Genomic DNA, 55963 nt, shown 5'->3' on the forward strand with positions numbered 1-55963 from the left:
CAGACGCCAACATCATCAAACTGCCAAACATCAGTGCCTCGGTGCCGCAGCTCAAAGGCGCAATCGCCGAGCTGCAAGCCCAAGGCTTAAACATCCCGAATTTCCCGGAAGACCCGCAAACTGACGCCGAAAAAGACGCCAGCGCCCGCTACAGCAAAGTGCTTGGCAGTGCGGTCAACCCAGTATTGCGTGAGGGCAACTCCGACCGCCGCGCGCCTGCCGCAGTCAAAGCCTTCGTACGTAAGCACCCACACTCCATGGGTAAGTGGAGCATGACTTCGCAGTCCCACGCCGATTACATGCGCGGCGGCGATTTCTTCTCCAGCGAGCAGTCGATCACCATGGCCAAAGCCGGTGACGTGCGTATTGAATTCGTCGGCAAGGATGGCAAGGTCGAAGTCAAGAAACAGCTCGCCCTACAGGAAGGCGAAGTCTTCGACAGCATGTTTATGAGCTGCCGCAAGCTGCGCGATTTCTTCGAGCGCACCCTGCAGGACTGCAAGGAAAACGGCGTGATGTGGTCCCTGCACGTCAAGGCGACCATGATGAAGGTCTCCCATCCGATCGTGTTCGGCCACGCTGTCAGTGTCTACTACAAGGATGTGTTCGACAAATACGGCAAGCTGTTCGAAGAACTGGGCGTCAACCCGAACAACGGCATCAGTAGCGTTTACGACAAGATCAAATCCCTGCCAGCGTCGCAGCAGGAAGAAATTCTCGATGACATCCACGCCTGCTACAGCCACCGCCCGGAAATGGCCATGGTTGACTCGGTCAAGGGCATCACCAACCTGCACATCCCAAGCGACGTAATCGTCGACGCCTCGATGCCAGCGATGATTCGCAGCTCCGGGCAAATGTGGGGCAAGGACGGCAAGCTCAAGGACACCAAAGCGGTGATGCCAGAAAGCACCTACGCCCGCATCTATCAGGAAATGATCAATTTCTGCAAAACCAACGGTGCGTTCAACCCCACCACCATGGGCAGCGTGCCGAACGTTGGCCTGATGGCACAGAAGGCCGAAGAGTATGGTTCCCACGACAAGACCTTCGAAATGAATGCCGATGGCACCATGCGCGTGGTGTTGGCCGATGGCACCGTGCTGATGCAGCATGAAGTCGAAGCCGGTGATATCTGGCGTGCTTGCCAGACCAAAGATGCGCCGATCCGCGACTGGGTCAAGCTGGCCGTAACCCGTGCTCGCCAGTCCAATACCCCGGCAATTTTCTGGCTCGATCCAGAGCGCGCCCACGACCGCGAACTGCAGAAGAAGGTTGAAGCCTACCTGCAGGAACACGATCTGACCGGTCTGGACATCCGTGTAATGGACTACAACCAGGCCATTCGCGTGAGCATGGAGCGCCTGATTCGTGGTCAGGACACCATTTCGGTGACCGGCAACGTACTGCGCGACTACCTGACCGACCTGTTCCCGATCATGGAGCTGGGCACCTCGGCCAAGATGCTCTCCATTGTCCCACTGATGGCCGGTGGCGGCATGTACGAAACCGGCGCCGGCGGCTCGGCACCCAAGCACGTGCAGCAGCTGATCGAAGAAAACCACCTGCGTTGGGATTCGCTCGGCGAGTTCCTGGCCCTGGCGGTTTCCCTGGAAGAAGCCGGGATCAAGACCAACAACCCGAAAGCCAAACTGCTGGGCAAAACCCTCGATGCGGCCACCGGTAGGTTGCTCGACAACAACAAGTCGCCATCGCGCAAAACCGGCGAGCTGGACAACCGTGGTAGCCACTTCTACCTGGCGCTCTACTGGGCTCAGGAATTGGCCGCACAGAACGATGATCTCGAGTTGCAAGCGCAGTTCGCGCCACTGGCCAAAACGCTGATCGAGAATGAAGCAACCATCGTTGCCGAACTCAGCGCCGTTCAGGGCAAGCCCGTGGACATCGGCGGCTACTACCGCTCCAACCCGCAACTGACCAGCCAGGTCATGCGCCCAAGCGCGACCTTCAATGCCGCACTCGCTGCGCTGAACTAAAACGTAGCGCCCTGCGCCCTCGGGCACAGCACCACCACAAGCCCCGGCCCCGCGCCGGGGTTTGTGCATTCAGAGCAAAGAGAATCAGGATAAGATCGCCTTTTCTCATAACAGGTAGCATTTTCATGCAGTGGCAGCCGCACATCACCGTGGCCACGGTCATCGAAGACCAGGGTCGTTTTCTGTTGGCCGAAGGCCGCGCCGTGTTCAACCAGCCTGCTGGCCACCTGGAAGCCAACGAAAGCCTGCTGCAGGCAGCACTGCGCGAAACCCTCGAAGAAACTGGCTGGGATATCGAGCTGACTGGCGTTACCGGCATTTACCTGTACACCGCCCCCAGTAACGGGATCACCTACCAGCGCGTGTGTTTTGCCGCCAAACCCTTGCAGCAGCGGCCCAATCACCCGTTGGATGACGGCATCATCGGCCCACGTTGCCTGAGCCGCGACGAGCTGGCAGCTCAACCCGAACGTTGGCGCAGCGAATTGGTATTGCGCTGCATTGATGACTACCTGAGCGGCCAGTGTTTTCCCCTGAGCCTGATCCGCGATTAACGGCCACACCTCCGCGCCTGCTAGAATCGCCCTCTTTTTAAGCCCGTGCCCAGTATCCACATGTCAGATCCAACTACTCAGCGCGTAATCGTCGGCATGTCCGGCGGCGTCGACTCCTCCGTTTCCGCCCTGCTCCTGCTTGAGCAGGGGTATCAGGTCGAAGGCCTGTTTATGAAGAACTGGGACGAGGACGACGGCACCGAATATTGCACCGCCATGGACGATCTGGCCGATGCCCAGGCCGTGTGCGACAAGATCGGCATCAAGCTGCACACCGCCAATTTTGCCGCCGAATACTGGGATAACGTGTTCGAGCACTTCCTCGCCGAATACAAGGCCGGACGCACGCCGAACCCGGACATCCTGTGCAACCGCGAGATCAAGTTCAAAGCCTTCCTCGACTACGCGCTGATGCTCGGTGCTGACCTGATCGCCACCGGCCACTATGTACGCCGCCGAGATATCGACGGACGCACCGAGCTGCTCAAGGGCCTCGATCCGAACAAGGATCAGAGCTACTTCCTGCATGCGGTCGGTGGCGAGCAGATCGCCAAGACCCTGTTCCCCGTAGGCGAGTTGGAAAAACCAGCGGTACGCGCGATTGCTGAGAAATACCAACTGGCCACGGCAAAGAAGAAGGACTCGACCGGTATCTGCTTTATCGGCGAACGGCGTTTCAGCGATTTCCTCAAGCAGTACCTGCCAGCTCAGCCCGGCAATATCGAAACCACTGAAGGCGAAATCATCGGCCGCCATCACGGCCTGATGTATCACACCATTGGTCAGCGCCAGGGGTTGGGCATCGGCGGCTTGAAAGACGCCAGTGACGAGCCTTGGTACGTCCTGCACAAGGACCTGAGCCGCAATGTGCTGGTGGTTGGTCAGGGCAATGAACACCCCTGGCTGTTCAGTCGCGCCCTGCTCGCCTCGGAGATTTACTGGGTCAACCCGATTGACCTGAGCGCGCCGCGCGAGTTGACCGCCAAGGTACGTTACCGCCAGAGCGATCAAACCTGCACGCTGGAGAAAACCGCCAGCGGCTATCGCGCTGTATTCAACGAGCCGCAGCGCGCCGTGACCCCGGGCCAGTCCGTGGTGTTCTACGACGGTGACATCTGCCTGGGCGGCGGTGTGATTGAAACCGCCGAGCCCTGGACCGCGCGGGAGCAGCAGACGTGAATCCAATTCGAGAACAACTGATCGCCCTCGGCGCGGTATTCGAATCGGCAGTGCTGGTCGACAAGCTGGCGCGTACCGGCCAGATCGGCGAGCCGGCCGTGGCCTGCATGATCAACAGTCTGCTGGTGCGCGATCCGAAGGACACGCTGGACGTTTACGGTGGTGACGACCTCAATCTGCGTGACGGCTACCGTGCGCTGGTCAGCGCCCTGGAGCGCGACCCAGCCAGCCTGCAGCGTGATCCGCTGCGTTATGCACTGGCCCTGCTCGCACTGGAGCGTCAGTTGGATAAGCGCGGCGACATGCTGCAAGTCATGGGCAGCCGCCTTGATCAGGTGCAACAGCAAGTTGAGCACTTCGGCCCCACCCATGAAAACGTAATATCCAACTGCGCCAGCCTGTATCAGGACACCATCAGCACCTTCCGCCAGCGCATTCAGGTGCAAGGCGATATGCGCCATCTGCAACAAACCAACAACGCTGCGAAGATCCGTGCATTGCTGCTCGCCGGCATTCGCTCGGCGCGCCTGTGGCGCCAGCTAGGCGGCCATCGCTGGCAGATGGTGTTTAGCCGCAGCAAGCTGCTCAAGGAACTCTACCCGCTGCTGCGGTCCTGAAGCCCATGACCACGCGCGCGGTCAAGCCGCTGCAGGGCGCTGCCTTGCTGGCGCTTTCCGCCCTGCTGTTTTCCCTGATGGGCGTGGGCATCCGCGAAGTATCGGTCAGCGTCAACAATGAATCGGTGGTGTTCTTTCGCAACCTGGTCGGCGTGCTGTTCTTTATGCCTCTGGTTTTGCTCAAGGGGGTTGGCCCACTCAAGACCACCCGCTTGAAGTCTCATCTGTGGCGCACCACCTATGGCCTGGCGGCGATGTACTGCTTCTTCTACGCCATTGCCCACCTGCCGCTGGGCGACGCCATGCTCTTCACCTATTCGGCGCCGGTATTCACCCCGCTGCTGGCCTGGTGGCTACTCAAGGAGCCGCTGACCAGGCGCATGCTGCTCACTACCGCCATCGGCCTGGTCGGTGTGCTGCTGGTGGCCAAACCCTCGACTGCACTGTTCGACAGTCAGGCCCTGATCGGCCTCGCAGCCAGCGTGCTGGCTGCATTCGCCTTTGTCTCGATCCGCGAGATGAGCGACACCGAGCCGGCTTTTCGCATCGTGTTCTATTTCTCCCTGTTCAGCGCCCTGATCTCGGCCATCCCATTGACCTGGGCCTGGCAACCGATGACTCAGTACGAACTGGGCTTGCTGCTGGTGATCGGCCTGCTGGCCACCGCCAGCCAGATCATCATGTCCAAAGCCTATAGCCTGGCACCACCCGGGCTGATCGGCCCCTTCGCCTACCTGGCGATTGTGTTTGCCGGGCTGATCGCCTGGCTGCGCTGGGGTGAAACCCCTGACCTGACCTCGCTGATCGGTGCGGCACTGATTTTCAGCGCCAGCCTGCTGTCTATAGTTCGAAGCAAGCACGGCTGAACGGTCGCAGCCAATCGCGATCCAGCTGCCGATTTCATGTATGATATGCGCCCTTTTCAATGCCCGATTGTCCGAGAACGCCTCCCATGCAGCTTTCCTCGCTCACCGCGGTTTCCCCCGTTGATGGCCGCTATGCCGGCAAAACCAGCGCACTGCGCCCAATTTTCAGCGAATACGGTCTGATCCGTTTCCGCGTACTGGTTGAAGTGCGCTGGCTACAGCGCCTAGCCGCCCATGAAGGTGTTGCCGAAGTCGCGCCCTTCTCCGCCGAAGCCAACGCGGTGCTCAATGAACTGGCGGACAACTTCGCCGTTGAGCACGCCGAGCGCGTCAAGGAAATCGAGCGCACCACCAACCACGACGTCAAAGCCGTGGAGTACCTGCTCAAGGAACAAGCCGCCAAGCTGCCTGAGCTGGACAAAGTCAGCGAATTTATCCACTTCGCCTGCACCAGCGAGGACATCAATAACCTGTCCCACGCCCTGATGCTGCGTGAAGGCCGCGACGGCGTGCTGCTGCCACTGATGCGCCAGACAGCCGAAGCCATCCGCGAGTTGGCGATCAGATTCGCCGACGTGCCGATGCTCTCGCGCACCCACGGTCAACCGGCGTCGCCGACCACCCTGGGCAAGGAACTGGCCAACGTGGTCTACCGCCTGGAGCGCCAGATCGCCCAGGTTGCTGCCGTGCCGCTGCTGGGCAAGATCAATGGCGCCGTGGGCAACTACAACGCCCACCTGTCGGCCTACCCGCAGATAGACTGGGAAGCCAACGCCAAGCAATTCATCGAAGGTGACCTGGGTCTGCAGTTCAACCCCTACACCACGCAGATCGAGCCGCACGACTACATTGCCGAGCTGTTCGACGCGATTGCCCGCTTCAACACCATCCTGATCGACTTCGATCGCGATATCTGGGGCTATATCTCCCTGGGTTATTTCAAGCAGCGCACCATCGCTGGCGAAATCGGCTCCTCGACCATGCCGCACAAGGTCAACCCGATCGACTTCGAGAACTCCGAAGGCAACCTGGGTATAGCCAACGCACTGTTCCAGCACCTGGCCAGCAAACTGCCAATTTCACGCTGGCAGCGCGACCTGACCGACTCCACCGTGCTGCGCAACCTCGGTGTCGGCTTCGCTCACAGCGTTATCGCTTACGAAGCCAGCCTTAAAGGAATCAGCAAGTTGGAGCTCAATGCTCAACGGATTGCTGAAGATCTGGACGCCTGCTGGGAAGTGCTCGCAGAGCCGATCCAGACCGTGATGCGCCGCTACGCCATCGAAAACCCCTACGAGAAGCTCAAGGAGCTGACTCGCGGCAAGGGCATCAGCCCCGAAGCGCTACTGAGCTTTATCGATGGCCTGGACATGCCAGCAGAAGCCAAAGCCGAGCTGAAACTCCTGACCCCAGCCAGTTACATCGGCAACGCGGTCGCCCAGGCCAAGCGCATCTAAGCGGCAACAGCCTCCCAGACGCCCGGCTGCGCCGGGCGTTTTTATTTATGGGTATTTACTGACTTCAAGGGCTTAGCGATGAATCCTGATACTCCGCTGCAACTGTTGGGTGGCCTGACAGCTCGTGAGTTCATGCGTGATTACTGGCAGAAGAAACCCTTGCTGGTACGCCAGGCCATCCCGGACTTCGAGAGTCCGATTTCGCCCGACGAGCTGGCTGGTCTGGCGCTGGAAGAAGAAATCGAATCGCGCCTGGTCATCGAACATGGCGCACATCCCTGGGAACTGCGCCGCGGCCCGTTCGCTGAAGACGCCTTTACCGATCTACCCGAGCGCGACTGGACCCTGCTGGTGCAGGCGGTCGACCAGTTTGTTCCGGAAGTGGCCGAGCTGCTGGAAGAGTTCAAGTTTCTGCCCAAGTGGCGCATCGATGACGTAATGGTCAGCTTCGCCGTACCGGGTGGCGGCGTGGGCCCGCACTACGACAACTACGATGTGTTCCTCCTGCAGGGTTACGGCAAACGCCGCTGGCAAGTTGGCCAGCAGTGCAATACCGATAGCCCGACGCTGCAACACGCGGATCTGAAGATCCTCGCCGAATTCGTTAAAACTGAAGAATGGGTTCTGGAACCCGGCGACATGCTCTATCTGCCGCCGCTTCTGGCCCACTGTGGTACCGCTGAGGATGACTGTATGACGTATTCCGTAGGCTTCCGGGCGCCAAGCGCCGCTGAAGTCCTGACCCATTTCACCGACTTTCTCGGCCAGTTCCTGCCTGACGAAGAGCGCTACAGCGACGCCGACGCGCAGCCGACCAGCGACCCGACGCAGATTCAGCGCGACGCCCTGGATCGCCTCAAGGCTCTGCTCGCCGAACACATGAGCGATGAGCGTCTGCTGATGACCTGGTTCGGCCAATTCATGACCGAACCCAAATATCCGGAGCTGATTGCCGGCATCGAGATCGACGAAGAAGGCTTCCTCGCCGGCCTGGAAAATGGCGCGATCCTGATCCGCAACCCCAGCGCGCGCATGGCCTGGTCGGAAGTTGGCGAAGACCTGGTGCTGTTCGCCAGTGGCCAGAGCCGCCTGCTTTCGGCCAGCCTGCGTGAGCTGCTGAAACTGGTCTGCTCCGCCGATGCCCTGCATATCGAAAACCTCGGCGCATGGCTTGCCGATGACGAAGGGCGTAACCTGCTGGTTGAACTGGTCAAACAAGGCAGCCTGGAGTTTGCTGATGAGTGAAGTACACGTTCGTCTGGCCGACTGGCAGAAGGACAATGCTGATCTGCGGCGCATTCGCGAAACCGTGTTTATCGCGGAACAAGCGGTGCCACCGGAGCTCGAATGGGATGCCGAAGACGCCGATGCCGTGCATTTTCTCGCCCTGGAAGGCGACTACCCGATCGGCACAGCTCGGCTGCTGCCCGACGGCCATATTGGCCGGGTCTCGGTACTCAAGGACTGGCGCGGCCTGAACGTGGGTGTCGCGCTGATTCAGGCGGTGATCGCGGAAGCGGAAAAACGCGGCCTGACGCAACAAATGCTCAGCGCTCAGGTGCATGCCACGGCCTTCTATGAAAAGCTCGGGTTTGCCATCGTCAGCGGGGAATACCTCGACGCCGGCATCCCCCACGTAGACATGGTGCGTCATAGCGCCTAGAGGCCAAGATGAACGACGGAAACGCCCCGAGTAATGCAACCGAGCCGCTGGAGCCTACAGAGCTTCCCGCCATCGAGTTTCAATCGCCGGGGCGTTTTGCTGTGCACAATCCGGGCAACCCCGGCCCAGATAGCCCGCAGGTGGAGCCGGCGCCGTTTACCCTCGGCGCACATGCAACACTGGAACGTTTCAGCCAGCCCGAACAGGCCCGTGCTCATGCCCTCGCGCTGTTGCAACAAGCGCAACGCAGCCTGTGCATCTACAGTCACGACCTGGAGCCCTGGCTCTACCACCACAGCAGCGTGCAAGATGCCTGTACGCGTTTTCTGCTGGCCAGCCCACGTAACCAACTGCGCATTCTGCTGCGCGACCCCAGCCGTGCGGTTAAAGAAGGCCACCGCCTGCTCAGCCTTTCGCGCCGGCTGTCCTCCAACCTGCAGATCCGCAAGCTACACCCGGACTACCCTAGTGAGGAGCTGGCGTTTCTTCTGGCCGATGACCGCGGCTTGCTGTTCCTGCCGGAAATTGGCCAGGCCAGCGGCTATGCCCTTTACCAGGACCCAGGCCGCAATCGCCAGCGTCGCGCACAGTTTGATCAAGCCTGGGACACCAGCATCACCGACGCTGATTTACGGAGTTTTCTGCTATGAAGGTTCGTGCCCTGCTCGCCGCCTCGCTGTTGAGTTGTAGCCTGTCGCTCAGCGCCGCTACCGAAGTGATTCCGCTGAATTTCCGCACGGCTGATGAGGTGCTCAGCGTGGTGCAATCGGTACTCGGCCACAAGGGCAAGGTCAACGCCTATGGCAATCAGCTGATCGTCAATGCCGAACCGGCGAAGATTGCCGAGGTGCGCGCCCTGCTGCAGCAACTCGATACCGAACCGCGCCGCCTGCTGATCAGCGTCGACACCAATGAGTCGGGATTTCAGTCGGATCGCGGCTACCGCGCCGATGGCACGATCAGCGCGGGCGATGCAGAAGTGCAAATCGGCCAGGGCGAAATCAATGGTCGCGACCAGGTACGCATCATCCGCCGCAGCACCGATAGCCGCAGCGGCGGCACCCAGCAGGTACAGGCCACCGAGGGCTACCCGGCGCTGATTCAGGTCGGCCAGAGCGTGCCGCTGACTACGCGCGGGCGTGATGCCTATGGCCAGCCCTACAGCAATACCCAGTATCGCAATGTCACCCGCGGCTTCTACGTCACCGCCAGCCTTAGCGGTGAACGGGTGCATATCAATATCAGCAGCAACCGTGACCGCCTCAGCCAGTCGCAGCCCGGCGCTATCGATGTACAAAGCACCGATACACGGGTCAGTGGACGCTTAGGCGAGTGGATCAGCATCGGCGGTGTCAGCGAGCAGAGCCAGGGCGAGCAAGGCGACTTCTTGCAGCACCGCTCGACCCAGGGCCGTGAAGACATGAGCATGCGCGTCAAAGTTGAGGTAGTGAACTAGCCACTGCCGCCCATCCGTCACACTGGGCCGCCAAGGCCCAGCGTCGATAACCACTCGTCGGCTGGCCTTTACCACCGCCGCCAAGCAAATACCTCGCAACCATTGGCCAGTCCCGCAACCCGCCGGGTAGAGCCGCAAAAGCTGACTTACCGGTCGCTTTCGGATTTATGTAGTAGCCATACGAAAAGCACTACAAAATAATTGACGAACACTTTTGGCAGAGGCATGATGGCCCCGCTCCCGCTAATCAGAGGTGCTGAAAGGCCCTCCGAATCGCGCTCCAACTTACCGTCAGAGCCGATTTGCGTTGTAAAGCCCACAAGGCCGTTCGATGAGATTGCGACTGGAACGAAGTTGTCCTGAGGGACGGGGAAGCGTTTAGCAACAGCACGCATCGAGCGCAGCACGTTGAGTCGTCCAACGGTATCTTTGATCCGCTGAACGCCAAATGACCCAGTCATTTGCAGCCACTGAAGCCCGCGAACTGTTTAGCTCGTCACCCTCCTCCCGGATCAATTCCGTCTCAAGTCGATGTCTCGGCGTTCTGCAGTTCGCTACAACAACCTCCAGCAACACAGGTGTTCAGTGGGGAAGTCGGTGCTCAACCAAACACATACTTTGAAGGATTGACCATGTCAGCTTATCAAAACGACATCAAAGCCGTTGCCGCCCTTAAAGCCGCCGCAGGCAGCAGCTGGAGCGCTATCGACCCTGAGTCCGTGGCCCGCATGCGCGCCCAGAACCGCTTCAAGACCGGTCTGGAAATCGCTCAGTACACTGCCGACATCATGCGCAAAGACATGGCCGAGTACGATGCTGACTCCTCCGTCTACACCCAGTCCCTGGGCTGCTGGCATGGTTTCATCGGTCAGCAGAAGCTGATTTCGATCAAGAAGCACCTGAAGACCACCAACAAGCGCTACCTCTACCTGTCGGGTTGGATGGTTGCTGCTCTGCGTTCGGATTTCGGTCCGCTGCCGGATCAGTCCATGCACGAGAAAACCTCGGTTTCCGGTCTGATCGAAGAGCTGTACACCTTCCTGCGCCAGGCTGATGCCCGTGAGCTGGACCTGCTGTTCACCGCTCTGGACGCCGCTCGCGCTGCCGATGACAACGCCAAGGCTGCTGAAATCCAGGCGCAGATCGACAACTACGAAACTCACGTAGTACCAATCATCGCCGACATCGACGCTGGCTTCGGTAACCCGGAAGCCACTTACCTGCTGGCTAAGAAGATGATCGAAGCGGGTGCTTGCTGCATCCAGATCGAGAACCAGGTTTCCGACGAGAAGCAGTGCGGCCACCAGGACGGTAAAGTGACCGTTCCTCACGCCGACTTCCTGGCCAAGATCAACGCTGTTCGCTACGCATTCCTCGAGCTGGGTATCGACAACGGCGTGATCGTTGCGCGTACCGACTCCCTGGGTGCTGGCCTGACCAAGCAGATCGCTGTTACCAACCAGCCAGGCGACCTGGGCGACCAGTACAACTCCTTCCTCGATTGCGAAGAAGTTTCCGCTGCCGACCTGAACAACGGCGACGTCGTTCTGAACCGTGGTGGCAAGCTGCTGCGTCCTAAGCGCCTGCCTTCCAACCTGTTCCAGTTCCGTGCCGGCACCGGCGAAGCACGCTGCGTACTGGACAGCATCACTTCGCTGCAGAACGGCGCGGACATGCTGTGGATCGAAACCGAGAAGCCACACGTCGGCCAGATCGCAGAAATGGTTAACGAAATCCGTAAAACCATCCCGAACGCCAAGCTTGTTTACAACAACAGCCCATCGTTCAACTGGACCCTGAACTTCCGTCAGCAGGTATTCGATGCCTTCACCGCTGAAGGTAAGGACGTTTCCGCCTACGACCGCGCCAAGCTGATGAGCGTTGAGTACGACGAAACCGAACTGGCCCAGGTTGCTGACGAGAAGATCCGCACCTTCCAGCGTGACGGTTCTGCTCAGGCTGGTATCTTCCACCACCTGATCACTCTGCCGACTTACCACACCGCCGCGCTGTCCACCGACAACCTGGCCAAAGGTTACTTCGCAGACCAAGGCATGCTGGCCTACGTGAAAGGCGTTCAGCGTCAGGAAATCCGTCAAGGTATCGCCTGCGTTAAGCACCAGAACATGTCCGGTTCCGACATCGGCGACGCTCACAAAGAGTACTTCGCTGGTGAAGCGGCCCTGAAAGCCGGCGGCAAAGACAACACCATGAACCAGTTCAGCTAAGAACCGGCTCACTCAACCGAGGCCACGATCAACGTTGAGGGTGTTGAGAAAATCCCAGCAGAAATGCTGGGATTTTTTTATGCCCGGCCATCCATGAGGGCCCCCTTCTTCTGACCGTCGCTGTGCGACGTTAAAAATGGCTCTCGGCCATTTTTTGCCTGAAATCCCCTCTTTTCTGGTTTTGTGCGTTTTCGCACAGCCGCTGTCATGTTTACGTCAATTTTCTTGGATAGCGTCAGGCACCCGTCGATTAATCCAAGGAGCCTGCATGAGCCAAAATAATGAAAACTCAGTGCTGTTCGGCAATGGCGATGAATTGCCCAGCAATGCGTCCGATAACCCGCATATCAATCAGCTGATCGACGGTGTAGGCCGTCGGCAGGTGTTGGCCGCCGGTGCAGCGCTCGGCACCCTGGCCTTTCTCGGCAGTGTTATGCCTGGCGCCGCGGTTGCGGCAGAACCAACCGCCAAAGGCCTGGACAAGCTGCACTTTAGACCGCGCAGCAAGCTGCCCTTCACGGCTATCGCGACCAACCGCTTAGACAGCATCAGCGTACCGGCCGGTTACCGCGCCACCACCTTTATCCCCTGGGGTACGCCGATTACCGGTAATTATCCGGCTTATCTGAGTGACGGTAGCAACAGCGCCCAGGATCAGGCCGAGCAACTGGGCATGCACCATGACGGCATGCATTTCTTCCCGATCGACGCCCAGCGCGGCAGCAAGAAAAGCGACCACGGTCTGCTGGTGCTCAACCACGAATATATCGACGCGCCGCTGCTGCACGCGAATGGCCCGACGCTGGTAGCCGGCAAACGCAGCAACGCCGAAGAAGTGCGTAAGGAAATCAATGCCCACGGCGTTTCAGTGGTGGAAGTACGCCGTGGCCTGAATGGCGAATGGACGGTGTTGCCGAGCGCCAGAAACCGCCGAATCACCGGCGCCACGCCTATGCAGATCAGCGGTCCGGCGCGTGGCCATGTGCTGCTGAAAACCCGCTACAGCCCCAAAGGCACGGCCACCCGCGGCACCCTGAATAATTGCTCTAACGGTTTTACCCCGTGGGGCACCTACCTGACCTGCGAAGAGAATTGGGCTGGCTACTTTGCTAGCCGCGATACCGACTTGCCACGCGAACTGAGCCGCTACGGCCTGCGCGGCAGCAGCCGCTACGGCTGGGATCACCTCAAGGGCGATGAGTTCGAGCGTTTCGATGCCACGCGTATGACCACCACGGCCAGCGCGGACTATCGCAACGAACCCAACCACTTTGGCTGGATCGTCGAAATTGACCCATTTGCGCCGGAGTCTGTGCCCATCAAGCGCACGGCGCTCGGTCGCTTCGCCCACGAAGGCCTGGTGTTCGCCCCGGTGAAATCAGGCCGCCCGGTGGTGTGTTACTCCGGCGACGATTCACAGAACGAGTACATCTACAAATACGTCAGCCGTGACAAATACCGTCCAGGCCGCAGCAATGGCCGTTTGCTCGACGAAGGCACGCTGTATGTCGCGCGCTTCGCTGCCAGCGGCAAAGGCGAATGGCTGGCGCTGGATATCCACGACAAGAAATTCCAGAAAGCCTGCAAGGCCGCCGGGGTGAGTTTTGCCGACCAGGGTGAGGTATTGATCAATACCCGTCTGGCGGCTGACGTGGTTGGCGCCACCAAGATGGATCGCCCGGAATGGGGCGCGGTCAACCCGGACAATGGCGAGGTGTACTTCACCCTGACCAACAACAGTGCCCGGACCAGCACCGATGCTGCCAATCCGCGCCCAGCCAACGCGTTCGGCCATATCATCCGTTGGCGTGAGCTGAGCAAGGATTACGCCGGACGCCAGTTTGCCTGGAGCCTGTTTATGCTGGCAGGCCCCGAGACCGACAGTATCGGTCCGAACGGTAAACCGCTGACAGCGGACAACCGCCTGGCCAGCCCCGACGGACTGTGGTTCGACGAAGAAGGCCGGCTTTGGATTCAGACCGACATGAGTGGCAGCCAATTGAGCAGCGGGCCGTTCGGCAATAACCAGATGCTGGTGGCCGAGCCGCGTACCGGTGAACTCAAGCGGTTCCTGGTCGGGCCTGTGGGCGCCGAGGTGACCGGCATTACTGCAACCCCGGACTTCCGCACCCTGTTCGTCAATATCCAGCACCCGGGCGAAGGCTCAACGGCGACCAACCTGCTCAGCACCTGGCCTGATGGCCCAGGTCAGCGTCCGCGCTCGGCTACCGTGATCATCACCCGCGAAGACGGCCGTCGGTTGCTCTAATCGACGGGTAATATTGTGACCGGTCAGCCCTGGCCGGTCACATTTCGCTGTGACAGACTCATGCCCTTCCCTTTGTGCAAAGAGCATCAGCATGTCCAGCAATCGCTTGAGTCGTATCGTCGGCAAAATCCAGCAACTGCCCAGCGCCCTGCAAAGCCCGGCGCTGTCGCTGCTGTTTGGCTCTCAGGTGAAGTTCGCCGGCACCGCCAAGGTGCGCGTGCATACGCTGACCCAACAGCAGGCGGTGATGAGCATCGCCAACAAGCGCAAGGTGCAGAACCACATCAAGGGCGTACACGCCGCAGCCATGGCGCTGCTGGCTGAGTCCGCCACGGGCTTTCTGGTCGGCATGAATGTACCCGATGACAAACTGCCGCTGATCAAGAGCCTCAAGGTCGACTACCTCAAGCGTGCCACCGGCAGCCTGCGCGGCGTGGCCAGCCTGACACCCGAGCAGATTCAAGCCATCCACACTCAGGAGAAAGGCGAAGTACTGGTTACCGTGACCGTGACCGATGAAGCCGGCATCCAGCCGGTCCAGTGTGAAATGCTCTGGGCCTGGGTCAGCAAGAAGCGCTGAATGCCTCGCCTAGGTTTTTCAACCCCCTGCTAAGCTGAAAACGCCGCATGGTGCGGCGTCACTCAGGAGATAGCAGTGCAGGGAAAACCTCTTCTAGTCGGTGGTGGGGTGGTGCTGATTGCCGTGCTCGGCACGCTGCATTGGCGCCTACAGAGCGAGCCGCAGGTCATTGCGCAGGCCAGTCAGGCCGACAACGCCACAAGCCTGCTCTCGGATGTTAGCCCGGCGACACCGATGCCTACTGAAGCGCAGTTGCAGGAGCTGCTGCAAAACCCAGCTGTGAAAAACCAGGAGCAACGCCTGGCGTTCCATCAGGCCTACCGCAGCTTTGTCAGCGGCGCTTCCGAGCTGTCCCCCGCAAAACGTGAAAGCCAGGCAGAGGCCTTGCGTGAGCAGATCGAGACTTACGAGCAGCGCAACGAGCTGGCCATGAGTGAGTCGCTGTTACTGCAGCTGGGGCTGATTCAGCTCACCACTGGCGATGAACAAGCGCAGAAAGATCAGGCCGCTGCCTTGGTCGCCCGCTACAAGGCGATTAGCGCCGAGCGCGAAGCCAAGGCCGCGACACCCAGCGCCGAGTTTCGCCGTTACAAGACCGATGAGAAGCGCATCGTCGAGGAAGTCCTGAGCATGGACAGCTTCCCCGATGGTTTGAGCCGTGATGAATACCTGCGCCAACGCCTGCAGCAGGCGCGTGAACAGCATTATCAATAGCCCGACCTGAGCCGCCTGCTCAGGTCGGGCAGCGCGTCACAACAGCTGGTCGAGCGCGTAGTACAGCAGGTTGAAGGGTTTGTTGCGGTCGGCGGTATCGCTCTGCTCAGAGGCATCCAGTACCGGGCCGCTGCCATTCATCACGTTATTGACGAAGTCATCCAGCTGCAGGTTCTGCTCCTGAATATCCGCGTTGGCAAACTCGATGATGCTGGTGCAGTGGCTTTCATTGACCGCGCGGTACTGCGGGAAGTAACCGCCGACATTCGGCAGGTTGGCCAGCTCGTTACGCAGCCTGCCGGTGTCCACATCCCACTTGGCGTGGATCAGCGCCTCCTTGGCGGCCTGGTTCGGTGCGTTGATGATTTCCGGGTAAAAACGCTCATAGGAATAGGACGAGTAATTCAAATCCTTCCAAAAGTGCGTATGGCCCATGCGATCAGCCGCCAGGTTGCTCGACAACGCCGGATAGATGCTGCCCAGGTTGTTCAGGTTAAGCCCCGGCAAACGCGACTGCAGGTACGGCAAGGGCCCGGCATCCAGCCCCCAGGCATTGCGGATAAAACCCTGCAATGGCAAGGACGGATAGGCCTCGTTACCCCCGCCACTGATGGCCGAGAACACCGGTCCGGAGTCGTTGATCAGGAAGCTGCGCGTCGGTGCGATGTCCTGCCGGGTTGGTGCGTAGTTGGTCAGACTGCCGGCACCGCCAGCGCTGCAACCGGTGGTCAGCATCTGCGTCGGGCGCGGCAGGTTGTCTTTCAGCCAGCCCACCACCGCCCGCATATTGCGCAGGCCGTTGTGGTGCCAGATCAGCGGCGCCTGCTGGCTTTGTGGATCTTCATAGACCGCGACCTTGTCGCCGGAGTAGATGTCGCCGGTGCAATACGGCACATAGACCATATTCCAGTTCTGGGTTTTCACTCGCGTCCAGGGATGCAGGCGCACCACGAAGGGGCTGACCAGACTGGCACCTGGGTTAAGCAAGCTCATGTAGTCATTGGGAATGCCGTCGGGGTTACGTGCGCCGCGAATGCCGCTCTGTCGGGTGCAACTGGCGTAGTCCCAGCAGGCCCCGCCGCCCTCCAGGTAGATGATGGTGTTGCGGGTATTGGGCACGCGGTTGACGAAGAATTTGTACGGCGAGCCGTTGCCACACACGGCGCCGGTTTGCGGGGCCATTTGCACGGTTTGCCAGGCGTAGTAGTTGGCCGGTTTGAAGCCACTGTTGAAACCGCTCGGGTTGGCCAGCAGCGGGTACGGCCCAAGACGTTGCGCCGGGGTGACCTTGTTATCTGCCGCCGGCGCCACCACCAGGTTGCTCAGGGTTTGCCAGAAGTTGTAATCGCCCTGCTCGGCCTGCACAGGCATAGCCAGGGCCGAAACCATCAGTGGCGCAGCACAGCGCCGAAGTGTTATCGCTACAGACATGGTGAGTCCCTCATCTTGTTGTTATCGATGGGTCCACATACCCGAGCCGTTGTACAAATCCCCTCCAGCTGTCACCCGAAATCAGCCCAGAACCCACTGGAGAGTGCTCATACACCGCGCCGAAGCAGCAGTAACTGCGCGAACCCAAACGTGTCGCCGCTGCTCAAGGTTCAAGCGAGCCTGGCGATTCATGCACGCTAGTCCAAGAAACTCCCGCCAACCACAGAGCTACATATTTATTGGATATAGCGCGGTGGGTTTTAAGCTGTTGCGGTTATCTGCGGCCTGCTCTGACAGAACACTGCTCGTGACAATAAAAAAGGGAAGCCTGGCTTCCCTTTTTGATGTGCCTGCACCTGGTGCTAGATGCGGAACTGACGCACCAGTGCGCCCAGGCGTTCGCCCAGCCCGGCCAGGTTGCGCGCGGTCTGCGCGCCCTGCTGGGTTTCGTCGGCCACGCTGTCCACCGCCACGGCAATCTTGTGCACGCTGCGGTTGATCTCTTCGGCCACGGCGGTTTGCTCTTCGGCAGCACTGGCAATCTGCGCGTTCATCGCGTTGATGGTGCCAATCAATTGCGCGATGGCATCCAGCGATGTGCCGGCGCGGTTGGCCTGCTCGCTGCTGACATCACCGGCATCACTGGAGCGGCGCATCGCGGTCACCGCATCCTGGGTGCCCTTTTGCAGACGGTCGATCATGCCCTGAATTTCCTGGGTGCTCTGCTGCGTACGGCTGGCCAGCGCGCGCACCTCGTCGGCCACCACGGCAAAGCCGCGCCCCGCTTCACCCGCACGTGCCGCTTCGATGGCGGCGTTGAGGGCCAGCAGGTTGGTCTGCTCGGCGATGGAGCGAATCACATCGAGCACGCTGACAATCGACGATACGTCTTTTTGTAGAGTGTCGAGCGATACGCCGCTGTCGCGGATGTCCTGTACCGGGGTGTGAATGCGCTCGATACTGCCATCGACCACCTTTTTCGCTGCCTGGCCTTCGGTGTCGGTCTTCTGCGCCGCTTCTGCTGCGCCCTGAGCGCTTTGCGCAACTTCATGGGCGGCAGCGGACATTTCATTGATTGCGGTCGCCACCTGATCGGTCTCATGGCGCTGACGCTCCATGGCCGCTTCCGAGCGCTGCGCCTGGGCCGATACCTGGCCGACCAGTTCAGTCAGCTGGCCTGTCATATCGACGATCTGCCGTACTAGGCCGTGGATCTTCTCGACAAAGCGGTTGAACGAGCCAGCCAGCTGGCCAAGCTCATCGTCGCCATTGATCGGCAGGCGACGCGTCAGGTCGCCTTCACCGGCGGCGATGTCATCTAGGTTGTCCTTAATCTGCTGCAGCGGGCGCAGGAAGGTGTTGCTTAGCACCACCCCGACAATGCCGAATATCACCAGCAGCACGGCAGCAATCACCATGATGCTGGTGCTGATTCGCTCGTCGATTTCAACTTGTACCTGGGCAATCTGCGCCTCGACGCCGTCGAGGTTGATCGCCGTGCCCAGGGCCATATCCCATTTCGGCAGGTAATAGCTGTAAGCCATTTTCGGCACCAGCACCGAATCATCCGTCGGCAGTGGCGAGCTGTAATTGACGTAGTAGCTGTTGTTCTTGGCGACACTCACCAGTTCGCGGTTGATGTACACGCCATTCGGGTCACGACGATCGGCCAGGCTTTTGCCGACATCTACCGGGCTGTCGCCGCGGAACAGGCGCACTACATTGGAGTCGTGGCCGAAGAAGTAGCCGTCCTTGCCGAACTTGATCTTCGACAGGATCGCCACGGCCTGCTCACGGCTGGCCATATCACCCTGCGCGGCGCCGTCATACAGGGTCTGTACCGAACCCAGAGCGATCTGCACGTAGTGCTGCAGTTCGTTGCGGCTTTCCTGCAGCAGGCGCTCGCGGGTTTCTTCAATTTCCTGGGCGGCCAGGTTTTGTAACACCTTGGCGGCGGCACCACTGAGTACCAGGGCAAACAGCACCACCGGTATCAGTGCCAACAGCACGACTTTTGATTTCAAGGTAAGGCGCATCGGGCAGATCCTTGCATGGCAGTACAGCGGAATAAAAACGGGGCTACCGGTTTATCGGTAGCCCCGCTGAAAGGTTGAGTCGTCTGGCGCTATCGCGCGGCAAACGAGCAATGCCCCGGTCAGATCACCATAGCTGCTGCCCAACCGAATACCAGCAACGGCAGGTTGTAGTGCAGGAAGGTCGGCACTACGCTGTCCCAGATATGGTTGTGTTGGCCATCGACGTTGAGCCCGGCAGTTGGCCCGAGGGTCGAGTCGGAGGCAGGCGAGCCGGCATCACCCAGCGCGCCGGCAGTGCCGACAATGCACAGAATGGCCAGCGGGCTGAAGCCCAATTGCAGACCCAGCGGTACGAAAATCGCGGCAATGATGGGCACGGTGGAGAACGATGAACCGATGCCCATAGTCACCAGCAGGCCAACCAGCAGCATCAACAGCGCACCCAGCGCCTTGTCGTGACCAATTAGCTCGGCGGAGCTGTCGACCAGGCTTTTCACTTCGCCAGTGGCTTTCATTACTTCGGCAAAACCGGCGGCGGCGATCATGATAAAGCCGATCATCGCCATCATTTTCATGCCCTCGGTAAACAGGCCATCGGCCTCTTTCCAGCGCACCACGCCAGACACCGAGAAGATGATAAAGCCGGCCAGCGCACCGATAATCATCGAGTCCAGCCACAGCTGCACAACAAACGCAGTAACAATCGCCACGCCCGCCACCAGCAGACTCAGCGGGTTGTAGGCGACATCCACGCGCTCGACCTGTTCGATCTTGCTCAGGTCATAGACACGCTTCTTGCGGTAGCTGAACAGCACCGCTACCAGCAAGCCAAACAGCATGCCCAGCGCCGGAATCGCCATGGCCTTGCTCACGTCCAGGCTGCTGGTATCGACGCCGCCGCTGGCGACATTGGCCAGCAGAATGTCATTAAGGAAAATCCCGCCAAAACCCACCGGTAAAAACATGTAGGGGGTAATCAAGCCAAAGGTCAGCACGCAGGCGATCAGGCGGCGGTCAAGCTGCAGCTTGCTCAATACATACAGCAGTGGCGGCACCAGCAGCGGGATAAACGCGATATGAATCGGCAGAATGTTCTGCGAGGAAATCGCCACCGCCAACAGCAGCGTAATCAGCAGCCACTTGAGCAGACCGGCGCCTTTGGCGTCCTGTTTGCCGACCATGGCCAAGGCCTTGTCCGCCAGGGCGTGGGCCAGACCGGATTTGGCAATCGCCACGGCAAAGGCACCCAACAAGGCATAGGACAGGGCCACTGTCGCCCCGCCGCCCAGTCCTTTATTAAAGGCCGCCAGCGAACCCTCAATACCCAGGCCGCCAAGCAGACCGCCGGCCAATGCGCCGACGATCAGAGCTACCACCACGTGCACACGGCACAAGCTGAGAATCAGCATGATCCCCACTGCCGCAACGACTGCGTTCATCGATTTACTCCCGCAATTTAAATAGGTCCGCGAAGGTTTCGACCTTCTCTGGAGACTGCGCCGGCTCGGCGAAGGGCGCGTACTCTGCACAATGCTGACTGACCTGTCAAAACACCAGTAAATTATTCTGTACAAGGCGTTGCTAATTTCGACTACCCTGCCATTTCAAAGCTGCCGCTGGCCTGCAACTTGCTCTGCTTTACTTGACGTGAAACTTAAAGAAAAGCGCCTAAGCGCCGATAGGCGCTCTAAGCCTCTGCCATAAAAAGGTCCTGAAAATGCTGTTCAGCCGACTTTCCATCCAGTTGAAGATCACCCTACTGGCCGGCCTGTGCTTGCTGGCCATTGTTGCGGTGCTGGTTTCCGCTTCGGTCATCCAGGCCTCGCGCAGCGCCAACCTGGTCAAGCAGGCCAGCTCGGCCATGCTGCAGGAGTCCGCGCAGTTACGCATGTCGGCGCGCGGCGAGTCCCAAGCACTGCAGATGCAGCGCTACTTTATGGACGCCTACCAGTACGGTCGCGGCGCCGCCACCCAGGTGCTGTTTATCCGCGAACAGGCGGAAAAACGCTTTCTGGATGCCTTCGACCTGCGCGAAGACCTGACCCGTCAGGTACGCAGCGCCCTGGAGGCCAACCGCAGCCTGTTGGGTATCTATGTGGCGTTCGAGCCCAACGCACTGGACGGCAAGGATGATCTGTTCGCCGATCAGGAAAACCTCGGCAGCAACGACAAGGGCCGCTTCTCGATCTACTGGGCACAAGGCGATCAGCGCTGAGGCGATGAAAGAAGCAGACCTTAATGACGCCACGCCAGGTATCAGCGGCGCGCCCTATAACGCCTGGTACAGCTGCCCGTTGCAGCAGAAGAAGGTGTGCCTGCTCGACCCCTATATCGACGAAGCTGACGGAGTAAAAACCCTGATGACCAGCATCGCCTTCCCGCTGGAACAAGGCGGCAAGGTGATCGGTGTGCTCGGTGTGGATATCAGCCTGGCCAGCCTGCAGGAACTCAGCACCAGCGCACACCAGGGCCTGTTCGACGGCGCTGGGCATGTCAGTATCATCAGCCCTGCGGGCCTGCTTGCCGGCCACAGCCGCGACAGCAGCCTGCTGGGCGGCAAACTGGGAAAAGCCTTCGCAGACCAACACCGCGAAATGACCAGTCTGGTGGCCAGCAACCGCCCGGAAGTTTTGCACCACGATGGTTCGCTACAAGTGTTGCAACCGCTGCTGCCGATTCCTGAATCCCAGCCATGGGGCGTGTTGATGGAGGTGCCTGAGAAAGTTCTGCTGGAACCGGCCACTCGCCTGGAAACGCAAATGGATGAAATGGGCACGCGCAGTACGGCGGTGTCCCTGGGGCTTGGTCTGGCTGCCGGGGTGGTGGGTATTCTGCTGATCTGGCTGACGGCACTGGGCGTGACCCGGCCGATTCTCGGCGTCGCGGCAATGCTGAAAAATATCGCCAGCGGTGAAGGCGACCTGACTCGCCGCCTGGAATACGCCAAGCAAGATGAACTGGGCGAACTGGCCAGCTGGTTCAACCGTTTCCTCGACAAGCTGCAACCGATCATCGCTGATGTTAAGCGCAGCGTGCAGGACGCCCGCAGCACGGCCGATCAGTCCGCCTTGATCGCCAGCCAGACCAGCGACGGCATGCAGCAGCAATACCGTGAAGTGGATCAGGTGGCCACCGCGTTCCAGGAAATGAGCGCTACGGCGCAGGATGTGGCGCATAACGCCGCCCAGGCCGCCGAAGCGGCACGCACCGCCGACCATGCCAGCCGCGAAGGTATGAGCGTGATCGGCAAAACCACCTCGACCATCGAACTGCTGGCCAATGAGATGAACGTGGCCATGCAGGAAGTCGAAGGCCTGGCCAATAGCAGCGAGAAGATCGGCTCGGTACTCGAAGTGATCCGCTCGATCGCCGAACAGACCAACCTGCTCGCCCTCAACGCGGCGATCGAAGCGGCGCGGGCCGGTGAAGCCGGGCGTGGTTTTGCCGTGGTGGCCGATGAAGTGCGTAACCTGGCCAAGCGTACCCAGGATTCGGTGGAGGAAATTCGCCAGGTGATCGAAGGCCTGCAAAGCGGTACCAAGGAAGTGGTCAGCACCATGCACAGCAGCCAGCGCCAGGCCCAGGGCAGCGTCGAACAGGTGGAACAGGCCGTCGCCGTGCTGCAGCGTATCAGCCAGGCGGTCAGTGTGATTACCGACATGAACCTGCAGATTGCCAGCGCAGCCGAAGAGCAAAGCTCGGTGGCCGAGGAAATCAACCGCAACGTGGCTTCGATCCGGGATGTCACCGAATCTATTTCCGCCCAGGCCGACGAGTCGGCAAAAATCAGCCAAGGTCTGAACAAATTGGCCAACCATCAGCAGAGTCTGATGGACCAGTTCCGCGTCTGACCGTTAGGCGTGGCACCATCGGACCGCCACTCTGGCGGCTGTTTCCTTGTGACGCAGGCTAGCAATCGTTAGCCTGCGTTTTTCATTTCTGACTTCTCAAATAACGAGGTGCACGATGCTCAATATCGCTCTGGTGGCCGGCTCCAGCCGCAGTAACAGCCAATCAGGCAAGGTCGCCCGTTTTTTGCGCCAGCGTCTGATTCAGCTGGGCCACACCGATGAAGCACAGAGCAATGTGATTGACCTGGGCCTCGCCCCGCTGCCGCTCTGGCCCGCTGACGATACCGGCCCATGGGGGCTTTACAGCAAGCAACTGGCAGCTGCCGATGCCGTGGTGATCATTTCCCCTGAATGGAATGGCATGGCCTGCCCGGCCATCAAGAACTTCTTTATCTACGCCAGTAAGGCTGAGCTGGCGCACAAGCCCGGGCTGCTGGTGGGCGTCTCGTCGGGAGTGGGCGGGGCTTATCCGATCAGCGAGTTGCGCGCGTCCAGCTACAAGAACTGCCGCCTCTGCTACCTGCCTGAGCATCTGATCGTGCGCAGCGTCGAGAAGGTGCTGAACACGCCAGAGCCAAGCAGCGAAGACGACCAGCGCCTGCATGCACGCATCGATTACGAGCTGGATATTCTGGTCAAGTACGCGCAAGCCTTGGGCCCGGTACGCGCCAGTATCGATATGAGCACCCCGGCATTTGCCAACGGCATGTAAGCCTTGGTTTGAGCGTACCTGATGAACTCAGGTGCGCTTCACTGGCAAGCTGACCGTTACGCGCAAGCCACCCAGCGGGCTTTCAGCCAGCTGCAATCTCCCGGCCCAGGCATCAACAATATCGCGCACGATGCCCAAACCTAGCCCATGACCGGCCACCTGTTCATCCAGACGGCTGCCACGGCTGAGCACTTCGTCGCGCTGTGCAGCATCGATACCCGGCCCGTCGTCATCAATCGCCAGTTGATAGTCCTCTCCTACCCTGCTGATTTGCAGCTGTACCTGGCTGTCGGCCCATTTACAGGCGTTGTCCAGCAGGTTGCCGAGCAGTTCCAGTAGGTCTTCACGATCCCAGGGCAACCGCAGCCCAGGCTCGGCCTGCCAGTCCAGTTCCAGGTGGTTGCCATGGATCATCGCCAGGGTCGAAAACAGCTCGGGCAGTTCATTGGCGCAGTCGAAATGCGCCCCCGGCAAGGCTTCCCCAGCTAAGCGTGCACGCCCCAGCTCGCGGGCAATACGCTGCTCGATCTGTTGCAGCTGGCCATTGAGGCTCTCGCGCAGTTGCGGTAACTGCTTGAGCTCTTCACGGGTGGCCAGGCTGACCAACACCGCCAACGGCGTTTTTAGCGCATGGCCGAGGTTGCCCAGGGCGTTACGCGAGCGTTTGAGGATGTCTTCGGTGTGCGTCAGCAAGTGGTTGATTTGAGCCACCAGCGGCTCCAGTTCCAGCGGCACCTGTTGGTCCAGCTGGCTACGCTGGCCCTGCTGCAGCTGTATCAGCTGCCGTCGGGTCTGTTCCAAGGGGCGCAACGCGCGGCTGACGATCAAGCGCTGCAACAACAGAATCAGCACCAGGGCGGTAATCCCCAGGCCCAGAACTATCTTCTGTACCTGGCTGAAACTGTTGAGTATCGGTGTGTAATCGCGCGCCACATGAATCACGATGGGCTGGCCATAGCGCTGGTAGTCAGCGCGGTATACCAACCACTGCTGGCCTTGTGGCCCGTCACCCAGCGCGTCCTGTAAACCGGCTTCTGCAACCGGACGCAGATTGCGATCCCAGAGTGAGCGCGAACGCCAGGTCTGCTCGCCAAGGTCGATACGGAAATACAGGCCGGAATAAGGCCGCTTGAACGCAGCACTGAGGCGCCGCTCATCCAGTTGCAGGCCATTGGGGCCACGTACAATCGCGCCGAGCAGGGTCTGGGTTTCATCCTGCAGATTGGTCTGTAGATAACCGCGCAGGCTGCGATCGAACAGCCAGAGGCTGCTTTGCGCCAACAGCAGGCCAATAACCAGCAATACGCTGATCAGCCCCAGACTCAAACGCCGTTGAATCGACCTCAAGCAACATCCCCGCTAAAGCGATACCCCTGACCACGGCGGGTTTCGATGACCTCGCGTCCCAGCTTGCGCCGCAGGTGGTTGACGTGCACCTCGATAACGTTCGAATCGCGCTCGCTTTCACCGTCATACAAGTGCTCAGCCAGGTGGCTCTTGGACAGTAATTGCCCGGCATGCAGCATGAAATAGCGCAGCAGACGGAACTCGGCGGCGGTCAGCTGTACCTCTTCTCCATTGCGTTGCACCGATTGCCTACTTTCATCCAGCTGTAAGCCCGCCGCTTCCAGTTGCGGCTGGTTGGCCAGGCCACGGGCGCGCCGCAACAGGGACTGGATGCGCAGCTCCAACTCTTCCGGGTGAAAGGGTTTGCTCAGGTAATCATCTGCCCCCGCCTTGAGCCCTTCGATACGCTCGGCCCAGGATCCTCGCGCAGTAAGGATCAACACTGGTGTGATAAGGCCGCCAGTTCGCCATTCCTGCAACACCTCAAGCCCCGGTTTGCCAGGCAAACCGAGGTCAAGAACGATCAGATCATAGGGTTCGGTCGCGCCCTGATAGGCGGCATCACGGCCATCGGCTAACCAATCAACCGCATACCCCTGACGCGCCAAACCGGCGAGCAGTTCATCAGCCAGGGGAACATGGTCTTCAACCAGCAGTAGGCGCATTCAGTCTTCCACCTCGTCCTTGAGTACTTCGCCGGTGCTGGCGCGCAACTCCAGTTCGCGCACGATGCCCTGTTCGGTCACCAGTTCGACTTCGTAAACCAGTACACCGTCCTCTTCCTCCAGCTCAACTTCCAGCAAAACCGCACCGGGATGACGCTGCAAGGCCATCTGCAACAACTGTTCGAGAGGCATGATCAACCCCTCGCGGCGCAGGCGTAACGCCTCATCCTGATCCAGGTCACGCGCGCTGCTGCTAAACGTCAGCGTCAGCAGCAGGCAGGCCAGGAGTGCGCGTGCAAGCCAAGCAGTGCTGTTCATCAATCGTCTCGTTGGTTCTTCAGAACTTGTGCGTTAGTGGCATCCAGCTCGATGTCCCACTGCACGCCCTGGGCGTCGCGAACTTCAACCTGGTAGATATAGCGGCCGTACTCTTCTTCCAGCTCGGTGTCTTCGGTCTTACTGCCTGGGTGCAGCGCCAGAGCTGCAGCGTTGAGTTTTTCGAAGGACTGGATGGTGCCGGCGTCACGCAGTTTCAGCGCTTCGTCCGGACCCAGGTCACGGGCTTGGGCCAAACCGGCAGTCATGGCCAGGCCAGCAGCAAATACGGCAGTCAGTGTGTTCATCTTCAGGTTCCTTAATGGAGTTGGCTTTCGACGGAATCCAAGTTACTGCACACGACTTAACTCAAGCTGAATTTGCTTAAGGCGTCGCGCAAACGCTGACTTATCCAAATCCGTGCACCCATCATTCACATGCTGAAGTCGCTTGGCCTAGCAACTCGGCGCTCTATAATCGCTGCCTTGCGTGATGGAGGCCAGCATGAGTGCGATATTAATCAAGTCCCCTGCCTTGACGATCAAGGCCGGTAAACGCGCCCTCGCGCGGATTCGCGAGCACGGCTTGCAGCCAGCCGACGTCGGCATTCTGCCAGGCGCGGCAGGCGGCCCGAAGGCGTTGGGGATTCAGGGGCTGGATCTGGCGCTGTTTGGCGACTGGTTGCAGCGCGCACCGCGCGAGCGTTCGCTGATTGGTGCGTCCATCGGTTCCTGGCGTTTCGCCAGCGCCTGTTTGCCAGATGCGGCAGCTGGCCTGCGCCGCCTCGGCGAGCTGTATACCTCGCAGCGCTTTGCCAAAGGCGTGAGCATGGCGCAGGTGTCGAGTAGCTGCAGTTTGATGCTCGACCAGCTGCTGGGCAACGACAGCGATAGCATCCTCAGCAACCCGCATTACCGCTTGAATATCGTTGTGGTGAAAAGCCATGGCCTGCTGCAGCACGATCATCGCGGCGCCCTCGGCCTGGGCCTGTCGTCGGTAATTGGCAGCAACCTGCTGGGCCGCCCGCGCCTGGCCAAGCATTTCGAACGGGTGATTCTGCACGACGCTCGCCTGGCTCCGCCGCTGGGCGCGCTCAGCGACTTTCCCTCGCGCTACCTGCAGCTCGATAGTGGCAACCTACGTCATGCACTGCTGGCCTCGGGCTCCATCCCAATGATCATGCAAGGCGTGCGTGATATTCCCGGTGCCGGCCCCGGAACTTATCGCGATGGCGGTCTGCTCGACTACCACCTCGACTTGCCGTACAGCGGCGACGATATCGTGCTCTACCCGCACTTCACCGACAAGGTCATCCCAGGCTGGTTCGACAAGGGCATGCCCTGGCGCCGCGGTGATGGCGGACGCCTACAGGATGTGTTACTGCTGGCGCCCTCACGGGACTACCTGGCGCGCCTGCCCCATGGCAAACTCCCCGACCGCAAGGACTTCAGTCGTTATCTGGGCGATGATGCCGGCCGCGAGCGCTATTGGCGCACGGCCATGAGCGAAAGCCAGCGGCTTGGCGACGAGTTTCTCGAACTGGTCGACAGCGGCTGCCTCGGCGAACGTCTGCAACCCCTTTAACGACAACAGCCGACCGAACACCAAGCAACATCACCAAGGATGGGCAGGATGAAACTCGCAGTCGCCATTATCCACGGCATCGGCACGCAGCCCGACCTGCGTAACGACGAAGGCCAGCACGTCTTCGCCCACAGCCTGATCGCCGGATTACGTCAACGCCTCGGCGCCGAGGCCGATCAGGTGGCCTTTCAGACCCTGCACTGGGCCAGCGTGCTGGACAAGCGGCAACTGGCTTTTCTCGACAAACTGCGCGACCAGCCCGTGCGCTGGCGCTGGTTACGCCGTATCGTCACGCTGTTTCTCGGTGATGCCAGTGGCTATCGCAAAGTCAGCCAGGCATACGACACCACCTATGAAGAAGTCCATCAGTGCCTGCGCAGCGGCCTCAACGCCTTGCGTGCCAAGGTCGATGCCGATACGCCGCTGGTGGTGCTGGCGCACTCACTGGGCGGGCATATCTTCTCCAATTTCGTCTGGGATCAGCAGCGCATCAATAGCGCGGAGGAATGCCCGCTGGACCCCTTTCTGGCCTTGGAAACCCTGAGCGGTCTGATCACCTTCGGCTGCAATATCCCGCTGTTTACCTTTGCCTATGACCCGGTCGTGCCGATCCGCTTTCCCGGCCACTGCCTGACGGAGGCGGTGACCGAGCAGGCGCGCTGGCTAAATCTCTACGCTCCCGCAGACCCGCTGGGTTATCCGCTGCGCCCATTACCCAATTACGCCGCCGTGGTCGCCGAAGATCGCGCCATGCCAGTGGGCCCCTGGTACAAGCGCCATACCCCGTTGAGCCACTTGGGCTATTGGGATGACCGAGGCTTTCAGCGTTATATCGCTCGTTATCTGCAGCAGTTACTGGCGGTCTGCAAAGGCTCAGAGAAGGCCTAACCACCCTCTTCCTCGCCCAATTTCTCGGCTTGCACGATTAAAACTGTGATTTATCGGACAATTTCGTGCATTTCTTCGCCAGCATGTGACTTGGCGGTCAGCTTCGGTCATCAACGCATATGACTGGCAAGCGTGAATCTTCCGTTTGCTCCTTTGTGTATTTGGGATCACCTCGGAGAAACCGACCCCATGAACGCACCGCTGCGTTTTAACGAAGCTTTGCTGATTGCCGACCGCGCCTTTCAACCTTTCCAATGCGTCGCCTGGGCCCCGCAAGATGGCACTGGCAACCTCAGCCTCAGCCTCAGTGTGATCGACCGTACCAGCACTCGCCTGCTCGGCCGCACGCAACTGTCCAGCACCATCTACAGCGATCCAGTGCAATTTGCCGACGTGCTCAAGCAGTCCCGTGAGCAGCTCAGTCAGCAAGGTTTCACCCTGGAGCCATGGAGCATGCCGGAGTAATCGGCTGTTGCAACAAGGGCTCTGAGCTGCCGACTGGCCCCTCTTGTCAGAGCCCTTCTCTCCTTCCATTTCGCCATTCTGGCGACGCTCTAATGGCAATATCTGTGGGTTTTACTCGTTAAGCGCAGACTGCATCCATCGCTTATCGAGACGCCGCCATGGATGCTCCACGTACCATTGCATGTCATGAGCCTGGACTTGACTGGCCCATTGCAGGTGTTTGCCTCCGCCAATGACGAACGCCAGCGTCAGGGCCTGCCCGCCGCTTATCGCCTGCTGGTGCTCGGCCAGCAGGCGGTGGCAATGCCTACCTCCGCCGGTTTTCAGCTGGTTGCCGAACAGGCTTGGAGCGCCGTAGACCCTGCGCATATCGATACCTTGCTGGTTCCCGGTGGCCAGGGGGAAAAGGCGCAGCGCCAGAACCCTGAGCTACTGGTCTGGCTGCGCGGCGCCACATCGCAGATCAGGCGCGTGGGCTCGGTCTGTTCCGGTGCGCTTATTCTCGCTGCCGCCGGCCTGCTCGATGGCCGCCGCGTCACCACGCACTGGGCCGATCTCGACTGCCTGCGTCAAGAACATCCTCAGGTAGAGATCAGTGACGACTGCCTGCACACCTATAACCCACAAGACCCCGCCGGTAATGGCCATATATTCACCTCGGCGGGCGTAACCGCAGGAATTGATCTGGCGCTGGCCCTGGTCGAAGCCGATCTCGGTCGTCCGCTTTCCTTGGCCGTGGCCAAACGTCTGGTGCTGTTTCTACGCCGCCCCGGCGGGCAAGCGCAGTTCAGTGCGCTGCTGACTCCGGAACCGAGCCGAGTGCCACGCCTGGCCAGCCTGCTGGAATGGATACCGCTGCACCTGCATGAGGACCTGTCGTTGGCTGCGCTGGCCGCGCAAGCCAATATGACGCCGCGCACTTTATCGAGAATCTTTAATCAGGAGTTGGGCATGGGTCCAGGTCGCTATGTGGAAATTGTACGTCTGGAAGCCGCACGCAGCCTGCTGCAGAACGCCCAGGCATCGATCAGTACGGTGGCATGTTTGAGCGGCTTCAACCACCCGGAAAATCTGCGCCGCACCTTTCACAAGCACCTGGGTGTCAGCCCTCAGGAATATGCCGAGCGATTCGCTTAAACCGCACAATCAGGAGACCAACATGCTGGAGTTACGTGCCCAATGCGAGTGCTGTAACCATGCCCTTGCGGCTGACAGCCAGGACGCATTTATCTGCTCATACGAATGCACATTTTGCCGCGACTGCGTCGACAGCACATTGCATGGGCGTTGTCCGAACTGCAGCGGAGAATTGCTGCAGCGACCACGACGCATCGTTGCCGAGGCGAAATAGAAAGCGCTCCAGAGGAGCGCTTAGCCAGCTTCAGTTTGGCTCTAGCAATGAGCGAAAACGCGAGTCACTGCGCGTCGGCGTCAGGGTATACAGCTGCTCCTTCTTGTCGACCCAGGTGTACAGCTTGTACTCCTTGTCACTGTCGCCGCAGTGCTTGCCCAGGCCGTAGACCGTTAAATGGCTGGGGCTATTGCCGTAGGTGAAAAACATCGAACAGGTGCGATTGCGCCCCTTGTCGCGCCAGGTGTAGTGGCGCACTGCTTGCTGGCCGATGTACAGGGCATCGCCGTCAACTGTCAGATTGCCGCGATCAAGACGATCAAAAAGGAAGTTCATCGCCTCGATTTCAAAACCGTCATGGTTGAAGTCGTCCAGGTTGCCTGCAAGCGTGATGGCTGGATTCAGAGTGGGCATATCAGGTCTCTCCTTGTGAAATAGCTGCCAATTGGCAGACCTATCTCAGCGCCCTGCCACCCTCCGCTGCAGCAGGAAATACTTCCGCAGCGATCTGGCGGTCAACCGTAATGGGCAGTATTTCCTGCTGAACAGCTGCCAGTGACCCGGGCACCTTGCAAGCTCCACTACCCATCGGAGCTTGATCATGTTGATACGTAACCTGTCTTTCCTGCTGATCCTGGCCAGCAGCTTGAGCCATGCCATGAGCACAGAAAACCTGCCTGAAAACACCCTCAAAGCCTATGGTCAGTCCCTAGCTAGCGGGGCTGGAAGCAGCCAATGGCAACAGCTTTGGCAGCGCACCCGAGCCGCGGGTTATTTCAACCAGGACGGTGCGCAAGCACGCTTTACGCTGCCCATGAAGGAGATTCCCGAGCTGGTCAGCAGCACCCTGAGTGACGCCCACAGTGTGCAGCCAGACAAAGGCACACAGGCGCTGTACCGCCGCGACTTTGCTCCACGTGTGGTTGGCACTGAAGGTCCACAGCCGCTGACAGCGATCTGCTTGAAAGTGGATTGGCGCAGCCTGCCCGATCACACGCAGGTGACCGATAGTGCCCAAATGCGCAGTGTCAGCCTGCTGCTGGCCCAGCCCTGCCAGTAATCATTACCCCTGCAATTAACGCCATAACTGCCCAGCCTTACGGCTGGGCAGTGTGCTGCTCAGGACATTGCCTGGGACAGCAGTTCGGCTTCCTGACACCGCCGACTGGTGTAGCGACCGCCAAAGTTCAGCAGATTGCTATGGGCGGCACTCCAGTCATGCGCCACCACCTGTTTCCAGAAATTAGGGGTGCGCGAAGCAAGATCACCGTACTGAAAGGCCACTGAGGCGATCACGGTCTGCATCTGCGCTGGCAACTGGGCAAAATCGCCGCCGCCGGACTTGGCATAACTCGCCGCCAGACGATTGATAAAGGGCTCCTTGTACGCCTCATCAATCTGCTCTGCCTCTGCCGCTGTGATATTCAGCGGCTGCGTGGCCAGCTGCGTTACTGCCGCCTGCCCAGTCAGGCCAAGGTAGGGACGTAAACGCTCAAGCAAGGTATCCGGCAGATCCAGCGCCTGCAGATCAGCCAGCTTGCGCTGCCCGAGGTCAAACCCCGTTGCAATGGTGACCCCGCTGCGGCTATTGCCGGCGTCGGGAACATAACCCTTGGTCGCCGGTCCGCCTTCCAGGTTGGCGATAAAACTGAAGTAAATCGAGTAGTGAGACATGGTCAATCCTCCGTTGATGGGGATTGGCAGTCGATCACCGGCCGCAAATACATATCAGCTTGAAGCATTTCCCAGCGCATTCAGGGGGGATATTTCCTGCTGAAAAAACAACCCGTCCCATTCCTAGCATCCTTGGCAGTCCACGAGACAACAAGGAGGACCCCAAGGACGAGAATGACCTACAACAGGTCGACATCAAGCTATTGCCCCACTCACTGCAGGAACTGATCGAGTGTATCGGTCTGGAAAGCGCATACCGATTGACCTGCGCCTTCGGTGGCCGCCCCAAATACATTCCCAAATACCCTGCCCGCTCTTCGCTAGCCCTGCTCCTGCCGCCGCAAGCGCTGGGCGCTCTGATCGAGCGTTACGCCGGAATCGCTATCGAGATCCCCAAAGCCGACCACTTCTGTCGACAGATACGCAACCTGCAGATCGTCCAGCAAAGCTCGGATGGTTTGTCACGCAGCGCCCTGGCTGACAAATACGGTTTGAGCCTGCGCCAGATCGGCAACATCCGCCGTCAAGAGCATGAAACTCATAGGTAAGTAGTTCCTGCTGAACCTCAACTGCGAGGCTCCATAGCCTGAGACTGCGCATTTCGCGCATACGATAAGGAGATTGACTATGTCCCAGATTGATACCGGCCTGATCGGTTCCGTAATCAACGCATTGCCACTTGACCGCATGATTTCAGGGCCATTGCAGGCCATGATCACGGCTCAGGTGCAGGCGAGCAAAGCCTATGCCGACTTCCTGATGGCGGTGTGCATCAAGGATGGTAAAGCGGTGTCCGTACAGTTCGACTACGACGAAACCCTGGTCGACGAAAACGGCGTGTACAAGGGCACCGTAACCAAGAAGATGCGCATCCCGCTGCTGGCGGCCATCAGCCACCCCAACATCACCATCGAAGAAGGCTCCATCGACTTCGAACTGACCATCAGCCAGCAGGCTGAGGACACCAGCGAAACTGCTGGTGAGGGCAGCTTCGAAGCCAAACTCGGCTGGGGGCCGCTCAGTGTCACGGTGAAGGGCTCGGTCAGCCACAAGTCGACCCAGACGCGCAAAACCGACACCCGTGCACGTTATGCCATCAGCACCAAGATTGCCCGTCAGGACCCACCTGAAGCACTGATGCGGGTGATCGACTTCCTCACTGACGCGGCGACCAAGCCGGTGCTGCTGCCGGCGCAGAAAGCCACGGCGGCAACTGATCCGCTGCCCACTGACGCCGTACTGGAATCGCCGAAGCCTGCTCCGGCCAAAGGCGGCACTACCCCTCCGTAACAGCCACCTGACCCCGCTTCGGCGGGGTCTTCCTTAGATCAGTAAGCGAGGAGTTCACCCATGGCACTGTTTTCCAACAAGAAAGAACCGATGAGCGCCAGTGATTTGAGCCACATCACCCGCGGTCTGCACCAGGCCGCAGCGGCGACCCACAACCTGGTTGCCCAGCAGTACATCAAGTTGTTCGATCAGTTTTTTGACTACAACCCGGACGACCTCGGCACGCCCATGAAGGCGAAGATGGTGGAAGTTGGCCTGGATGAGCAACACACCATGAACATTCCACTGATCGCCCTGGTCGCACCGCGCGGTCTGGGGTTGGAAAGCATGAAAGTCGATCTCTCCGTCAAGATGCACGGCACCGAACTCGAAAAAGCCAGCCACGCCTTGGAAAACGGCGAACTGCATAGCGAACGGTTCTTTGTCACCTTCGGCCGTGAAAAGCGCCAGGGGCAGGAGCGTGACCCGGATGAAATAACCATCAGCATGGAATTCAAGGCCTGCGAGCCTCCGGAGGCCGTGCATAGACTGATCGAGGAATACACCAACCTGATCAGTCCAATTCGTATGGCCAAACCCTCACCCGCCGTGATTGAAAGCGAGCCTGCAGCGCCTCAACCTGGCACGCCCTGATCATGCACAGCGTGGCGATAAGCCTGGTGTACAGCCTTAGTGCGATAGCCTGGTTGCTGTTCTGGCGTCGCAGTCTCGCGATGCCAGCCCTGCTGCAGCGCTATCCGCTGTTGCTTGGCGGCGCACTGGTGCAGTTGGTCGGCGCCGCGCTGGTGCTACATCCTGATACATCGGCAGGCAAGGAGTTTGAAGCCGTGCTGTTCGATGTGCTGCATGCCCGCGCTGACCTCGTGCTATCCGCCTCAGCCAGTATTCTGGTGGTCGCCACAGTGGTCTACGGCATGCAACAGCAATCGCCACCGCCACAGACCTTTATCCGCCTGATGTCTTACGCCATGGTGGCGCTATTGGGTTTTATGCTGCCGATAGTCTGGATACCGCACACTCAGACCGAGTGGATGCGCCTTTTGCGGCATATACAGACAGCTGCCTTCATCTGGGGCCTGCTACTGGTCTGCGCAGGCTTGACAACCTTGCTCGAAGACCTGATGCGTAACGAAAACAGCGCCGTAACCAGCGGCCACGGCACCGAACCCTTAGTCGGAGCCCAGGGTCATGTTCCGGTCACCGCTGCTGGCGCTGATTCTCCAGCGCTGGCCCAGAGCGTAGCCCCCCCCCCAATCCGCCGAAGAACGCCATAAACACACCGCCGGCCAGCAGCACCCATAGCTCACTGGTTGCGACAGGATCAGTGGCCGCAGCGCGGATCATCCACAGGCCCATCAACGACAGGCACAGACCGACACTGACGCCCAGTAATGTGCGCAGCCAGCTGCTGTGATGACCTTGATGTTTCTGGATCAGCTCCAGCAGCTCCTCGATATCCTCCGGCTGTACGCCAGTGTTCGCGTCATCGACCAATTCCACTGCACCAAATACCAGGCGCATACGGATAGCCTTATCCAGCCAACCCTGCTCGCGGGTGTTGATAACTACCGACTTGCTCATGATGAAACCCCTTGCTAGGTATGGAATCTCAGCCTAGGGGTCGGTACTCAAGCAACTTCAGCAGGAGTCGTTTCCACGGCAAACATCCTGCTTCCGGCTAGGCTTTACTGAGCAAGCAGTCAGTCTGAGTAATGGAGAAACACATGAGCGAAGAGGAAAACAAACCGCTGACGCTATGGGAGATGTTGCAAAGCGTGCTGAGTGCAGCGATCGGCGTGCAAAGCGGAAAAAACCGTAGCCGTGACTTCTCACGCGGAAAGCCCAGCCACTTCATCATTCTCGGCGCATTGTTCACGGTCGTGTTTGTGCTGGTGATCTTCGGCATCGTCAAACTGGTGCTGCACCTGGCAGGCGTCTGACTTACGGCAACAACGGTTTGATGGAGAAGCCGTAGTCCTTGATCTGCGGATGGTACACCGCGCTGAACTGGCGAAAATCCAGACCATAGCCGGGCACCTTGAGGCGCTGTTTCAAGTAAGCAGCCTGTTTGGCATCCAGCAGGCTGAACAACTGATCAACCCGATCCTTACCGCCGCGTGCGGCAAAATCCAGCCCGGCATGGTAGTCATGCAGCATTACCATGGCCCAGCCACCGAGGGTGAAATGTCCACCAACCAGGACGCAAAGCTTGCCGTCTATGCGCGCCTGCAGTACCTCATCTGAATTATTCAGCGCCGACAGGTAAATATCCTTCCCTGGCTGCCTGCCTAGCTTCTCTGCGGCCTGCATAACTCCCAATGCCATTTCATCATTAGCCGACCACACCAGCTGCACTTCGGGATGGCGCGGTAGCATCAACTGCGCTTGCTCATAAGCGCGCTGACGTTTCCACTCGCCCTGCAGCATCTGCTGCAGTTTGATCTCAGGGTGTTCGCGCAAGGCGCGGTGCAAGCCATCTTCGCGCAGTCTGGAAGACGGTGTTAACCGAACACCAGCAAACGCCAGCAGGCTACCCGGTTTACCTTTCAGCTTGGCGATCAAGGCTTTCGCCATCCAGTAACCGGCTTGCTCGTCATTGGGAATCAGGCTGCCTATCCAGTTACGGTACTGCCCACGCGAGCCACCAATTATCTGCTGCTGTTCTGGCGTTAAGGTGCTATGCAGGGAAAACAGCTTGATCGGACTATCGGCAAACAGCCTGAGCAACTCCGGCGCGGTATACATCTCGTTGACGAATATCAGGTAGTCCGGCTGCTTATCGCGGGCTAATACGCTGCGGGCTTTTTCGAGCAACTGGGGCGGGTTGCGCTCGCCATAGATAACTTCCAGCTGCATGCCCAAGTCGTCGGCCGCGGCCTGCATAAAATCGCTGTAGCCCACCCAGAATGGCTCGTCGGAAAAGCCCGGATTGAGAAATACCACCGATACCGGTGCCTTAGCTGCAACCCGCGGGTTTTCGGCAAGGGCCTGGGCTATCAGGCCAAACGTCAATAAGCATACTGCGCTAATAGCAATTAAAAGGGACCTGAACACGGCATGCCTCCTGAGGGGGCGCAGAGTATATTGGCAAAGCCATAGCAATCAGTCATCCAGTGCGAGAGGCGTGGCTGTGCAACCAAGACGACGCTCAGCGCAATCGTTACAATCGCCGCCACTCTTGCCCTCGTTCATCGGTGTCCTATGTCGCCTCTGGAAATCATCGCTTCAGCCCTTGGTGTATGGGCCGTCTGGCTAACCGTGCGGCAAAACCGCTGGTGCTGGCCGCTGGGTTTGCTGATGGTGCTGATGTACGCCTGGATCTTCTATGACGGCAAACTGTACTCAAACATGCTGCTGCAAGGCGTGTATGCGGTATTGCAGGGCTACGGCTGGTGGCAATGGACGCGTGGCGGCAGCAGCCACAGTGGCGTGCAGGTCAACCGACTTAGCCCGCAAGGCATATCGATCAGCTTAGCAATAGGTGCCGTTGGCACAGTTATTCTCGGTTACCTGATGGCCACCTTCACCGACGCTGCCGCGCCCTGGCAGGATGCAGCACTGAGTGCCTTCAGCCTGGTCGCCCAGGTCTGGATGGCGCAGAAACGCGTTGAATGCTGGCCACTCTGGATAGTTCTCGACCTGCTCTTCGTGGTGCTGTTTGTACAACAGGGCCTGTATCCGACTGCAGCACTCTATGGGCTGTTTACCCTGCTGGCGGTCAATGGCTGGCTAACCTGGCGACGTGATCGCGCGCTGGTCAGCGCATGAAGGTACTGGTACTCACGGGCCCTGAATCCAGTGGCAAAAGCTGGCTGGCCGAGCATATTCAGGCGACTTTTGGTGGGTTGCTGGTTGGCGAGTACGTGCGGCATTTTATCGAGCGTGAGCAGCGCGATACCTGCTACGCCGACATCAGCGCGATTGCCCAGGGCCAACTGGCCTGGGAAGACCAGGCCAGAGCGGCGCGCCCCGAGCTGCTGATTCTCGATACTCATCTGCTGAGCAATATGCTCTGGAGTCAGCAGCTGTTTGGTGATTGCCCCGCCTGGATTGAGCAAGCCTTACTCGAGCGCGATTACCACCTGCATCTGCTACTAAACCCAGTGGGTGTGCCCTGGGTCGAGGATGGTCAGCGTTGCCAGCCAGAACTGGCCCAGCGCCTCACGTTCTACCAACAGTGCGAGCACTGGTTGCGGCTCCACCGACAACCGTTGCAGTGCATTCAGGGCGACTGGGCGCAGCGCCGTGAGCAGACGCTGACGACAGTGGCGCATTGGCTCAATTCAACGCAGCAGCACACTGGCCCAGGCCAGTAGCAGGCTCAGGCAGACGATAATCGTCAGCGGCCGGCGCAGGCTGGGATACCACTGCGGCGCCAGGCCCAGTTTCACCGCCCGCAAGTCGGCGGCATACAACCCACCAAACGCCAGCAAACACAGAGGCAAAGCCAGGCTGGTGGGCATGCCGCCACTGATTGCCAGCCACCCCAGCAATGGCGGCACCACAGATAAGCCCAGCTGAATCTGCGCCGGCTCACCGGCATTTTCCGCGCGCATGGCCAGCCCCCAGTGAATAGCCCCATAAAGGCCAGGATCACCGCGGCATAGTCCAGCAAGGCCGCCAGAACCACCACCCGCCAACCCTCTGGCGTCACCCAGATGCCCAATGCCCCGGTGACGAAAGGCACCAGCCCGGCATAGCCCAGTAATAACGCCAATTTAGGCGGTTGCGATGCGTCGAATGGATGCATGAACTCACTCCAGCGGATTAATTCGTCATAAACCGCACTGTAAAACCATCTTCGGACCTAAAAGAAGACTATTTCCTGGATTTCGTAGTAATGGCTGCTTGCCATCGGCTGCGGCAATAGGCATAAAACCAACAAATAAAAAACACCACAAGGAAGTATCCATGCGCATTCTCCGTCGAGCCCTGTATGGGCTTCTTTTGTTGTTGGTGGTAGGGCTGCTGGTCGCCCTGTACTTCATCGCCAACCCCAACCTTCCGATCTATCAGCAGCCCGACAAACTACACTACCTTGATCAATGGTCCGCAGAAGAACGCCAGACCTACTACTACACCCCTCAGGGTACCCAGGTGAAAGGTCTGCGTTATGAATGGTTCAGCGCGCTGGAGCTGCCATTCAGCAGCAGCAAGTTCGCCACCCCGGATTACCTTGCGCGTTTCGGTTTCCTCGTCGACCCCGCCCAACAGCCCACGCAGCTGAACCCCGGCAACCTGCCTGTCGGCTTTGCCCGCCATGCTGATGCGGAAAGTGGCGAGCATTTCCTGGATATCAGCTGCGCCGCCTGCCACACCGGCGAGCTGCGCTATAAGGGCCAGGCCGTGCGCATCGACGGCGGCGCGGCGCTGCATTCGCTGGCGTCCACCGTACCCACAGTGCGTGGCGGCAGTTTTGGCCAAGCGCTCGGCATGAGTATGGCCTTCACCTATTACAACCCGCTGAAATTCCGCCGCTTCGCCAAACAGGTGCTCGGTGATGAATACACCAGCCAAAAGGCGCAACTGCGGCGCGACTTCAAGGTGGTGCTCGACCGCCTGCTCGGCACCGCTTTCAATGATTGGCACCGGGGTCTTTATCCAACAGAAGAAGGTTTTGGCCGTACCGATGCGTTCGGCCGAATTGCCAACAGCGTGTTCGGTGATGCGATAGACCCGAGCAACTACCGAGTCGCCGATGCGCCAGTGAGCTATCCGCAGGTCTGGGATATCTGGAAATTCGACTGGGTCCAGTGGAACGGCTCAGCCATGCAGCCCATGGCCCGCAACGTTGGCGAAGCGCTGGGCGTTGGTGCCACGCTGCGCCTGCTGAATACCGACGGCCACCCGGTTGCCGAAGCCGAGCGCTATACCTCAAGCGTACGTCTGCGTGACCTGTTCACCCTGGAAGAAACCCTCAAGCAACTGCAGCCGCCCACCTGGCCGGAAGAGGTGTTCGGCAAGGTCAATCTGCCGCTGGCCAGCCGTGGCCGCGCGTTATTTACCGAGAACTGTGCCTACTGCCATGCGCCTGACCCGAAGAAACCGGATGAGCGTTTTGCCCCCGCTCGCGATCCCGAGTGGCGCGTGCGCGTGGTACCGACCTCCATCGTCGGCACCGACCCGACCACAGCGGACAATATCGCCGACCACCGCTTCGATATCAGTAAACTGGGCTGGACCAAGGCCGAGCTGAGCAAGCTGGATGTGCGCCTGTTTGGCGCCACGCTGGACGATATCGACATGCGCAGTATCTCCAGCGCCAAGGCCCTGGCCTATGTCACCGCCTATGTGGAAAACCGCGCCTATCAGGATGCTGGCATTTCCGAGCGTGAACGCTGGCGCATGGACGGTTTCGGCCTGCCGATTGGCGTGCAGGAAAAGCGCGGCTACAAGGCGCGTCCGCTGGATGGCATCTGGGCCACCCCACCATTCCTGCATAACGGGTCGGTGCCAACCCTATTCCAGCTACTCTCGCCGGTTTCTGAGCGGGAAACCCAGTTCTGGGTAGGCAATTTCGAGTTCAACCCGAAACAGATTGGCTACAACAGCGAAAAATTCACCGGTGGTTTCCACTTCGATACCCAGGTTACCGGCAACAGCAATCGCGGCCATGAATTCCGCGCGGGATGCCGTGAAGACGGCGTAATCGGCCGGGCCCTGCAACCGGAAGAACGCTGGGCGCTGATCGAGTACCTCAAGGTTCTCGGTAATCCCACGCTGGAGCAGCAACTACAGCCTGTGGCCGCCAAAGAGTGGACGCTGGGCCCGTCTTGCCAGAACTGAAGCGCACGTGGCGTGTGACCGCACACTGAGAATAATTAAAAGGAATTGACTGCATGTTTAAACGATTCTGGCTCTGGCTTGGCCGCGTACTGGGCAAATTGCTGGTCCTCGTATTGACCATTGCTATTGGCGGCTGGGGCATCGGCGCGGCCTATTACGCTTGGAAGTTCTCCGGTCCAGTATCCACTGAAGAGCAGGTCCCGGCCGATGAAGCCGCGCTCACCCAAGGCATCATCGAAGATGCCATTCGCGTGGTCGAACAGCACCGTGACAACACACGGGTACTGCGTGATGCTCACGCCAAGGCTCATGGCTGCGTGAAGGCCGAAGTCACCGTCAGTGCTGATATCGATAGCAGCTTGCAACGCGGTGTGCTCAGCGAGCCAGGGAAAACCTGGCAAGCCTGGATGCGCCTGTCCAACGGTAATGCCTACCCGCAATTCGACCGAGCTCGCGATGCCCGCGGCATGGCGATCAAGCTGCTGGATGTGCCTGGAGAAAAACTTACGCAAAGCCCGCAGCACGCCAGCGAGCAGGACTTTGTGATGTTTAATCACCCAGCGTTTTTCGTGCGTGACGTGGCCGAGTACAAAAGCAATTTCGCTGCCCAGGCCGACGGTAAAAAGGCCATGGCCTTCTTCCCCAGCTGGAGCCCCAGCACCTGGGAAATCCGCCATCTGATCATCGCCCTGAAAACGCTGTCCCCTGCCCCGGAAACACCGGTGGCAAACACTTACAACTCCATTGCCCCATTCAAACTGGGCGAGCACAACATCAAGTACCGGGTTATTCCTCAACCGGAAGCCTGCCCGGAGTACCAGCTGCCTGAACAGAACCATGACCTGCCGAATTTCCTGCGCAATGCGCTGTACCAGCAGTTGTCGCTGGATCGCGTACCCGCCTGTTTTGCCCTGCAGGTTCAGCGGCAGAACGCGGAGTACTACATGCCCATCGAAGACCCCAGTGTTGAATGGAGCGAAGCCATTTCGCCGTTCGAAACCGTCGCCACCATCAACGTGCCGGCACAGGACTTTGATAGCCGCGAGCAGAACCTGTTCTGTGACAACCTGTCCTTCAACCCCTGGCATGCGCTGCCTGAACATCGCCCGATTGGCGGCATCAACCGCCTGCGAAAGGCGGTCTACGAGGCTGTCAGCATCTACCGGTTGGAGCGTAATCAACCATAAAACTGTATCCAATTCTCTGTGCTACTCGGTTAACAGCTGCTGAGCTGGTAATATTCGCGCCTTGCTAAACACGCTGTTAGCCGCGTACCACCTGAGAGAAAGACCGTGGAATTGTTCAAAGAGTTTATGTTCGAGGCCGCCCACCGCCTGCCTCACGTCCCCGAAGGCCACAAATGCGGACGCCTGCACGGCCACTCCTTCAAGGTCGCGGTGTATATCGAAGGTGAGGTCGATCCTTATACCGGCTGGATTCGCGACTTCTCCGAGATCAAGGCGATCTTCAATCCACTCTATGAGCAGCTTGATCATAACTACCTGAACGATATTCCCGGCCTGGAAAACCCGACCAGTGAAGTGCTGGCCAAATGGATTTGGCAGCAACTCAAGCCGCTGCTGCCTGAGCTGTCGCGTATCCGTATCCACGAAACCTGCACCAGCGGTTGCGAGTACCGCGGCGATTGACCCTCGCCTGGCGCCTGCTTGAGACGCCAGGCAGCTCCCTGCCCCTCACCGTCCACCATTGGATTGCCAAATCAATTGTGCTGAGCGCAAGAACAACGATTGGCAAAAAATCCACCGGAAGATTTCATAAATTTGAAACCGGTTCGAAAAAAGCAGGCGAACTTGTTATTAGCCAGGCACTGCTTTAGGGTGCGGTGCACTTTACCTGGATGGGTAAAGCGTCTTACTGGATAAGCGAAAAGGAATCACGACATGTTGAAGAAAATTGCTCTGGCTGCCGGCCTGGTTACCCTGCTCAGCGGTTGCGCCTCTGGCCTGTCGCCAGTTAGCGTTGGCCTGATCACCGACGTCAAAGGCCCGATCACTGCCACCACCGCTTCCGGTAACAAAACCGGTACTGCTTGCGCCACCACCATCATTGGTCTGATCAACAAAGGCGACGCTTCCATTGCTGCCGCCAAGGCCAACGGCAACATCGGCACCATCGCTACCGCTGATTACCACACCAAAGGCTTCTACCCGTTCTTCGGCGAAACCTGCGTGAACGTAACCGGTAACTAAGTTGCCCGACTGCCCCCAAACCCTGTTTGGGGGCAGTACAGAAAACCCGCTCCTCTAGAGGCCGTAGCCTGCCAAGGCTGACAAGAACTGCGCCTCGTCAATCACCCGCACACCAAGCTCACTGGCTTTTGCCAGCTTCGAGCCCGCCCCTGGCCCTGCGACCACACAACTGGTTTTTGCCGAAACCGACCCTGCCACCTTGGCGCCCAGGCTTTCCAGCTTTTCCTTGGCCACATCGCGACTCATCACTTCCAGCGTGCCGGTCAGTACCCAGGTTTGCCCTGCTAGCGGCAAGCCTTCGATAACTCTTTTCTCGCTGTGCCAGTGCATGCCAAAGGCTTTTAGCTGCGCTTCGATGGCCCGCGCACGTTGTGCATTGGCCGGCACATCGAAGAACTCGCGTACCGCCTTGGCTTGCTTCTCGGGCAGAGTCTGGCGCATATCCAGCCAGTCAGCCGCCAGTACAGCCTCCAGGCTGAGAAACTTATCCGCCAGCTTCTGCGCGCCACCGGGGCCTACAGATGGAATATTCAACTTGTCGAGCATCCCGGCCAGGGTAGCGCTGGCACTGAATTCGGCACTCAGCTCGCCTTGCTCCTGCAGTTGAAAACCGCATTGATCACTGGCCAACAAGGCTGCAATCACCTGCTGGTTATGGCTGTCGGCAAAGAAGCAGTGGATCTCATGTGCGACCTCTAAACCGATATCCGGCAGGTAGGTCAGCACTTCCGGCAAGGCCCGCTGTACGCGTTCTAGAGATGCCAGTGAACGGGCCAGCACCTTGGCGGTTTCCTCGCCCACATCGGGTATACCGAGAGCGTAGATAAAACGCGCCAGACTCGGTTGCTTGCTGTCGGCAATGGCCTGCAGCAGCTTGTTGCTGGAAACCTCGGCAAAGCCTTCCAGGTTGATGATCTTTTCATACGTCAACTTGTACAGATCAGCCGGCGAGGCGATCAGCTGCTCATCAACCAGCTGTTCAATGGTCTTGTCGCCCAGCCCTTCGATGTCCATGGCCCGCCGTGAGACAAAGTGAATGATCGCCTGCTTGAGCTGCGCAGCGCAGGCCAGGCGGCCGACACAACGGTATCCCGAACCTTCGCTGAAGGTTTCCTTGCCCTTGCTGCGTCTGACCAGTTGGGTCCGTTCAACGTGAGAGCCGCACACCGGGCAGCTCTCGGGAATCTGTACGGGCCTGGCATGCAGTGGGCGCCGCTCAGGCACTACCTGCACCACTTGTGGAATCACATCGCCGGCGCGGCGGATGATCACCGTATCGCCGATCATCACCCCCAGACGCGCCACTTCATCCATGTTATGCAGCGTGGCATTAGACACTGTAACACCGGCCACCTTGACCGGTTTCAGGCGTGCCACCGGGGTAACCGCACCCGTACGGCCAACCTGGAACTCCACATCCAGCAGCTCGGTCAGCTCTTCCGTCGCCGGGAATTTGTGGGCAATCGCCCAGCGCGGCTCACGGGCGCGGAAGCCGAGTTCGCGCTGATAGGCCAGGCTGTTGACCTTGAACACCACACCGTCGATCTCGTAAGCCAACGACTCGCGGCGCTCACCAATGCTGCGGTAATACGCCAGGCATTCATCGGCGCCCTTGGCCAGTTTCAGCTCGCGACTGATCGGCATACCCCATTGTTTCAGGGCTTCAAGAATGCCGAAATGCGTTTGTGGTAGCTCGCCCTGCACCTGACCGATGCCGTAGCAGCAGAACTCCAGAGGACGGCTGGCGGTAATTTTCGAATCCAGCTGGCGCAGGCTGCCCGCCGCCGCATTACGCGGATTGGCGAAAGTCTTACCGCCCTGCTCCAGCTGCCGAGCATTCAACGCATCAAAACCGGCCTTGGACATAAAGACTTCGCCACGCACTTCCAATACAGACGGCCAGCCCTCGCCTTGCAGCTTTAATGGCACATTACGAATGGTGCGTACGTTGACGCTGATATCCTCGCCCGTGCTGCCATCGCCACGCGTAGCGCCACGCACCAGCAGGCCGTCGCGGTACAACAGGCTGACCGCCAAACCATCAAGCTTGGGCTCGCAGCTGTATTCAACCTCAGTACCGCCGCCAAACAGATCGCCTGCTGGCAAATCCAGCCCCTCACGCACCCGGCGATCGAAATCCAGCAGGTCGGATTCTTCGAAGGCGTTGCCCAGGCTGAGCATCGGCACCTCATGCCTCACCTCACCGAAGGCCGAAAGCGCCAGGCTACCGACGCGCTGGGTCGGTGAGTCGGCCGTGACCAGTTCGGGGTGCTCTATCTCCAGGGCTTTGAGCTCATGAAACAGGCGATCATATTCGGCGTCGGGAATACTCGGCTCATCGAGTACGTGATAGCGGTAGTTATGCCCATCCAGTTCGGCGCGCAGTTGCACTATACGCTGGGCGGCAATAGAAGCATCGGTCATTGCGGTGTGCTCTCAAACGAAAAGAGCAGCCGTGGCTGCTCTTGGTATTTCATCGGTTAAATCAGCGCTTATTGGTCAATTGCTTGCGTTCATATTCGACGATGCGCTGGCGGTAGTGCTCGATAGTTTGCGCGGTCATCACGCTGCGTTGGTCATCCTTCAATTCACCACCCAGCTCGTGGGCCAGTTTGCGTGCTGCAGCCACCATTACATCAAACGCCTGTTTGGGGTGACGCGGGCCGGGCAAGCCAAGAAAGAAACTTACGGCACGGGTGCTGAAGCCTTCAATATCGTCGAGATCAAAAGTGCCAGGTTTCAACGCATTGGCCATGGAAAACAGCACCTCACCATTACCCGCCATGCTTTCGTGACGATGGAAGATGTCCATCTCGCCAAAACGCAGGCCACTTTCGAGAATATTCTGCAACAGAGCCGGGCCTTTAAAGCCTTCTTCGTCGCGGGCAATCACGTTGATCACCAATACTTCTTCAACCGGTGGTAATTCCTTATTGCTGCTCTGGTTTTGACTGACGGGTTTGACCACATCGTCATCAACCGGATTAAGCAGCGTCGGCACGGGTTCTTCCAGGCCCAGATTAAGGTCACCTTGTTGCGGCTCACCGCTGCGGCGACGATTTAACTCACGCGCGCTCAGCGACGGCAGGTCTTCCTCATCAAAAGCGGGTTCATTACTGCGATCAATAACCCGCGGAGGGCTGAGCAGATCGGGATCACTGTCATCATCCGGCAGGTTGGCAAAACTGCGGTCAAGTTTGAACTTGAGTTTGCCCTTACCACCGCGCATCCGCCGCCAGCCATCAAACAGGATGCCGGCAATCACAATAATGCCGATGACAATCAGCCACTCGCGCAGACCGAATTCCATGAAATACCTTAACCCCTGATAAAAATGTGATGAAAAAGGCCTTCCCGGCCATCTTGCTAATTCTTTTACGCGACGCCAAGCCTATGTTCTATCAGGCCTTTCCCTGCGTTATAACGCCACGTCTAATAACAATGCGCATTAAGCTAGCACGACGAAAGATAACTTTACACCGCCCAGGCCATCATGATTCAACCAAGGCCAACGCTTCCTCCACATCCACAGCCACCAACCGCGAACAACCGGGCTCGTGCATGGTTACGCCCATCAACTGATCGGCCATTTCCATGGCGATTTTATTGTGGGTGATATAGATAAATTGCACGGTTTCCGACATCTCTTTTACCAGCCGTGCATAGCGCCCGACGTTAGCATCATCCAGCGGCGCATCCACCTCATCGAGCATGCAGAATGGCGCTGGATTGAGTTTGAAAATGGCAAAAACCAGGGCCAGGGCCGTCAACGCTTTTTCCCCGCCGGACAACAAGTGAATGGTGCTGTTCTTCTTGCCAGGTGGGCGCGCCATGATGGTTACGCCGGTATCCAGCAAGTCTTCACCGGTCAGCTCCAGATAAGCGTTGCCGCCACCGAATACTTTCGGGAAGAGCGCCTGCAAGCCGCCGTTGATTTGATCAAAGGTTTCCTTGAAGCGGTTACGGGTTTCCTTGTCGATCTTGCGAATCACGTTTTCCAGGGTTTCCAGCGCTTCCACCAGATCAGCGTTCTGCGCGTCCAAGTAACGCTTGCGCTCGGATTGTTGCTGGTATTCGTCGATCGCCGCCAGGTTAATCGGCCCTAAGCGCTGAATACGTGCGGCCAGGCGCTCCAGCTCTTCTTCCCAGGCTTTCTCGCTGGCTTCGGCTGGCAAAATCGCCAGCACGCCATGCAGATCGTAGTTGTCTTCCAGCAACTGATCCTGCAACGCCTTGCGCCGCACGGTCAGCGACTGCCAATCCATACGCTGCTGTTCCAATTGGCCGCGCAACAACTGTGCCTGTTGCTCGGCCTGGGTGCGGCGCTTTTCCGCATCACGCAGCTCGCGATCGGCATCTTCCAGGGCCAGGCGCGCCTGTTTGAGTTCATCCTCCACCGCCATGCGCTTGTCGAGCTGTTCTTCGAGCTTCATCCGCAGCTCTTCCAGCGGCGCTTCACCCTCCTCCAGGTTGAGGTTGAGTTGCTCGCGCTTCTCGTGCAGGCGCTCGGCCTGCAGCTCCAGACGCTCCAGAGCCTGGCGAGTGGAATCATGCTGAGCTTTCAGCGAGCCCAGACGCACCGCCAGTTGATGGGCGTGATCTTTATGCTGACGGGCTTCCTGGCGCACGCGGTCGAGACGCTCACGCAGACTGTCGCGGCGTGCCAGCAGGTTTTCACGCTGTTCGTTGTCTGTCGCCATGGCATCCAGGGCGTCCTGCAGTTGCAAGCGCGACTCACCCAGCTGCTCGTGTTCGATTTCGCGCTGCTCGCCCAGCTCCAGCAGTTCGCTGTCCAGGCGAGTGCGGCGCAATATCAGCTGCTCGACCTTGGCTTGCCCGGCGGACAGCTGGGCTTTCAGCTCGCCGAGACGACGGGCCAGGTCCTGGGCCTGGCGGCGTTGCTGCTCGCGCTGTTCTTCCTGGGCGCGCTGGTTTTCGCGCAGCTGGGTCAGGCGTTCATCCAGCACGGCCAGCGCCGCTTCACGCTCATCACGTTCCAGCGTCAGCCGTTCGATCTCCTGACCACGGGCCAGCACACCGCTTTCCGCTTCACTGGCGCGGCGCACGCGCAGGAAATGCCGGCCGACCCAGTAACCATCGCGGCTGATCAGGCTTTCGCCTTCGGCCAGGCTCAAGCGCGCGACCAGTGCCTCATCCAGGCTCTGCACTGGCTTTACTTTGGCCAGCCAAGGCGCCAGATCGACACTGGCTTCGACCTTATCCAGCAAACTGCCAGACGCCCGCGCGCCGCCCTTGCTTAGACTGGCCAGGCGCAGATCGCCCTGGGTCAGGCCAGCAAAATCCAGGCCTTGGAAATCATCCAACAGCACGGCCTGCAGATCGGCACCCAGCACGGTTTCCACCGCCAGTTCCCATCCGGCTTCAACGCGCAGGCCCTCAGCCAGTCGTGGACGTTCGCTCAGCTGCTGTTCGCGCAGCCACTCGCCGGCACCTTTGCCTGGGTCCAGCGCCGCTTGCTGCAAGGCTTCCAACGAAGCCAGACGGCCATTCAAACGCTGCAGTTCACCTTGTGCTTGCTGCTGGGCCTGACCGCTGTGCTGCAGGTTATTACGCAGTTGCTGCAAACGCTCGCCCTGCTGCTCTTCTTCCAGCTGCAGGTCTTCCAGGCTGATTTCACCGGCGGCAATCTGCTCGCTCAGTTCGATAATCGCCGCATCTTCCGGGTCAGCCGCCAATTGCTGCAGCTCCTCGGTGAGACGGCGCTGACGCTCAGCCAGGCGTTCCAGACTCTGTTCCAGCTGGGCAATGCGCGATTGCTGCACCTCGGCCTGACGACGCGGCTCGGCGCTGCGCTGGTTGAAGCTGTCCCACTGTTCCTGCCAGCCGTGCATGGCTGCTTCAGACTCTTCCAACCCTGCGGCGGACTCTTCGGCGGCAGCAGCCGTCAGCTCCTGCTCAGGCAGCAGCATTTCCAACTCTTCGCCCAGGGTCGCCAGCAATGTGCGGTCGTGGCCCAGGTGTGATTCAGTTTCCAGGCGCGCGCGCTCGGCTTCGTTGAGGTCGTCCTGCAACTGACGCAGACGCTGCTGGCCGTGCTGGATGCTCTGCTCGATACGCGCGATATCGCCGCCCACCGAGTAGAAACGGCCCTGCACCAGGTTGAAACGCTCGCTCAGCTCGTGATGGCCATCGCGCAGGCGCTCAATGCTCGCGTCGGCGTTGCGCTGCTCGGCGACCAGCGCTTCGAAGCTGATTTCCTGGTTGCTGATCACCGCCTCACGGCTGCCCACCTGCTCGTTCAGCGCCTGCCAGCGCAAGGCGGTGAGCTGAGCTTTGAGCTGACGCTCTTCGGCCTTGTATTCCTGGTATTTCTCCGCCGACTGGGCCTGACGGTGCAGGCGGTCGAGCTGACGCTCCAGCTCTTCGCGCAGGTCGGTAAGACGTGCCAGGTTTTCATGGGTACGACGGATGCGATTCTCGGTCTCGCGGCGGCGCTCCTTGTACTTGGAGATGCCGGCAGCTTCTTCGATAAAGTTGCGCAGATCTTCCGGCTTGGCCTCGATCAACTTGCTGATCATGCCCTGTTCGATGATCGAATAGCTGCGCGGGCCCAAGCCGGTGCCGAGGAAGATATCGGTAATGTCACGGCGCCGGCACTTGGTGCCGTTGAGGAAATAGGTGTTCTGGCTGTCGCGGGTGACCCGGCGGCGGATCGAGATTTCGTTATAGCCGGCGTACTCGCCGGTCAGGGTGCCGTCGGAGTTGTCGAAGACCAGCTCGATGGAGGCCTGGGTCACCGGCTTGCGGGTATTCGAGCCATTGAAGATGACATCAGTCATCGACTCGCCGCGCAGGTTCTTCGCCGAACTCTCGCCCATCACCCAGCGTACGGCGTCGATGATATTCGACTTGCCGCAGCCATTGGGTCCAACCACTGCCGCCATATTGCTGGGGAAGGTCACTGTGGTTGGGTCGACGAAGGACTTGAAACCGGCCAGCTTGATGCACTTGAGCCGCATAGACAGCCTTCCTTAAGCGTCGGCCAGTGCGGCCAGCACCAGCTGGCAATTGTGCTCACCGTAACCCAGCAACACCTCACGAATGGCCTGATGATCACGGCCGATGATCGCCTGCAGCAAGGCAGCAAAGGTATTGAGGAACTGGCCCATCTCGCCTTTGCGCCGCTCCAGCGCCAGGTGATAGGCGCGGCTGATGGCCGGCAGCAGGTTCTCCACGGTTTCCTGCAAATAGGGATTATTGGAGAACGGGAAGGCAGCTCGCATGATTTCAAAACTGCTCTCGACAAAGCCGTCAATATCCTCACGCTGCAGACTGTCCTGCAGCCGCTGCTGAATCACCAGAAACGGCCCGAGATCCGTCTCGACCTGCCAGCTATTCGCCACCGCCTTGCCCAACAGGATGTACAGCTCCATGACCAGGGCGTACAGGCTCTTGACGTTATGCGGGGTCAGTTCAGCCACCTGCGCACCACGGCGCGGCGGAATCACGATCAGATGCCGGCGTTCCAGAATCAGCAATGCTTCGCGCACCGACCCCCGGCTGACATTCAGCGCCTGGGTGACTTTCTGTTCCTGAATCCGCTCACGCGCCTTCAACTCACCACGAATGATGCGTTCAGCAAGGTGATGTGCGATCTGCTCAGCGAGGCTATCCGGTGCCTTGAACGTCATGATGATCCTTAGGCTCTATCTGACCTATTGGGGGGCAAACAAGGGTCTCAACCCCAGGCCAGGCTTGGCTTGGGCGGTACAGCGCAGGGCGCGAGTGTAACACAGGGTGTTACCGGGCCAAGGCCGCCTGCGTCCTGCTTTCAAACCAAAAGGTGGGCTACCGGGGGATGGCCACAGAAACAGATTATCCTACAATCCTACCAACACCCCATTCCAACAAGAACAAGTACGGAGCCACCATGTTCGAACGCCTGCCCTCAAACTGGATGCTTGCCATTAAAAGCATCGGCTACTGGTTCTGGTTGATCCCGGTATTGGGTATCCCATTGAGCTATTAGTGGTCATTAAATAGCCAATACGCTAACGCCTGGCCCTGGCCCTGGCCCTGGCCCTGGCCCTGGCTGGTCATCGTGGTGGTCTTTGGGGTTATCCCGCTGCTGGACTTCATTATTGGCCGCGACCCGGCTAACCCGGATGAAACCGTACAGGTACCGCAAATGGAGCAGCAGGGCTACTACCGCCTATTGAGCCTGGCCACTGTACCCGCGCTGCTGGGCATGCTCGGGTGGGCCAGCTGGGCTGGGTGCTGTCGGTTGGCACCGTCACCGGGGCGATAGGCATTACCGTGGCTCACGAGTTCATCCACAAGGACCCACAGCTGGAGCAGAACGCCGGCGGTTTGCTGCTCGCTGCCGTGTGCTATGGCGGCTTCAAGATCGAACATGTGCGCGGTCACCACGTGCATGTGTCGACCCCGGAAGACGCCAGCTCCTCACGCTACGGCCAGAGTCTGTATGCCTTTCTGCCGCATGCCTACAAGCACAACTTCCTCAACGCCTGGAAACTTGAAGCTGAACGGCTGAAACGCAAGAACCTGCCTGCCCTGCACTGGCGCAATGAGCTGATTGCCTGGTACGCCATCAGTGCTCTGTTCCTGCTCGGTTTCAGCCTGGCTTTCGGCTGGCTCGGCGCACTGTTCTTTGTCGCGCAGTCGGTGGTTGCCTTTACCCTGCTGGAAATCGTCAACTACGTGGAGCACTACGGTCTGCATCGGCGCAAGCTGGACAATGGGCGCTATGAGCGCACCAATCCGACGCATTCCTGGAACAGCAACTTTCTGCTGACCAACCTGTTCCTCTTTCATCTGCAGCGCCATTCCGACCACCACGCTTACGCCAAGCGTCGCTACCAGGTGCTGCGCCACTTCGAAGACAGCCCGCAGCTACCCAATGGCTATGCCGGGATGATCGTCCTGGCGCTGTTCCCGCCGCTGTGGCGCGCGGTGATGGACCCGCGAGTACGCGCCTACTACGCCGGTGAAGAACACCAACTGACTGATTCGCAGCTGACCCACTCTTAAGTCCAGACACAGCAACAAAAAAAACGCCAAGGGCCCGCCCCTTGGCGTTTTTTTGTTTGCTGGGCTCCATGTTTTCGCAACGCCTGCCTGGCACAAAAGCAGCTAGCGTTTAGCTGAGCCACGGAGCTTTTCGCGCTCATAACCTAATCACATGACAATTACCTGACCAAAGAGTCAAATATTTATTAACCCTAAAGTCAGAAAACTCTAGATTCGCTTCATGCCAAGCCGTGTGGAAACGCTGTGCCGCCCCGCGCAGTCGTTTCAGCAGAGCCTGATACGAGAACAATAAAGTGCCTGGAGGTCGTCCTTGATCCAGTTTTTACTCAACCGGGAGCTGCGTACTGAGCATGCCCTCGACCCAAACGTCACCGTGCTCAATTACCTGCGTGAGCATGTCGGCAAATCCGGAACCAAAGAAGGCTGCGCCTCTGGCGACTGCGGTGCCTGCACCGTGGTGGTCGGTGAGCTGGATGGCGAGCGCGTGCGTTATCGCACCCTCAACTCCTGCCTGACCTTCGTTTCCAGCCTGCACGGCAAACAGCTGATCACGGTTGAAGACCTCAAGCACCAGGGCAAACTGCACAGCGTGCAACAGGCCATGGTCGACTGCCACGGCTCACAATGCGGTTTCTGCACTCCGGGTTTCGTCATGTCGCTGTTCGCTCTGCAGAAAAACAGCAGCGGTTTCGACAAGGCTGACACCATGGAGGCCCTGGCCGGCAACCTGTGCCGCTGCACCGGCTACCGCCCGATTATCAACGCCGCGGAGCAGGCCTGCTGCCAGAAGCAGCCAGACCAGTTCGACGCTGCCGAAGCGCAAACCGTCGCACAACTGAAAGCCATCGCCCCGCAGGATACTGCCGAGCTCAACAGTGGCGACAAACGTTGCCTGTTGCCGCTGACCGTGGCTGATCTGGCCGATATTTACGCCGCCAACCCGGAAGCGCGCCTGCTGGCTGGCGGCACCGACCTGGCCCTGGAAGTCACCCAGTTCCACCGCGAACTGCCGGTGATGATCTACGTCGGCCATATCGAAGCGATGAAACGCGTCGAAGTGACCGCCGAAAGCATCGAGATCGGCGCCGCCACCGCGCTGTCCGACTGCTACGCCGCCCTGGCCCAGGACTACCCGGACTTCGGCGAGCTGCTGCACCGTTTTGCCTCTTTGCAAATCCGCAACCAGGGCACCCTGGGTGGCAATATCGGTAACGCCTCGCCGATTGGTGACGCCCCGCCGCTGCTGATCGCCCTCGGCGCACAGATCGTGCTGCGCAAAGGCAACAGCAGCCGCACCCTGCCGCTTGAAGATTACTTCCTCGATTACAAGGTAACTGCCCGTCAGGAAGCCGAATTTATCGAGAAGATCATTGTGCCGCGCCATCAGTCCAATCAGGCGTTCCGCGCCTACAAGGTGTCCAAGCGTCTGGACGATGATATTTCCGCCGTATGCGCGGCCTTTAACCTGGTCGTCGAAGATGGCGTGGTGCAAAGCGCCCGCATCGCCTTCGGTGGCATGGCCGCAATCCCGAAACGCGCTGCTGCCTGTGAAGCCGCACTGCAAGGCGCAGCCTGGTATCCGGGCGTGATCGAACGCGCCTGCGCTGCATTGGCCGAGGATTTCACCCCGCTCAGTGACTTCCGCGCCAGCAAGGAATACCGCCTGCTCACTGCACAGAATCTGCTGCGTAAATTCTTCCTCGAGCTGCAAGCTCCCGAAGTCGAAACCCGGGTGACCGCGTATGTCTAATCATCATGTAATTAAAAGCCAGGCCGAACTGGCCGAACTGTTCCGCGCCGACATCACCACTGGCGTCGGCAAGAGCGTCAAACATGAAAGCGCGGACAAGCACGTCTCCGGCGAAGCCATCTACGTCGACGACCGTCTGGAATTCCCCAATCAGCTGCACGTCTATGCACGCATGAGCGACCGCGCCCACGCGCGCATCGTCAGCATCGATACCAGCCCCTGCTACCAGTTCCCGGGCGTGGCGATTGCCATCACCAAGGATGACGTACCCGGCCAGCTGGATATCGGCCCGGTCGTGACTGGTGACCCGCTGCTGGCGGACGGCAAGGTCGAATACGTCGGCCAGGTGGTCATTGCCGTCGGCGCAGACAGCCTGGAAACCGCACGCAAGGCGGCCATGGCCGCGATCATCGAGTACGAGGACCTTGAACCTGTGCTCGACGTGGTCGATGCGTTGCGCAAGAAGCATTTCGTCCTCGACAGCCACCAGCACAAGATTGGTAACTCCGCCGCCGAACTGGCTAGCGCGCCGCGCCGCCTGCAAGGCAGCCTGCATATCGGCGGCCAGGAACACTTCTACCTGGAAACCCAGATTTCCTCGGTTATGCCCACCGAAGACGGCGGCATGATCATCTACACCTCGACGCAGAACGCCACCGAAGTGCAGAAGCTGGTGGCTGAAGTGCTCGGCGTGCCGATGCACAAGATCGTCATCGATATGCGCCGCATGGGCGGCGGTTTCGGCGGCAAGGAAACCCAGGCCGCCGGCCCGGCGTGTCTATGCGCAGTCATTGCGCACCTCACCGGCCGGCCGACCAAGATGCGCCTGCCGCGCGTCGAGGACATGCAGATCACCGGCAAGCGTCACCCGTTCTACGTCGAATACGACGTCGGCTTTGATGACGACGGCCTGCTGCACGGTATCGAGATCGAACTGGCCGGAAACTGCGGCTACTCGCCGGACCTGTCGGGTTCCATCGTTGACCGCGCAATGTTCCACTCCGACAACGCCTACTTCCTCGGCAACGCCACCATCAATGGCCACCGTTGCAAGACCAACACCGCGTCGAACACCGCCTACCGCGGCTTCGGCGGCCCGCAGGGTATGGTCGCCATCGAAGAGATCATGGATGCGGTAGCGCGCAGCCTGGGCAAAGACCCACTGGAAGTGCGCAAGCTCAACTACTATGGCAAGACCGAGCGCAACGTCACCCACTATCACCAGACCGTCGAGCACAACGTTATCCACGAGATGACCGCCGAGCTGGAAGCCAGCAGTGACTACGCCAAGCGCCGCGGTGAAATCATTGAGTTCAACAAGAAAAGTCCGGTGTTGAAGAAAGGCCTGGCGCTGACCCCGGTGAAATTCTGCATCAGCTTTACCGCCACCTTCCTCAACCAGGCTGGCGCGCTGATCCACATCTACACCGACGGTTCGATCCACCTGAACCACGGCGGCACCGAGATGGGCCAGGGCCTGAATACCAAGGTCGCGCAAATCGTCGCCGAAGTGCTGCAGGTGGACATTTCGCGCATCCAGATCACCGCCACCAACACCGACAAGGTGCCGAACACCTCGCCGACAGCCGCCTCCTCGGGCGCCGACCTGAATGGCAAGGCCGCGCAGAACGCTGCCGAAACCCTCAAGCAGCGTCTGGTTGATTTTCTGGTACGTGAATACAAGGTCACCCCGGAAGATGTGGAGTTCCGCAACAGCCAGGTGCGCGTACGTGATCTGTTCCTAAGCTTCGAGGAAGTGATTCAGAAGGCCTATTTCGGCCAGGTATCGCTCTCCAGCACCGGCTTCTATCGCACGCCGAAGATCTACTACGACCGTGACAAGGCCGCCGGCCGACCGTTCTACTACTTCGCCTACGGCGCCGCCTGCTCGGAAGTGATAGTCGACACCCTGACCGGCGAGTACAAGATGCTGCGCACCGATATCCTGCATGACGTCGGCGCCTCGCTAAACCCAGCTATCGATATCGGTCAGGTCGAAGGTGCCTTCGTGCAGGGCATGGGTTGGCTGACCATGGAAGAGCTGGTGTGGAACGGCAAGGGCAAGCTGATGACCAATGGTCCGGCCAGCTACAAGATCCCGGCCATTGCCGACATGCCGCTGGACCTGCGTGTCAACCTGGTGGAAAACCGCAAGAACCCGGAAGACACCGTGTTCCACTCCAAGGCCGTCGGTGAGCCGCCGTTTATGCTCGGCATCGCCGTGTGGCGTGCGATCAAGGACGCCGTGGCCAGCCTGGCTGACTACCGCGTTCAGCCGCAGATCGACGCCCCGGCAACGCCTGAGCGCATGCTCTGGGGTGTAGAGCAAATGAAGAAACTGCAGCAGACCGCCAAGTCAGCGGCCACTGCAGAGGTTGAACCGGCGTAATGCCAACTCGCCTGGGTGGTCACCCACCCAGGCACTGCACACACAGGTGTACAACAATGACAAAACACACCGAGCCAAAACACCAGACACCACGACCGATACCCGTTCCCATACTGGATCCGTCACCGAGCAACTGGCGCTTACCGCGCCCCGGACAGACCACACCTTCCTGGAGGCTGAGCAAATGAGCTGGATCAGCGCCCTCGCCGACCTGCAGCAACGCGGTGAACCCTGCGTGCTGGTAACCATCATCGAAGAGCGCGGCTCAACCCCGCGCAATGCGGGCTCGAAAATGGTGGTCACCACTGACCGCATCTTCGAGACCATCGGTGGAGGTCATCTGGAATTCAAGGCGATGGAGCTGGCCCGCGAAATGCTCAGCAGCCGCAGCCAGGACACCCGCCTGGAGCGTTTCAGCCTCGGCGCCAGCCTTGGCCAGTGCTGTGGCGGCGCCACCGTGCTGCTGTTCGAACCCATGGGTCAGCCGCAGGCGCAGATTGCCGTATTCGGCGCCGGCCATGTCGGCCATGTCGGCCGTGCCTTGGTGCCGCTGCTGGCCAGCCTGCCATGCAAGGTGCGCTGGATCGACTCGCGGGAAAACGAGTTTCCCGAGCAGATCCCAGCAGG

General features: G+C 59.4%; 54 protein-coding genes and 5 pseudogenes (2 of these 59 cut by a window edge). 40 read left to right on the plus strand and 19 right to left on the minus strand.

Features of this window, described 5'->3' with window-relative positions; all coding sequences use genetic code 11:
* From BLW24_RS20535 to BLW24_RS20605, 14 genes are all read left to right on the plus strand, one after another.
* Nucleotides 1–1997, plus strand: the 3' portion of a protein-coding gene (locus tag BLW24_RS20535; protein ID WP_090386467.1) for an NADP-dependent isocitrate dehydrogenase. It extends 229 nt beyond the left edge of the window; the window shows 1997 of its 2226 coding nt (coding positions 230–2226); its start codon lies off the left edge, out of view; it ends in the stop codon at nt 1995–1997.
* A 125-nt stretch (nt 1998–2122) separates the two neighbouring features.
* On the plus strand, nt 2123–2551 hold the full coding sequence (locus BLW24_RS20540) for an NUDIX hydrolase (protein ID WP_090386470.1): 429 nt from the start codon (nt 2123–2125) through the stop codon (nt 2549–2551).
* A 60-nt stretch (nt 2552–2611) separates the two neighbouring features.
* Nucleotides 2612–3730: a tRNA 2-thiouridine(34) synthase MnmA gene (gene mnmA / locus BLW24_RS20545; protein WP_090386472.1), complete on the plus strand. Its 1119-nt coding sequence runs from the start codon at nt 2612–2614 to the stop codon at nt 3728–3730.
* Nucleotides 3727–4347, plus strand: a complete 621-nt coding sequence (gene hflD, locus BLW24_RS20550) for a high frequency lysogenization protein HflD (protein ID WP_090253665.1) — start codon at nt 3727–3729, stop codon at nt 4345–4347. Before mnmA ends, hflD begins: the two co-directional genes overlap by 4 nt.
* Before the next feature lie 5 nt (nt 4348–4352).
* A complete protein-coding gene (locus tag BLW24_RS20555) occupies nt 4353–5213 on the plus strand; it encodes a DMT family transporter (RefSeq protein ID WP_244161221.1) in 861 nt (286 codons plus the stop codon).
* Between the two features lie 86 nt (nt 5214–5299).
* On the plus strand, nt 5300–6670 hold the full coding sequence (purB, locus tag BLW24_RS20560) for an adenylosuccinate lyase (RefSeq protein WP_090386476.1): 1371 nt from the start codon (nt 5300–5302) through the stop codon (nt 6668–6670).
* Between the two features lie 78 nt (nt 6671–6748).
* Nucleotides 6749–7915: a ribosomal protein uL16 3-hydroxylase gene (locus tag BLW24_RS20565; protein WP_090386478.1), complete on the plus strand. Its 1167-nt coding sequence runs from the start codon at nt 6749–6751 to the stop codon at nt 7913–7915.
* The gene (locus BLW24_RS20570) at nt 7908–8333 is read left to right on the plus strand and encodes a GNAT family N-acetyltransferase (RefSeq protein ID WP_090386480.1); all 426 of its coding nucleotides are present in this window, start codon (nt 7908–7910) and stop codon (nt 8331–8333) included. Before BLW24_RS20565 ends, BLW24_RS20570 begins: the two co-directional genes overlap by 8 nt.
* Before the next feature lie 8 nt (nt 8334–8341).
* On the plus strand, nt 8342–8983 hold the full coding sequence (locus BLW24_RS20575; RefSeq protein ID WP_090386482.1) for a DUF7931 domain-containing protein: 642 nt from the start codon (nt 8342–8344) through the stop codon (nt 8981–8983).
* On the plus strand, nt 8980–9789 hold the full coding sequence (locus BLW24_RS20580) for a secretin N-terminal domain-containing protein (protein ID WP_090386484.1): 810 nt from the start codon (nt 8980–8982) through the stop codon (nt 9787–9789). The genes BLW24_RS20575 and BLW24_RS20580 overlap by 4 nt, the downstream gene beginning before the upstream one ends.
* Nucleotides 9790–10421: 632 nt before the next feature.
* The gene (locus tag BLW24_RS20590; RefSeq protein ID WP_090386488.1) at nt 10422–12017 is read left to right on the plus strand and encodes an isocitrate lyase; all 1596 of its coding nucleotides are present in this window, start codon (nt 10422–10424) and stop codon (nt 12015–12017) included.
* 268 nt (nt 12018–12285) lie between these two features.
* Entirely contained in the window at nt 12286–14286 is a 2001-nt protein-coding gene (locus BLW24_RS20595; protein WP_090386490.1) for a PhoX family protein, read from the plus strand.
* Nucleotides 14287–14377: 91 nt separating this feature from the next.
* Complete coding sequence (locus BLW24_RS20600) at nt 14378–14866, plus strand: DUF4442 domain-containing protein (RefSeq protein WP_090386492.1); 489 nt, start codon at nt 14378–14380, stop codon at nt 14864–14866.
* A gap of 75 nt (nt 14867–14941) precedes the next feature.
* A complete protein-coding gene (locus BLW24_RS20605) occupies nt 14942–15580 on the plus strand; it encodes a hypothetical protein (protein ID WP_139272721.1) in 639 nt (212 codons plus the stop codon).
* A 36-nt stretch (nt 15581–15616) separates the two neighbouring features.
* On the opposite strand, the gene BLW24_RS20610 is transcribed toward BLW24_RS20605, so the two are convergent.
* From BLW24_RS20610 to BLW24_RS20620, 4 genes and pseudogenes are all read right to left on the minus strand, one after another.
* Nucleotides 15617–17011 (minus strand): pectin acetylesterase-family hydrolase, encoded by a 1395-nt coding sequence (locus BLW24_RS20610; protein ID WP_090386496.1) that lies wholly within the window; start codon nt 17009–17011, stop codon nt 15617–15619.
* 362 nt (nt 17012–17373) lie between these two features.
* Nucleotides 17374–18195 (minus strand): methyl-accepting chemotaxis protein, encoded by an 822-nt coding sequence (locus BLW24_RS27255; protein ID WP_420875043.1) that lies wholly within the window; start codon nt 18193–18195, stop codon nt 17374–17376.
* A gap of 84 nt (nt 18196–18279) precedes the next feature.
* Nucleotides 18280–19047, minus strand: a pseudogene (locus BLW24_RS27260) (cache domain-containing protein); the annotation flags it as partial.
* Between the two features lie 119 nt (nt 19048–19166).
* Nucleotides 19167–20486 carry a Na+/H+ antiporter family protein gene (locus BLW24_RS20620; RefSeq protein ID WP_090386501.1) on the minus strand — a complete coding sequence of 440 codons (1320 nt, stop codon included), beginning with the start codon at nt 20484–20486 and terminating at the stop codon, nt 19167–19169.
* A 278-nt stretch (nt 20487–20764) separates the two neighbouring features.
* On the opposite strand from BLW24_RS20620, the pseudogene BLW24_RS27410 reads away from it, so the two are divergent.
* The 4 genes and pseudogenes from BLW24_RS27410 to BLW24_RS20630 form a co-directional block, all read left to right on the plus strand.
* Nucleotides 20765–21621 (plus strand): annotated as a pseudogene (locus tag BLW24_RS27410) (cache domain-containing protein); the annotation flags it as partial.
* Nucleotides 21622–21935: 314 nt separating this feature from the next.
* A pseudogene (locus tag BLW24_RS27415) lies at nt 21936–21992 on the plus strand (hypothetical protein); the annotation flags it as partial.
* A gap of 393 nt (nt 21993–22385) precedes the next feature.
* Nucleotides 22386–22898, plus strand: a pseudogene (locus BLW24_RS27275) (methyl-accepting chemotaxis protein); the annotation flags it as partial.
* A 115-nt stretch (nt 22899–23013) separates the two neighbouring features.
* Nucleotides 23014–23610, plus strand: coding sequence for an NADPH-dependent FMN reductase (locus BLW24_RS20630; RefSeq protein ID WP_090386503.1), 597 nt, complete (start codon nt 23014–23016; stop codon nt 23608–23610).
* 27 nt (nt 23611–23637) lie between these two features.
* On the opposite strand, the gene BLW24_RS20635 is transcribed toward BLW24_RS20630, so the two are convergent.
* From BLW24_RS20635 to BLW24_RS20650, 4 genes are read right to left on the minus strand one after another with little or no spacing between them, the layout of a single operon-like run.
* Complete coding sequence (locus tag BLW24_RS20635) at nt 23638–24957, minus strand: sensor histidine kinase (protein WP_090386505.1); 1320 nt, start codon at nt 24955–24957, stop codon at nt 23638–23640.
* Entirely contained in the window at nt 24954–25622 is a 669-nt protein-coding gene (locus BLW24_RS20640; protein WP_090386507.1) for a response regulator transcription factor, read from the minus strand. Before BLW24_RS20640 ends, BLW24_RS20635 begins: the two co-directional genes overlap by 4 nt.
* A complete protein-coding gene (locus BLW24_RS20645) occupies nt 25623–25940 on the minus strand; it encodes a PepSY domain-containing protein (RefSeq protein WP_090386508.1) in 318 nt (105 codons plus the stop codon). It lies immediately after the preceding gene.
* Entirely contained in the window at nt 25940–26245 is a 306-nt protein-coding gene (locus BLW24_RS20650) for a PepSY domain-containing protein (RefSeq protein WP_090386510.1), read from the minus strand. Before BLW24_RS20650 ends, BLW24_RS20645 begins: the two co-directional genes overlap by 1 nt.
* A gap of 196 nt (nt 26246–26441) precedes the next feature.
* On the opposite strand from BLW24_RS20650, the gene BLW24_RS20655 reads away from it, so the two are divergent.
* The 5 genes from BLW24_RS20655 (at nt 26442) to BLW24_RS20675 (ending at nt 30225) form a co-directional block, all read left to right on the plus strand.
* Nucleotides 26442–27521 (plus strand): patatin-like phospholipase family protein, encoded by a 1080-nt coding sequence (locus BLW24_RS20655; RefSeq protein WP_090387815.1) that lies wholly within the window; start codon nt 26442–26444, stop codon nt 27519–27521.
* 48 nt (nt 27522–27569) lie between these two features.
* Nucleotides 27570–28409 (plus strand): hypothetical protein, encoded by an 840-nt coding sequence (locus BLW24_RS20660; RefSeq protein WP_090386512.1) that lies wholly within the window; start codon nt 27570–27572, stop codon nt 28407–28409.
* A gap of 189 nt (nt 28410–28598) precedes the next feature.
* On the plus strand, nt 28599–28874 hold the full coding sequence (locus BLW24_RS20665) for a hypothetical protein (protein ID WP_090386514.1): 276 nt from the start codon (nt 28599–28601) through the stop codon (nt 28872–28874).
* A 162-nt stretch (nt 28875–29036) separates the two neighbouring features.
* Entirely contained in the window at nt 29037–30011 is a 975-nt protein-coding gene (locus BLW24_RS20670) for a GlxA family transcriptional regulator (RefSeq protein WP_139272722.1), read from the plus strand.
* 22 nt (nt 30012–30033) lie between these two features.
* Nucleotides 30034–30225: a DUF1272 domain-containing protein gene (locus BLW24_RS20675; RefSeq protein WP_090386518.1), complete on the plus strand. Its 192-nt coding sequence runs from the start codon at nt 30034–30036 to the stop codon at nt 30223–30225.
* Nucleotides 30226–30255: 30 nt separating this feature from the next.
* Here BLW24_RS20675 and BLW24_RS20680 read toward each other — a convergent pair whose 3' ends face one another.
* Nucleotides 30256–30639, minus strand: a complete 384-nt coding sequence (locus BLW24_RS20680; protein ID WP_090386520.1) for a hypothetical protein — start codon at nt 30637–30639, stop codon at nt 30256–30258.
* Nucleotides 30640–30826: 187 nt separating this feature from the next.
* On the opposite strand from BLW24_RS20680, the gene BLW24_RS20685 reads away from it, so the two are divergent.
* Nucleotides 30827–31285 (plus strand): hypothetical protein, encoded by a 459-nt coding sequence (locus BLW24_RS20685; RefSeq protein ID WP_090386523.1) that lies wholly within the window; start codon nt 30827–30829, stop codon nt 31283–31285.
* Between the two features lie 59 nt (nt 31286–31344).
* Here the strand turns inward: BLW24_RS20685 and BLW24_RS20690 are convergent, their stop codons facing one another.
* A complete protein-coding gene (locus tag BLW24_RS20690) occupies nt 31345–31899 on the minus strand; it encodes a pesticin C-terminus-like muramidase (protein ID WP_090386525.1) in 555 nt (184 codons plus the stop codon).
* Nucleotides 31900–32093: 194 nt separating this feature from the next.
* Between BLW24_RS20690 and BLW24_RS20695 the strand changes: the two genes are divergently transcribed.
* The 4 genes from BLW24_RS20695 to BLW24_RS20710 all read left to right on the plus strand — a co-directional run bounded on the left by BLW24_RS20695 (nt 32094) and on the right by BLW24_RS20710 (nt 34463).
* Nucleotides 32094–32447, plus strand: coding sequence for a transcriptional regulator (locus BLW24_RS20695; RefSeq protein ID WP_090387816.1), 354 nt, complete (start codon nt 32094–32096; stop codon nt 32445–32447).
* A gap of 79 nt (nt 32448–32526) precedes the next feature.
* Nucleotides 32527–33189, plus strand: a complete 663-nt coding sequence (locus tag BLW24_RS20700) for a DUF2589 domain-containing protein (protein WP_090386527.1) — start codon at nt 32527–32529, stop codon at nt 33187–33189.
* A gap of 60 nt (nt 33190–33249) precedes the next feature.
* The gene (locus tag BLW24_RS20705) at nt 33250–33822 is read left to right on the plus strand and encodes a DUF2589 domain-containing protein (RefSeq protein ID WP_090386529.1); all 573 of its coding nucleotides are present in this window, start codon (nt 33250–33252) and stop codon (nt 33820–33822) included.
* An 80-nt stretch (nt 33823–33902) separates the two neighbouring features.
* Complete coding sequence (locus BLW24_RS20710; RefSeq protein WP_139272723.1) at nt 33903–34463, plus strand: hypothetical protein; 561 nt, start codon at nt 33903–33905, stop codon at nt 34461–34463.
* On the opposite strand, the gene BLW24_RS25760 is transcribed toward BLW24_RS20710, so the two are convergent.
* Entirely contained in the window at nt 34387–34770 is a 384-nt protein-coding gene (locus BLW24_RS25760; RefSeq protein WP_139272724.1) for a hypothetical protein, read from the minus strand. The two genes, BLW24_RS20710 and BLW24_RS25760, sit on opposite strands and share 77 nt — an antisense overlap.
* Nucleotides 34771–34913: 143 nt before the next feature.
* On the opposite strand from BLW24_RS25760, the gene BLW24_RS20720 reads away from it, so the two are divergent.
* Nucleotides 34914–35129: a DUF2970 domain-containing protein gene (locus BLW24_RS20720; protein WP_090386535.1), complete on the plus strand. Its 216-nt coding sequence runs from the start codon at nt 34914–34916 to the stop codon at nt 35127–35129.
* Nucleotide 35130: 1 nt separating this feature from the next.
* Here the strand turns inward: BLW24_RS20720 and BLW24_RS20725 are convergent, their stop codons facing one another.
* A complete protein-coding gene (locus tag BLW24_RS20725) occupies nt 35131–36132 on the minus strand; it encodes an ABC transporter substrate-binding protein (protein ID WP_244161223.1) in 1002 nt (333 codons plus the stop codon).
* Nucleotides 36133–36390: 258 nt separating this feature from the next.
* Here BLW24_RS20725 and pnuC point away from each other — a divergent pair, with 258 nt between their 5' ends.
* Nucleotides 36391–36957 carry a nicotinamide riboside transporter PnuC gene (pnuC, locus tag BLW24_RS20730; RefSeq protein ID WP_090386538.1) on the plus strand — a complete coding sequence of 189 codons (567 nt, stop codon included), beginning with the start codon at nt 36391–36393 and terminating at the stop codon, nt 36955–36957.
* A complete protein-coding gene (locus BLW24_RS20735) occupies nt 36954–37505 on the plus strand; it encodes an AAA family ATPase (protein ID WP_090386540.1) in 552 nt (183 codons plus the stop codon). Before pnuC ends, BLW24_RS20735 begins: the two co-directional genes overlap by 4 nt.
* Here BLW24_RS20735 and BLW24_RS26695 read toward each other — a convergent pair.
* The 3 genes from BLW24_RS26695 to BLW24_RS26075 are packed head-to-tail and all read right to left on the minus strand — an operon-like array spanning nt 37473 to nt 38102.
* The gene (locus BLW24_RS26695) at nt 37473–37652 is read right to left on the minus strand and encodes a DUF3429 domain-containing protein (protein ID WP_477742878.1); all 180 of its coding nucleotides are present in this window, start codon (nt 37650–37652) and stop codon (nt 37473–37475) included. The genes BLW24_RS20735 and BLW24_RS26695 overlap by 33 nt on opposite strands.
* Complete coding sequence (locus BLW24_RS27420; protein ID WP_477742879.1) at nt 37577–37939, minus strand: DUF3429 family protein; 363 nt, start codon at nt 37937–37939, stop codon at nt 37577–37579. Before BLW24_RS27420 ends, BLW24_RS26695 begins: the two co-directional genes overlap by 76 nt.
* Nucleotides 37940–37964: 25 nt before the next feature.
* Nucleotides 37965–38102, minus strand: coding sequence for a hypothetical protein (locus tag BLW24_RS26075; protein ID WP_167360420.1), 138 nt, complete (start codon nt 38100–38102; stop codon nt 37965–37967).
* On the opposite strand from BLW24_RS26075, the gene BLW24_RS20745 reads away from it, so the two are divergent.
* The 5 genes from BLW24_RS20745 to BLW24_RS20760 all read left to right on the plus strand — a co-directional run bounded on the left by BLW24_RS20745 (nt 38101) and on the right by BLW24_RS20760 (nt 42185).
* Complete coding sequence (locus BLW24_RS20745; RefSeq protein WP_090386542.1) at nt 38101–39975, plus strand: di-heme-cytochrome C peroxidase; 1875 nt, start codon at nt 38101–38103, stop codon at nt 39973–39975. The two genes, BLW24_RS26075 and BLW24_RS20745, sit on opposite strands and share 2 nt — an antisense overlap.
* Nucleotides 39976–40028: 53 nt before the next feature.
* Complete coding sequence (locus BLW24_RS20750; RefSeq protein ID WP_090386544.1) at nt 40029–41162, plus strand: catalase family protein; 1134 nt, start codon at nt 40029–40031, stop codon at nt 41160–41162.
* A gap of 105 nt (nt 41163–41267) precedes the next feature.
* Complete coding sequence (gene queD, locus BLW24_RS20755; RefSeq protein WP_090386546.1) at nt 41268–41624, plus strand: 6-carboxytetrahydropterin synthase QueD; 357 nt, start codon at nt 41268–41270, stop codon at nt 41622–41624.
* The gene (locus BLW24_RS26080; protein ID WP_167360421.1) at nt 41621–41812 is read left to right on the plus strand and encodes a hypothetical protein; all 192 of its coding nucleotides are present in this window, start codon (nt 41621–41623) and stop codon (nt 41810–41812) included. Before queD ends, BLW24_RS26080 begins: the two co-directional genes overlap by 4 nt.
* 64 nt (nt 41813–41876) lie before the next feature.
* Complete coding sequence (locus tag BLW24_RS20760) at nt 41877–42185, plus strand: TRL-like family protein (RefSeq protein WP_090253600.1); 309 nt, start codon at nt 41877–41879, stop codon at nt 42183–42185.
* A gap of 54 nt (nt 42186–42239) precedes the next feature.
* On the opposite strand, the gene ligA is transcribed toward BLW24_RS20760, so the two are convergent.
* The 4 genes from ligA to BLW24_RS20780 all read right to left on the minus strand — a co-directional run bounded on the left by ligA (nt 42240) and on the right by BLW24_RS20780 (nt 49837).
* Nucleotides 42240–44609 (minus strand): NAD-dependent DNA ligase LigA, encoded by a 2370-nt coding sequence (gene ligA, locus BLW24_RS20765; RefSeq protein WP_090386548.1) that lies wholly within the window; start codon nt 44607–44609, stop codon nt 42240–42242.
* 61 nt (nt 44610–44670) lie between these two features.
* The gene (gene zipA / locus BLW24_RS20770) at nt 44671–45495 is read right to left on the minus strand and encodes a cell division protein ZipA (protein WP_090386550.1); all 825 of its coding nucleotides are present in this window, start codon (nt 45493–45495) and stop codon (nt 44671–44673) included.
* Between the two features lie 181 nt (nt 45496–45676).
* Nucleotides 45677–49165 carry a chromosome segregation protein SMC gene (gene smc, locus BLW24_RS20775; RefSeq protein WP_090386551.1) on the minus strand — a complete coding sequence of 1163 codons (3489 nt, stop codon included), beginning with the start codon at nt 49163–49165 and terminating at the stop codon, nt 45677–45679.
* 12 nt (nt 49166–49177) lie between these two features.
* Entirely contained in the window at nt 49178–49837 is a 660-nt protein-coding gene (locus BLW24_RS20780) for a GntR family transcriptional regulator (RefSeq protein WP_090386553.1), read from the minus strand.
* A gap of 239 nt (nt 49838–50076) precedes the next feature.
* On the opposite strand from BLW24_RS20780, the pseudogene BLW24_RS20785 reads away from it, so the two are divergent.
* The 4 genes and pseudogenes from BLW24_RS20785 to xdhC all read left to right on the plus strand — a co-directional run.
* A pseudogene (locus BLW24_RS20785) lies at nt 50077–51197 on the plus strand (alkane 1-monooxygenase).
* Between the two features lie 310 nt (nt 51198–51507).
* Nucleotides 51508–52947 (plus strand): xanthine dehydrogenase small subunit, encoded by a 1440-nt coding sequence (gene xdhA / locus BLW24_RS20790; protein WP_090386555.1) that lies wholly within the window; start codon nt 51508–51510, stop codon nt 52945–52947.
* Nucleotides 52940–55336, plus strand: coding sequence for a xanthine dehydrogenase molybdopterin binding subunit (gene xdhB / locus BLW24_RS20795; RefSeq protein WP_090386557.1), 2397 nt, complete (start codon nt 52940–52942; stop codon nt 55334–55336). Before xdhA ends, xdhB begins: the two co-directional genes overlap by 8 nt.
* Nucleotides 55337–55520: 184 nt before the next feature.
* Nucleotides 55521–55963 carry the 5' portion of a xanthine dehydrogenase accessory protein XdhC gene (xdhC, locus tag BLW24_RS20800; protein ID WP_090386559.1) on the plus strand. Its footprint extends 403 nt past the window's final position, so only the first 443 of its 846 coding nucleotides appear in the window; it begins with the start codon at nt 55521–55523; its stop codon lies beyond the right edge, outside the window.

Origin of the sequence: Pseudomonas anguilliseptica (genome assembly GCF_900105355.1) — a bacterium.
Classification (GTDB): domain Bacteria; phylum Pseudomonadota; class Gammaproteobacteria; order Pseudomonadales; family Pseudomonadaceae; genus Aquipseudomonas; species Aquipseudomonas anguilliseptica.

Excerpts from the sequence above, each read along its gene's own strand:
- BLW24_RS20580 (WP_090386484.1), top strand. The coding sequence starts at position 8,980 with ATGAAGGTTCGTGCCCTGCTCGCCGCCTCGCTGTTGAGTTGTAGCCTG.
- BLW24_RS20640 (WP_090386507.1), bottom strand. The coding sequence starts at position 25,622 with ATGCGCCTACTGCTGGTTGAAGACCATGTTCCCCTGGCTGATGAACTG.
- BLW24_RS20570 (WP_090386480.1), top strand. The coding sequence starts at position 7,908 with ATGAGTGAAGTACACGTTCGTCTGGCCGACTGGCAGAAGGACAATGCT.
- BLW24_RS20575 (WP_090386482.1), top strand. The coding sequence starts at position 8,342 with ATGAACGACGGAAACGCCCCGAGTAATGCAACCGAGCCGCTGGAGCCT.
- BLW24_RS27420 (WP_477742879.1), bottom strand. The coding sequence starts at position 37,939 with ATGCATCCATTCGACGCATCGCAACCGCCTAAATTGGCGTTATTACTG.
- BLW24_RS20565 (WP_090386478.1), top strand. The coding sequence starts at position 6,749 with ATGAATCCTGATACTCCGCTGCAACTGTTGGGTGGCCTGACAGCTCGT.
- BLW24_RS20710 (WP_139272723.1), top strand. The coding sequence starts at position 33,903 with ATGCCAGCCCTGCTGCAGCGCTATCCGCTGTTGCTTGGCGGCGCACTG.
- BLW24_RS20620 (WP_090386501.1), bottom strand. The coding sequence starts at position 20,486 with ATGAACGCAGTCGTTGCGGCAGTGGGGATCATGCTGATTCTCAGCTTG.
- BLW24_RS20610 (WP_090386496.1), bottom strand. The coding sequence starts at position 17,011 with ATGTCTGTAGCGATAACACTTCGGCGCTGTGCTGCGCCACTGATGGTT.
- mnmA (WP_090386472.1), top strand. The coding sequence starts at position 2,612 with ATGTCAGATCCAACTACTCAGCGCGTAATCGTCGGCATGTCCGGCGGC.
- BLW24_RS26695 (WP_477742878.1), bottom strand. The coding sequence starts at position 37,652 with ATGCCCACCAGCCTGGCTTTGCCTCTGTGTTTGCTGGCGTTTGGTGGG.
- BLW24_RS20630 (WP_090386503.1), top strand. The coding sequence starts at position 23,014 with ATGCTCAATATCGCTCTGGTGGCCGGCTCCAGCCGCAGTAACAGCCAA.
- BLW24_RS25760 (WP_139272724.1), bottom strand. The coding sequence starts at position 34,770 with ATGAGCAAGTCGGTAGTTATCAACACCCGCGAGCAGGGTTGGCTGGAT.
- BLW24_RS20720 (WP_090386535.1), top strand. The coding sequence starts at position 34,914 with ATGAGCGAAGAGGAAAACAAACCGCTGACGCTATGGGAGATGTTGCAA.
- BLW24_RS20645 (WP_090386508.1), bottom strand. The coding sequence starts at position 25,940 with ATGAACAGCACTGCTTGGCTTGCACGCGCACTCCTGGCCTGCCTGCTG.
- BLW24_RS20700 (WP_090386527.1), top strand. The coding sequence starts at position 32,527 with ATGTCCCAGATTGATACCGGCCTGATCGGTTCCGTAATCAACGCATTG.
- BLW24_RS20600 (WP_090386492.1), top strand. The coding sequence starts at position 14,378 with ATGTCCAGCAATCGCTTGAGTCGTATCGTCGGCAAAATCCAGCAACTG.
- purB (WP_090386476.1), top strand. The coding sequence starts at position 5,300 with ATGCAGCTTTCCTCGCTCACCGCGGTTTCCCCCGTTGATGGCCGCTAT.
- BLW24_RS20665 (WP_090386514.1), top strand. The coding sequence starts at position 28,599 with ATGAACGCACCGCTGCGTTTTAACGAAGCTTTGCTGATTGCCGACCGC.
- ligA (WP_090386548.1), bottom strand. The coding sequence starts at position 44,609 with ATGACCGATGCTTCTATTGCCGCCCAGCGTATAGTGCAACTGCGCGCC.
- BLW24_RS20540 (WP_090386470.1), top strand. The coding sequence starts at position 2,123 with ATGCAGTGGCAGCCGCACATCACCGTGGCCACGGTCATCGAAGACCAG.
- BLW24_RS20705 (WP_090386529.1), top strand. The coding sequence starts at position 33,250 with ATGGCACTGTTTTCCAACAAGAAAGAACCGATGAGCGCCAGTGATTTG.
- BLW24_RS26075 (WP_167360420.1), bottom strand. The coding sequence starts at position 38,102 with ATGGATACTTCCTTGTGGTGTTTTTTATTTGTTGGTTTTATGCCTATT.
- BLW24_RS27255 (WP_420875043.1), bottom strand. The coding sequence starts at position 18,195 with ATGACAGGCCAGCTGACTGAACTGGTCGGCCAGGTATCGGCCCAGGCG.
- BLW24_RS20750 (WP_090386544.1), top strand. The coding sequence starts at position 40,029 with ATGTTTAAACGATTCTGGCTCTGGCTTGGCCGCGTACTGGGCAAATTG.
- xdhB (WP_090386557.1), top strand. The coding sequence starts at position 52,940 with ATGTCTAATCATCATGTAATTAAAAGCCAGGCCGAACTGGCCGAACTG.
- smc (WP_090386551.1), bottom strand. The coding sequence starts at position 49,165 with ATGCGGCTCAAGTGCATCAAGCTGGCCGGTTTCAAGTCCTTCGTCGAC.
- BLW24_RS20735 (WP_090386540.1), top strand. The coding sequence starts at position 36,954 with ATGAAGGTACTGGTACTCACGGGCCCTGAATCCAGTGGCAAAAGCTGG.
- pnuC (WP_090386538.1), top strand. The coding sequence starts at position 36,391 with ATGTCGCCTCTGGAAATCATCGCTTCAGCCCTTGGTGTATGGGCCGTC.
- BLW24_RS20650 (WP_090386510.1), bottom strand. The coding sequence starts at position 26,245 with ATGAACACACTGACTGCCGTATTTGCTGCTGGCCTGGCCATGACTGCC.
- zipA (WP_090386550.1), bottom strand. The coding sequence starts at position 45,495 with ATGGAATTCGGTCTGCGCGAGTGGCTGATTGTCATCGGCATTATTGTG.
- BLW24_RS20555 (WP_244161221.1), top strand. The coding sequence starts at position 4,353 with ATGACCACGCGCGCGGTCAAGCCGCTGCAGGGCGCTGCCTTGCTGGCG.
- BLW24_RS20745 (WP_090386542.1), top strand. The coding sequence starts at position 38,101 with ATGCGCATTCTCCGTCGAGCCCTGTATGGGCTTCTTTTGTTGTTGGTG.
- BLW24_RS20760 (WP_090253600.1), top strand. The coding sequence starts at position 41,877 with ATGTTGAAGAAAATTGCTCTGGCTGCCGGCCTGGTTACCCTGCTCAGC.
- BLW24_RS20690 (WP_090386525.1), bottom strand. The coding sequence starts at position 31,899 with ATGTCTCACTACTCGATTTACTTCAGTTTTATCGCCAACCTGGAAGGC.
- BLW24_RS20780 (WP_090386553.1), bottom strand. The coding sequence starts at position 49,837 with ATGACGTTCAAGGCACCGGATAGCCTCGCTGAGCAGATCGCACATCAC.
- BLW24_RS20595 (WP_090386490.1), top strand. The coding sequence starts at position 12,286 with ATGAGCCAAAATAATGAAAACTCAGTGCTGTTCGGCAATGGCGATGAA.
- BLW24_RS20685 (WP_090386523.1), top strand. The coding sequence starts at position 30,827 with ATGTTGATACGTAACCTGTCTTTCCTGCTGATCCTGGCCAGCAGCTTG.
- BLW24_RS20655 (WP_090387815.1), top strand. The coding sequence starts at position 26,442 with ATGAGTGCGATATTAATCAAGTCCCCTGCCTTGACGATCAAGGCCGGT.
- BLW24_RS20675 (WP_090386518.1), top strand. The coding sequence starts at position 30,034 with ATGCTGGAGTTACGTGCCCAATGCGAGTGCTGTAACCATGCCCTTGCG.
- BLW24_RS20680 (WP_090386520.1), bottom strand. The coding sequence starts at position 30,639 with ATGCCCACTCTGAATCCAGCCATCACGCTTGCAGGCAACCTGGACGAC.
- BLW24_RS20670 (WP_139272722.1), top strand. The coding sequence starts at position 29,037 with ATGCTCCACGTACCATTGCATGTCATGAGCCTGGACTTGACTGGCCCA.
- BLW24_RS20590 (WP_090386488.1), top strand. The coding sequence starts at position 10,422 with ATGTCAGCTTATCAAAACGACATCAAAGCCGTTGCCGCCCTTAAAGCC.
- BLW24_RS20660 (WP_090386512.1), top strand. The coding sequence starts at position 27,570 with ATGAAACTCGCAGTCGCCATTATCCACGGCATCGGCACGCAGCCCGAC.